Source organism: Providencia sp. PROV122 (assembly GCF_028482365.1).
Classification (GTDB): domain Bacteria; phylum Pseudomonadota; class Gammaproteobacteria; order Enterobacterales; family Enterobacteriaceae; genus Providencia; species Providencia stuartii.
The window spans coordinates 1-57671 of record NZ_JAMPQI010000021.1; the positions used below are offsets into that span (position 1 = coordinate 1).

The following is a 57671-nucleotide window of genomic DNA, read 5'->3' on the forward strand; positions in this document are numbered from 1 at the left end:
ATCTTCCGCCGCTTTGATTGCGGCTAGCTCGGCTTGGCGCTGACGCTCTGCCTCTTCCTCTGCCTTTTTAATAGCAGCTTGGTCTGCTTGATACTGACGCTCTGCGGCTTCTTCAGCCGCTTTAATTGCAGCCTGCTCCTCTGCTTTTTTCTCTTGATACTGACGTTCAGCTTCTTCTGCCATTTTTGCAGCATCAATGTCTTGTTTTTGCAGCTCTATCTCTTTGTCTGCATCTATCTTTTTTTGTTGTTCTGCTTCTTGCTGTTGAGCCTCTTTCTCGTCTTTACGACCAAAACCCAACCATGAGAAAAAGCCTTTTTTCTTGTCTTTAGCCATCAGCCACTACACTCCTCGCGGTAAAAACATGGCGCTTCATAATTAAATCGCAATAAAATTACATGCAGTCTATCATTTCATCGCGCCGCAACACATATCTGAAAGAAAAATCATGACAATTTAATCTGATTTTTTAAGTTAAAACTGTGAAAATGGCGCGTTACAATAAGACAACGCATTTTATAAAGCTCAACAAAACTGAGTAGCAATGGATATTATGGCAAAAAAACCACAAAGCGCCTCTTTAGGTCAGATACGCATTATCGGTGGCAAATGGCGCGGGCGAAAGCTCCCTGTTCGTGATAGTGAGGGCTTACGTCCCACTACAGATAGAATCAAAGAAACTTTATTTAACTGGTTAATGCCTATCATACGTGAAGCTCGTTGCCTTGACTGCTTTGCTGGTAGTGGTTCATTAGGATTTGAAGCACTATCACGCTTTGCCGATAGTGTGACGTTTATTGAATTGGATAAACAAAACGCCCAGTTACTAACAGAAAATAAAGCGCGCCTGCAATCTGATAATGCTAACATTATCAACGGTAACAGCCTTGAAATACTGGGTCAAAATGGTACACCTTTTGATGTTGTATTTATTGATCCTCCTTTTCGTAAAGGACTCTTAAGCGACACTATCCAGTTGTTAGAAAAAAACCAATGGCTGGCAGATGAAAGCTGGATATATGTTGAGTCAGAGGCGGAGTCACCACTTACTGACATCCCCACTAATTGGCAACTGCATCGTGAGAAAATTGCGGGGCAAGTGGCTTATCGTTTATTTATTCGCCATTCAATTGAGGAAAACAGCCATGCTAGTTAATGCAGGTCGAGTGCTAATGATTTGCGTTTGGGGGTTTATGATATTTAATCTAATCCAGCCTTTTCCTAAGCCATTTAAATATTTTATGGATATTGCCATGATATTTATGATTGTTATGCATGCACTGCAAACTGTCCTCCTGAAAGCAACACTCGCTAAAGGAGAAAAATTATCCGGCTGGTTACAGACCCGAATTTTTTTCTTCGGTGTCTTTGAAATGTTAGCAATGCAAAAAAAGCAAAAACAAGCGCTTGAGAATAATAAGAAAGAATAATTAGGTTATTCGTCAGGCTCAAAACTTAAGAATCGGGTTCCTTGCATACGGAGCGTTCCTTGGCGACCCTGTTCAATAGCTTGATATTGAGATTCACTGACGATCACTTTAATCACAGCCGTATTATTTAGTGGTTTAAAATAGACCTCATAACGAAAGGTTTCAGGTGAAACCACATCCCGTTCACGGGAACGCATATTGGGATAAGGGTAATCTTTTTTACTATCAACAACCACCGAATAACTGACTGGCACAGCATTATCATTGATCTCATTTTGCTTGCGTTGGTCAAAAAAGCGCTTTGTTGCCAAGACAGCAATAATCGCCAATACGATAATAAGTAAGATAGGTTTATTCATAAAGTTAACATTGTGCTTAAAGTGTTCATCAGTATAGTTTATCTTAATCATACAGAAGGAACACCACCCTAGTTGCTTCATTCATTGAATTTATAAGGATGTGTTTATGATTAGTTGGCCATTCCTTGCAGTACTTTTTTCTGGTTGGCTGTATGTTGATGCAGCATATCGTGGCCCTGAGTGGCAACGTTGGTTATTTCGTCCCGTCACACTGATACTGTTATTGCTCTGGGGCTGGAATGCAGATTTTCTCACCACACAAGGATATTTGATCCTTGCTGCATTGGCAGTTTCATTACTCGCCGATATGATGAGAATGTTTTCAAGTGAGCGCTTACTTGCATCTGTAACCTTGCTGTTTGTAAGTTATCTTCTTTATACCATCAGTTTTGGTATGCAGTTAGATTTCAGCCTATATCTCCCTTGGCTCCCAATACCTCTGATTATTGCAGCTATCACTTTAGGTGTAATTTGGACAAAACTCAAAGAGTTACAGGCAATGATCTTTGCATTATTAATCATGAGTATGATTATGGCTTGGGTAGCCGGTGACCAATTCTTTGGCCTAGGTCGCGATTACAACTTCTCAATCATGGTCGGGGCATTTTTGCTGTTTATTTCTAACTGTATTTGGCTAATTGCTCGTTTCCGCTTTCCTTTTAAAGCGTCGAAAGCCATTGTCGCGGCCCTCTATTTCCTCGGACAATTCTTCATTATCCGCGCGGTCTATTTATAACTTTCTTCACTGCCAATTGATAAAATTCTCAAATAGCATTTTTTATCAATTGGCATCCCCTAATCTATTTGACTCTGGAGTAGACTCCAAAGTATAGACTTATCAATATTGATTAAGGTCATTGTTTGATAAGGGGGCGCATATGCACTCACACAACCATAAAGAAGCACATCAACATAATAGCGCTTGCTGTTCGAGCAGCAGCTGCTCTTCAACTGCGGTTCAAAGCAGTAAAAATGTAAGTAATGACTCACATACTCACGAACACGATACTGTCGAGAAACATCCTGACGATGATGAGGAGGCTCATCAGCACCAGAGCTGCTGTTCAACCTCTCATCAAGCACATGATCATCAAGAACATGAGCATAGCCATCAGCATACGGCATGTTGCAGTTCTTCAAGTGAGTTGCAAAATGATGTTGCACCTGCACAAGCCGCAGGGCAACGTTTCAATTGGATAATTCGCGGTATGGATTGTCCTAGCTGCGCTCAAAAAATCGAAAATGCGGTAAAACAAATCACTGAGGTAAAACAGGCTAAAGTCCTATTTGCTACAGAAAAACTCGTTGTTGATGCCGATAAAGATATTAGTTCCGCTGTCCGCGCAACCGTAGAAGCGGCTGGCTATGAGCTATTAGATGTTGGTATCAATAGCGCTGCTGCTATTACACCTCCGCCTAGCCTATTAAGCGAGTCGAAGCCTGTGATCATCTTAGCCATCTTAATGGCTATTAGCTGGGGGGTGGAGCGCATTAACCCTCAAATTGGTCTCATTGCTTTTACACTAACGACTTTATTTGGCCTTTATCCCATTGCGCGTAAATCATTACGTTTGATCCGTACAGGTACACCTTTTGCGATCGAGACCCTGATGACTGTCGCCGCCATCGGTGCCATCTTTATTCAGGCAACAGAAGAAGCCGCGATGGTTATCTTACTATTTATGTTAGGGGAAATGCTGGAGTCTTACTCTGCTGGTCGAGCACGACGCGGTGTCAGTGCTCTTATGGCACTTGTACCAGAAGAAGCTTTATTAATTAAAAATGGTCAGAAAACCACAGTTCCTGTCTCACAGCTACGCCCAGGTGATATCATTGAAATTGCACCCGGTGGTCGCTTACCAACTGACGCGGAATTGATCTCCGGCTTCGCCAGCTTTGATGAAAGCTCACTCACGGGTGAATCTGTTCCCGTCGAACGTAATGTTGGCGAAAAAGTAGCGGCAGGCTGCTTATCTGTCGATCGCACAGTACAGATGAAAGTGGTTTCAGAGCAAGGGCAAAACGCGATTGACCGTATTTTGCAATTGATTGAGGAAGCTGAAGAACGTCGAGCACCAATTGAACGTTTTATCGACCGCTTTAGTCGTATCTATACTCCACTGATCATGCTATTTTCAGCATTAGTCGTGGTGATCCCTCCCGTATTCTTTGGCGCACCATGGGAAACGTGGATCTACAGAGGTTTAACCTTGCTGCTGATTGGTTGTCCATGTGCTTTAGTGATTTCTACACCTGCGGCAATCACCTCTGCGTTAGCAGCCGCCACACGTCGTGGTGCATTAATTAAAGGCGGTGCAGCGCTCGAACAGTTAGGTTCAGTCACCACTATTGCACTAGATAAAACAGGAACGTTGACGGAAGGTAAACCTCATGTTACTGATTTGGTTCCTGTCGACGGTATAACTGAAAATGAACTAGTACAAATCACTGCATCTGTTGAGGCAGGCTCTCATCATCCTTTAGCAAAAGCCGTTATAAATAAGGCAGAAGCCTTATCAATTAACGTCGTTGAAGCCGAAAATCGTAAGGCTCTCGCAGGGAAAGGGGTTGAAGGTTATCTTAATGGTAAACATGTGTTAGTGAGCGCCCCAAGCCGTTTGGATAGCCCACTTGATAGGATTTGGCAAAATCGAGTTGAATCACTAGAGGCGGAAGGCAAAACAGTCGTTATCACACTGGAAAATAACCGAGTCATCGGCTTAATCGCGCTGCAAGATACATTACGAAGCGATGCGATAGATGCCATGAGTATGTTAAGGGCTTTGAATGTTAATGCGGTGATGCTAACAGGCGACAATCCTCGCGCAGCCGCAGCTATAGCTGGTCAACTAGGTATGGAATACCGTGCAGGTTTACTGCCTGAAGATAAAGTCACTGCTGTGATGGAATTAAACCGTAACCATAGCACTATGATGGTCGGCGATGGTATTAACGATGCCCCAGCCATGAAAGCATCAAGTATTGGTGTAGCAATGGGTAGTGGAACGGATGTTGCTTTGGAAACTGCCGATGCTGCCTTGACTCATAACCGTTTAACTGGATTACCTGAAGTGATTGCTTTATCACAGTCCACTCGTAAGATTATTCGTGAAAATATCACAATAGCCTTAGGGTTAAAGGCAATCTTCCTAGTTACCAGCCTACTGGGAATAACAGGGCTTTGGGTCGCTGTTCTTGCTGACTCAGGAGCAACAGCTTTAGTGACAGCAAATGCGGTACGTTTACTAAAAGTAAAACTACCACAAATTAAAAAATAATATTTATTGTATTATTAAAGAAGCGCCATAACGGCGCTTCTTTGTTATAAATAGAACGTTTAATCATTATTATCTAGTAAACTATCATTTCTTACATTTTAATTTTTATTAAATAGTAATAAAAACTTTAAATACAACAAGTAATGAGATGTCGCTTATAAAAAATAAATTATTTTTTCACGTTAAATTAGGAGTAACTTTTTTCTATTTTATCTCTATATTCGCTAATATCTTCGTAACATAAGGACATTGATGAAGGCGAGTATGATACAAAAAGCCCCTACAACACCACATGATGCCGCTTTTAAAGGTTTTTTAACCCAAATAGATAATGCTCGCGATTTTTTCGACATTCATTTGCCAGAACATATTCGGTCTTTATGTGACTTTAATACATTAGCACTTACTAACTCTTCTTTTATCGATAAAAAACTGCGCTCTCGATTATCTGATGTTCTTTATACTGTACAAACAGAAGTTGGTGATGGCTATCTTTACCTCCTTATTGAACATCAATCAACACCTGATAAATTAATGAGTTGGCGCTTAATGCATTATTCATTTTTGGCAATGAATCAACACCTTCAGCAAGGCCATAAAAGTTTACCACTCGTAGTACCTATTTTATTTTACCATGGAGATAGCTCCCCCTATCCCTATTTGAAAACATGGACTCACTGTTTTTCTTGGCCCGAACTCGCTGATGAACTGTACTTTAATCCATTTCCATTAGTGGATATCACTGTTATTGATGACAATGAGTTAGTTAATCATCGGAAGATTGCAGTAATGGAACTTGCATTGAAGCATAAAAATCTACGTGACGAATATCAGCAAGTGACTAGTCTGCTCGCCCAAGCATTAAATAGGCACTATAATAGTGAGCAAGATACCAGCATTATTATTAATTATCTGCTCACTACGTTAGATTCATCTCAGTATTTTGAACAAATAATTCAACAGTTAATTGAACAAATCGAAAACCATCAAGGTGTTGCTATGAATATCGCTCAACGTTTAAAAGATAAAGCCAAACTAGAAGGTAAGATTGAAGGTAAGATTGAAGGTAAGATAGAAGGCAAGATAGAAGGCATGCAAAAAGCCAGGCATGAAAATGCACTTTCACTCCTAAAAAATGGTGCAAGCTTCGAACTTGTGATGAAGAGCCTAAATTTTAGCTATGAGGAGTTACAACTTATCATTCAAGAGGATAAGGGTACTTACCAGTAATAATGCCATATTCGTGCGATAGCCTTTAAGCTCACCGCACGCAAGCAGCCTATTTAACTAAAAAAGGCTTACAGGCCTTCCGTTTTTTTACGTAACAAATAACGGTATGGGGTTTGTTCCGTTTCAACTGCCAGCAATTCATGCTCCATAAAACGGCAAAAACCGGGGATATCACGTGTAGTTGCAGGATCATCTGCAATGATGAGTAAAGTATCGCCAGCATTCATTCCTCGAACAGTTTTACGAACTAGCATAACTGGCTCAGGGCAACGCAAACCAAGTGTATCAAGAGTTTTAGTGGCATTTAAAAATAAATCAGACATAACTACGCTTCTAAAAAATAAAAGATGCTCTAATTATATAATAAAATTATCCTCTCTGACGTAACAGTTTTGCTTTTGTTGCGCAACAAGCGTATTATGCGCACTTCCCAATGTCGGGAAAGTTTTTTTATGGGTTCCCTCACCCCATTGCTACTTAAAAAGGTACAATATGTTTTCATTCACAGCACAGCAAAAAGCCAGTGCATTAATTTGGCTGTCTTTATTTCATATTTTAATTATTACCTCTAGTAACTACCTTGTACAGTTGCCGATTAATATTTTCGGTTTTCACACCACATGGGGAGCGTTTACCTTTCCATTTATTTTCTTAGCAACTGATCTTACTGTACGTATTTATGGTGCACCACTTGCACGTCGGATCATCACTGCGGTCATGTTGCCTGCTCTACTCATTTCCTATGTTATATCAGCTCTATTTTTTCAAGGTGAATGGCAAGGAGTAGCAGCATTAAATACATTTAACTTATTTGTGGCTCGAATTGCCGCTGCTAGCTTTATGGCTTATGTTCTTGGGCAAATAATGGACGTCAGTGTGTTCAACCGATTACGTCAAAATAAACGTTGGTACGTTGCCCCCGCCTGCGCCATGTTCTTCGGTAATTTAATTGATACCATTGCCTTTTTCTTTATTGCATTTTATCAAAGCAGTGATCCTTTTATGGCTGCGAATTGGGTAGAGATTGCCTTAGTTGACTATACCTTTAAGCTATTTATTTGTATGCTATTTTTCTTACCTGCTTATGGTGTTTTACTCAATTTTATTTTGAAGACATTTTTTGCCAAAACTGCCGAGCAAAAACTCGCCAATCAACATTAGTGCAACTGCGAAGGGGAAATAGTACTCCCCTTCACTCACCTCTGAAAAATTACCGATCTAACTCTCATTTTATTGGTTTTATTCATCAATAATCTCACAGCCGTGATAGTCTGGTTGCACAATCGAAACGAACCGCGCCAATTCCGTTTTAATTCAACCAAAAAAGAACACAAACGAACAGAAATAACCATCACTCTCTATCTTTTGGAGTTTATAAGATGAAAAAACTGATTAACCGTGTTGAAGATATTATAAGTGAAGTCAATCAAGGGCTTATTGCTGCTCATCCTGAATTACGTTTGAATGTTGACCCAACCTACCTCGTTCATAGTAATACACCTATCAAAGGCAAAGTTGGCCTACTTTCCGGTGGGGGTAGCGGTCATGAGCCGATGCATAGCGGATATATTGGTCAAGGAATGTTAGATGGGGCATGCCCAGGAGAGATGTTTACATCCCCGACACCAGACCAAATGATGGAATGTGCAATGGCCATCGATAGCGGCGAAGGTGTATTAATGATCATAAAAAACTACACTGGTGACGTCCTAAATTTTGAAACGGCCGCTGAACTCTTACACGATGCAGGGATCAAAATCGCTACCGTATTAGTTGATGATGATGTTGCAGTAAAAGATAGTTTATACACAGCAGGACGCCGAGGTGTCGCTAATACCGTTTTGATGGAAAAAATACTCGGCGCGGCAGCGACCAAAGGATATTCTCTTGAGCAATTAGTGGAACTAGGCCACAAGATCAATAATCATGGTTATAGTTTAGGTGTGGCCTTACAAGCCTGTACCGTACCCGCGGCAGGAAAACGCTCATTTGAACTTCCAGATAACGAAATGGAATTTGGCGTGGGGATCCACGGAGAGCCCGGCATTGAACGGCGCAAATTTACTAATTTAGACGATACTGTCGATCAAATGTTTGAAACTTTGCTCGAAAACGGTCACTACGAACGCATAATCCGCCAATGGGATCGTGAAAATGGCTGCTGGCAAGAGCATAAACACACTAAACACCCTCTGAAAAAAGGCGATCGCGTAATTGCATTAGTTAATAACCTTGGCGCCACACCATTATCTGAGTTGTACGCTGTGTACCACCGACTACAAACTTGTTGTCACGATTTTGGTTTGACTATTGAACGTAGCCTTGTCGGCTCCTATTGCACCGCACTTGATATGCAAGGCATCTCAATTACGCTACTAAAAGTGGATGATGAAGACTTAATGTTATGGGATGAACCAGTCAATACCCCGGCTTTACGTTGGAAGTGTTGATAACACAAAACTTCTACTCCCCATAACCAATAAATTAAGCAGTAAAAATGGAGCCAAAACATCATGAACTTAACACAACAGCAAATTTATCATTGGTTGATACAGTGTTCACAAACTTTTGCTGATGAACAAGATCGGCTTACCGAGCTAGACACCGCTATTGGTGATGGCGACCATGGACTCAACATGCATCGTGGTTTTCAGAAAGTAGCCGAAAAATTACCTTCTGTTGAAGACAAAGATATTGCTACCTTACTGAAAACCACCGGAATGACACTCTTATCTAGTGTCGGTGGCGCAAGTGGTCCACTCTTCGGCACATTTTTTATTAAAGCTTCGCAAAGTGCTGCGGGTAAAGAAAATTTAAGCATTGCTGATTTAGCTGAGCTGTTCAAAGCAGGAACAGAAGGTGTTGTATCACGAGGCAAAGCCGAACCTAATGATAAAACCATGTGCGATGTTTGGTGGCCTGTTTGTGAATCACTTGAAAAAGCGACTTCACAAACCTTAAATGAAGCAATAAGTGCGGCTGTAGAAGCAGCAAAACAAGGTGTGGCATCAACAATCCCTATGCAAGCACGAAAAGGCCGAGCCAGTTATTTAGGTGAACGCAGTATAGGCCATGCAGATCCTGGTGGAACATCAGTGTTGCTACTGCTGGAAACTTTACAGAAATCACTTTAACTCTCCATCACGCTGGTATAGTTTACTCACCACCAGCGTGATGTTTTATCGATTTAATTCATAACAAATATCATCATACACAAAACCATTAATCTCATAGTTTGCAGTAATCACTTTTTGTTTAGAAAATCCGTTTTTAACCAACACTTTTTCAGAAGCAATATTACCTTCGGTCACTACTGCTATAAATGTGCGAATTTGTGCATAATCAGGGGATGATAACAGCATTTTCAGAGCCGACGTCGCAATGCCCTTACCTGAAAAAGTAGGGTCAATCAAATAACCAATTTCACCGACTCGCTGTTGATTTACTAATGATAAACAAAAGCCAATCAATCCCATAGGCCGGTGAGTTTCAATATCTTCAATCACTAAACATAGCCAATGTTCAGAATGTAAATTCCATTCGATTAATCGACTTTCAAACGCGGCAAGAATTTCTTTTTCCGTTTTTGGGTTAGAAATAAAACGTAAAACATCGAGGTTCGTATACAGTTGAAAAAAGAAGTCCTTATCTTCTCGCGTCAATTTTCTAAGTCTAAAGGAGGGATCCGTGCCTAACATGTCAAACCTATCATTATGCATTAAATCATAAGGTTACTACGACATGATAGAATATGGCAGTACTATTACAAAAAAGGGAGAAAGGTGGGCTCCTTTCTCCCTAACGGGTTAACTAAACAGCTCATTATTTTTATTATAATGCTTTGGCTAACAGGCTTATCGGGTGTTCACATTTTTTACTGGTCGACATCTCTATCTGCCATTTACAGGTTTCGCAATCTGTAATCACCATATCAACCCCACTGTCTTCAATTTGGCGAAATAACCCTGCGCCAATCCCTTGAGAAACTTCATAGTTTTCTTTTTTAAAGCCGTATGTTCCTGCAATACCACAACATTGAGAATCGAGTACGATCAATTCAACGCCAGGTACACGCTTAATCAACTCCAATGTGTATGATGTCCAACCCATTTTTTCCATATGACAAGGCGTATGATAAGCCACTTTCAGAGGTGTATGCTTGAGTTTAAGCTCTCGGCCTTGCTCTAATAAGCGATAGATATAACGTGTTGCTAATTCAATGTTATCGCGCATTTGTGAGGTATCGACATCTAAAACATGTGTATACTCATCACGGAGTGTAAAAGTACACGTCGATGACGTTGCAACAACCGGAATATGTTTCTCAAGGATGGTTTCTTGTAGCGATTCTAAATTAACATTTGCTTGCCGCTTAGCTTGTTTCATAAAGCCATTCGCAATTAACGCCACACCACAACATTTTTCGCGTTTTAATAGTTGAACGCCAATTCCCATTCCATTAAACACTTTAATTAAGTCTTTACCGAGCTGTGGATGGTTATAATTGACATAGCAACCATGGAAAAAGGCAACTTGCTCTGCAAATTTTTGTTGTTCCGCCGCTTGTTTTGCATACCAACGTCTAAATGTTCCAAAGGAATATTTAGGCAACTCCCGACGATGGTCAATTTTTAAAGCTTTATCGAGAATTTGACGAACTGGTTTTAGCCCCGTGATGGTATTTACCACTGGAGCAAAAGGTGTCGATAGTGATCCCATTAAATCGGTATGACTGAGTATTGCATCACGTAATTTCGGCTTTTGTTGGCTGTATGTATTACGAGCACGAGCAATAATATCGCCTATTTTAACATCCGATGGGCATGCAACTTCACAACGTTTACAGTTAGTGCAATATTTCAATGCCTCATCATATAACATTGGGTCTTTTAAACGTAAACGCTCACCATCAGGACCCGCTTGTTTTGGCCCAGGATATAACGGATTAACTTTCGCTACAGGGCAATAGGTCGTACAAACAGTACATTTAATACAACTTTCAAAGCTTGCATCCTGAATACTCATTGCGCCACCTCCGCCTGCATGGTTCTTTGTCGTTCAAAATAGCCCACAATTTCATTTGCTGCATGTAAGCCACTTATCAATGAAACTCCCGCGCCACAACCTTCAGTTAAAGGGTCAAAACCGCCTAAAACCGCGCCTGCCACATAGAGATTTTCGAAAGTTTGCCCCTCTTTTTGTGCCCGTAGATGCTCATCTGTTTGAACACCAAACGTCATATATGGCTGTGAAGCAAAAAATGCTTTATTGGTCCACTGTGCACGCTGAGGAATATGGCATAAATCAAGGTTCATTAATGGCTCATAAATACGATCGAACTCAGCAACAAGCCCATTATTAAAAAAACTGCCGGTGGCTAAGACAAACTGAGAAGCCTTGAGTGAAATATCACCATGATTACGTGTATTCACTGATTCTATGCGTGACCCAATACAATTCACTGAAGTCACCTTATCACCCGGCATGATGATCCCACCTTGACGGCGAAATTGACGTAACAGCATCTCATGCAATCGGATCCCCAGCAATGAAGGGGGTAATGTAGGCAACAAGTAGATGGGTTTACCAAGCTGCTTTTGTAGCTCAAGCAAAGGCTCTTCACTATCTAATCCGATACACGCTGGCATAAAAATAGTATCAGAATCAACGACTAGTGGTGCTATTTCAGCCACTATTTGCGCCATGTTTTCAGGCCTATCTAACCAACGTGCCACATTGATAGCTCTAAATTCGCTGGGGTTTTCTCTAAGTCTATCAAGGAGCGGCAAATGAACATAATAAGCACTCGCGCTGACGCCCTCTCTTTGCAACTCATCAGACACCATTTGCGGCTGAAAATCTAAAAAACCTTCAATACCAACAACCGCTATTTTTCCCATATCCATTTTTTTATGGAGGTTAACTGTAGGCACAAACTCAGGACTCAACCATGTTAGGCGCTTATGACCCAATGGCGTTATGCGATAATGATTTTCATCGCTAGAACCTTTAAGTTTCACGCCACTTTGCTGTAGTAGTGTCTCTGCAAGATGAGTGAGTTTAATCACCGAAAGTTTACCAAGCCGGCTATACGGGTGTTCTGGCGCCTGCTCACTCAGTTTATCTAGGGCATCTAATGGTTTTTCTACGCTTTGGCCATCGGGTAAATGCGTTAATAAATCCAAAGATCCAGATGAAAAGTGCAACGCATTTTGCCCTGCGCTCACAATGGCACAAGATAAACCTGATTGAGTTAAGCGAATACCACAGATAAGCCCAGCGAGCCCCCCGCCCATCACGACTGCATCATATTTCATGGTCAGCCTCCTCGTTAGAAACCTTATCTAAGGTACTTTCATTCATGCCACATAAGCCATGGTAAACCCAACTAGTAAATTCACTTTCTCGCAATGCATCCCCCCAAGCGATAGGTCTTACGCCTTTCCAACGCTCATTCAAAAAATGTCCTAGCTGCTGTTCGGTTTCATGTGGTGTTGTCACATTAAAACGGTTTAATAACCCAGCGGCTCGGCAAGCACATAACTCACCTTGGCATGTTCCCATGCCAACGCGAGTCCGACGCCGTAAATCAAGTAAGTTATTAACTGTTAATGAGTTAACAGCATAACGTACTTCACCTGCGGTAACCGCTTCACATTCACAAACAAGGCTCTTATCTAGTCTATCGGTCGTTAATATCGCGGTAGCACGGTCACCATGACGATAGACTGCAGAACCACGAATGGGGGCTGGAATTGAAATAACGTTACGCAGTGCTTCTTCAGCACTATGTTGCGACCCTGGTAAAGGGGCATCTGCTGTAGTGCATTTGGCGGTATGCCCTAATTTTTCACACACTTTATCTGTTGCCCATTCAGCCATGAGGCGATAAGTCATTAATTTACCACCAGTAATTGTGATAAAGTTTTCAAGGCCATCGCGTTTCGCATGGTCCAACAACACAATACCGCGACTCACATTACGACCAGAAGGATCATCATCGCTGGCAACTAATGGCCTAACCCCCGCATAAGCGCGCAATATGCGTGTTTTCGCTAATGCAGGTGAGAGCATTGAACCTTCGCGGATCAAAATATCGACCTCTTCCGGTGTCACATACATATTATCAATTTGATCATATTCGATATGTGTCGATGTTGTGCCGATCAGTGAAATCGTATCTCCAGGTACCAAAATATCCGCATCAGCAGGCTTGCGGCAGCGGTTAATAACCATGTTATTTAATCGGTGGCCTAAGATCAGAAGCGCACCTTTTGCAGGGAACATTTTGATTTTCAGATCTGCGTATTCTGCGATTTTTTGTCCCCAAATCCCCCCAGCATTAACCACAATTTCAGCATAAATATCATATTGTTGTTTAGCTTGATGATCGTAAACTGTTACACCGCGTACTTTATCACCTTCTCGAATTAGTCCGATGACTTCATGATAAGTGAGCACTTTCGCACCATGTTCGCGAGCATCCAGCATATTAGCTGCGGTTAAACGAAAAGGATCAACAGTACCATCAGGCACTCTCACAGCACCGATCAATTGTGGATTGACTGACGGCTCAAGGCGGATCGCTTCTGCAGGGTCGAGAGCATGAGCATCAATACCTGCCGCTTGGCAAGCTTGAATAAATTGCTGTTGGTATTCGAGAGAATCTTCAGGCAACGTAATAAATAAACCGTCAGTCTTCTCAATACAATGATGTGCAATACGTTTTAGTATCTTGTTTTCTTCAATACACTCTCTTGCTGATTCCCCGTCCGTGACAGCATAGCGAGCACCACTATGTAGCAAGCCGTGGTTGCGTCCTGTTGCGCCTGTTGCAATATCATGCCTTTCGAGTAAAACTGCTTTCAATCCTCGGCGGGCGCAATCACGAGCAACACCTGCACCTGTTGCGCCACCACCGATAATGATGACATCCGTTTCAGTCACAGATGAGCCATTCATGTCGCATTCCTCACATTAATCAACATTACTTTTAGTATGGTCTATTTTTATAATCTATAACTAAATATAGACAAGAAACGTGCTTGATGTTTGATAAGGAACAAAAACGAAAGCAATCAAACCAAAATTAGCGATAAAAAGACAAAATTCGTGATGTTAATCACAATAATTTCATCTGTTATGGTTTCTTTTCCTCCTTAAATGACTTTAACTATGCCTCCCATAAATAAAACAGATATTTGTGCAGTAGATTACAGATAAAATGTTTTTTTATGACTATCATAAGAGCACTTATGAAAGAAATTGCTCGAAATTAAATTCGAATACTTTCGTTTTTATCACTCTATCAAGAATAAACACTCACAGTCTTTTATATAGAAATATAAGAGATAAGAGTAAATAACGATTAATAAGCCATCGGAGGCTATATGTTAAGCATTTTTAAGCCAGCACCTCATATATCGAGGTTGCCAGCAGAAAAGATAGATCCAGTCTATCGCCGACTACGCTGGCAAATCTTCATGGGAATTTTCTTTGGTTATGCAGCCTATTATTTGGTAAGAAAAAACTTCGCCTTAGCGATGCCTTACCTTGTTGAACAAGGCTTTTCCAAAGGCGATCTGGGCTTTGCATTATCAGGGATCTCTATCGCGTACGGTTTTTCTAAATTTATTATGGGGTCTGTATCAGACCGCTCTAACCCACGGGTATTCTTACCGGCAGGCCTAATCCTTGCCGCAGTCGTCATGCTCATCATGGGCTTTGTACCATGGGCAACCTCTAGCATCATGGTCATGTTCGCGTTGCTGTTCCTATGTGGTTGGTTCCAAGGTATGGGCTGGCCTCCTTGTGGTCGTACCATGGTTCACTGGTGGTCACAAAAAGAACGTGGAGGTATTGTTTCTGTTTGGAACTGTGCTCATAACGTAGGGGGTGGTATTCCTCCTCTACTATTTATGCTAGGTATGGCATGGTTCAACGATTGGAAAGCGGCTCTGTATATGCCAGCATTCGCAGCAATCCTTGTTGCAATGATTGCTTTTGCTCTCATGCGTGATACGCCGCAATCATGTGGTTTACCACCAATCGAAGAGTATAAAAATGACTATCCACCTGACTACAAAGAGTCAGATGAAAAAGAGTTAACGGCAAAAGAGATCTTCATGAAGTATGTGTTCCCGAACAAACTGTTATGGATGATCGCAATTGCTAACGTCTTTGTTTACCTATTACGTTACGGTGTGCTTGATTGGTCACCTACCTATCTACGTGAAGTGAAACACTTTGCAATGGATAAATCCTCTTGGGCCTATTTCCTATACGAATATGCAGGTATTCCGGGTACGTTGATCTGTGGTTGGATGTCGGACAAAGTGTTCCGTGGTAACCGCGGAGCAACAGGCGTCTTCTTCATGCTCTTAGTTACAATTGCTACGATTGTATTCTGGCTGAACCCTGCTGGTAACCCAAATGTTGATATGGCTTGTATGCTAATCATCGGCTTCTTAATCTACGGCCCTGTTATGTTGATTGGTCTACATGCCCTTGAACTTGCACCGAAAAAAGCAGCGGGGACTGCTGCTGGCTTTACGGGTCTATTTGGCTACCTTGGTGGCTCCGTTGCGGCAAGTGCTATCGTTGGTTATACCGTTGACTACTTCGGTTGGGATGGTGGCTTTGCCGTCATGATCGGTGGCTCTGCACTCGCTGTAGTTTTACTCTTTATTGTGATGATTAGCGAATCTAAACACAAACGTGAATTAGCGAAAATGAACTAACACTTCATTAAAGATTCACGTTAACGCACTAAGCTCTGGGCTATATCAAAAAACGATATAGCCCTTTTTTTACCAAAAAAGTGACAAGGAGATACAATCATGCACTTCCCATTAAAAACATTGGTGGCAAGTATGGTTTTAGTGATGTCAGCTTCAGCGGTGGCACAAGCCGCCGAGAAAGTCGTGATCGCACACCGTGGTGCCAGTGGTTATCTACCAGAACATACATTACCAGCAAAAGCGATGGCTTATGCGCAAGGCGCTGACTTTCTTGAACAAGATTTAGTCATGACTAAAGACAATGAGTTAGTGGTACTTCATGACCATTACCTTGATCGCGTGACAGACGTCGCTGAGCGTTTTCCTAATCGAGCACGTCAAGACGGCCGCTATTATGCTATCGACTTTACCCTTGATGAAATCAAATCATTAAAGTTCACTGAAGGGTTTGATATTGTCGATGGCAAGAAGGTTCAGAGCTACCCTAACCGCTTCCCCATGGGCAAATCTGATTTTCGGATCCATACCTTCCAAGAAGAAATCGAATTTGTTCAAGGTCTGAATAAATCGACAGGGAAAAATATTGGTATCTACCCTGAAATTAAAGCCCCTTGGTTCCACCAGCAAGAAGGCAAAGATATTACGAAAAAAACACTCGAAGTCTTGAAACAGTATGGTTATACCGATAAAAACTCGAATGTTTACCTTCAATGCTTTGATGCAAATGAACTCAAGCGTATTAAGAACACCTTAATGCCTGAAATGGGGATGAATTTAAAACTTATCCAGCTGATTGCCTACACTGACTGGAACGAAACACAAGAACAGAAACCAGATGGAACTTGGGTTAACTATAGTTATGATTGGATGTTTAAACCCGGCTCAATGAAGGAAGTCGCTAAATATGCAGATGGTATTGGTCCTGACTACCATATGTTGGTTAGTGAAGATTCAACACCTAACAATATTAAGCTAACGGGTATGGTAAAAGATGCCCATGCCAATAATATGGCGGTACACCCTTATACTATCCGGGTCGATAAATTGCCAAAATACGCTAAGGATGGACAACAACTCTTTGATATTATCTACAATCAAGCTGACGTAGATGGTGCATTCACAGATTTCCCTGACTTAGGTGTACAGTTTCTCCAAAAACAGAAACAGCATCCATAATCACTAAAAAGCAGATTGCAGCCCTTTGGCTGCAATCTACACTGTTAAGCGATTGTGACAGGGAAAGCAATCACATCACTGATCTTTTCAGCCTTTAACGCAATCATAATCAAACGATCGACGCCAAGAGCCACACCAGAGCACTCAGGTAAGCCATGGGTTAGCGCAGCAAGCAAATGCTCATCAATTGGATGAACAGGCAACCCCAAGGCTGCACGTCGACGGTTATCTTGCTCAAAACGCTGGCGTTGCTCTTTCGCGTCGGTTAATTCACGAAAGCCATTCGCCAATTCCATACCTTTAAAATAAACTTCAAAACGTTCTGCAACACGATGATCTTCAGTACTAATTTCTGCTAAAGATGCTTGAGTTGCAGGAAAATGATACACCACAACTGGTTTTTCTTTACCGATATGAGGCTCTACGCCCATCGTAAATAACAGTTGCAACAGTGTATCTTTATCTTCTTCGTGCTCAGCGACATTACTCAAATCCAACCGAGCAGCGACTTCTTTTAACTCGCTTTTTTCTGCCGAGAGAGGGTCGATATCTAAATGACGTAAAAAGGCTTGTTGATAAGAAAGTAATTCAGCACTTTCACAATCCAGCACCTGTTGAAGCAAGTCATCCACTTCATTAATTAAACGGTACATATCATAATGTGGACGATACCATTCAAGCATCGTGAACTCAGGGTTGTGGTGTCTCCCTGCTTCCTCATTACGAAAACTACGACAGAGTTGGTAGATTGGTCCACTGCCCGCTGCCAATAAACGTTTCATGTGGTATTCGGGGCTGGTCATCAAATAGAGATCGATCCCTTGTGCTGCACCGGGCCCCACAAAGCGGGTATTAAAAGGTACAAGGTGAATATCTGTGATGGTCGCCTGACTCATGGCAGGAGTTTCAACCTCAAGCACACAGCGCTCTGTAAAAAAACGTCTAATTTCAGCGATGATTTTTGCTCGCTGTAGTAGGTTAGCGATGGGTGCGCTTGGCTGCCAGTCCGCTACTTCACTCATTAATATAACTCCAAAATAAACACAGTCGTGCAGTTTACTCACCTCTTGCCTGACAAACAATCCATTCGCACTAATCAAATGTAATTGATGTATAAGCTGCCGTAATAATCGCTGTAGACAAACAAAAATATAGCAAGGTGAGCGAAATAATGCGTGATTATCCTCGGCTTCAATCGATTAAGCAAAAAAACGTTTTTATACCATTAATCCTTAAGTCAACTTGAGAAAGCAATCATGATTATTTCTAATATGATGTTAACCTGATGTTATAAATGACATTCATTATTAATAAACAAATAGGTTATTATTTCGTGAAAGGAAACGTCAGAAATAACAGCACAAACATACTGTATTTAATTTTTGTGTAAATCTTTAGGACAAAAAATACAAGCTAACGACATTTTTGTTATTATTCTCTTTAGGCCAGTCGATTCCCAATCGTACAAATAAATTTCCCCTCCATCCATTTTGCTAAAGATGATGGTAATTATTTGAATTTATGTTTTTTTTACTCATCACCATACTTAAAATGCCACGTATGAAAAAACAATTAATAAAAACTTGGCATAGATCACACTTTATAGGCTAAATCACCTAAAACCCCCCTCTATATCAAATTTATCATGAGGACTATTCGCTATAATTCAAAGCATGATAAGTCATTATTAGCTATTATATTATTTACTATTAAAAAAGAGAGTTTTTGCAGTATCACATTACGTGGCACTGACAAGCAGATAGCTAAGTATCAAAAGTATTTAAAAGAATTTATCAATTTACACTTGAACAATGGAGAAGCGCAGTGCAAACCTTCAATGCCGATCTAGCGATTATCGGGGCCGGGGGCGCAGGCTTACGTGCAGCGATTGCTGCCGCAGAAGCAAATCCCAACATCAAGATTGCTCTGATCTCAAAAGTTTACCCTATGCGTAGCCATACCGTGGCTGCCGAGGGGGGATCAGCCGCAGTAACTCAGGCCCATGACTCCTATGACTATCATTTTAATGATACGGTTGCTGGTGGAGACTGGCTGTGTGAGCAAGATGTCGTCGAATATTTCGTCGAACACTGCCCAACAGAAATGACTCAACTGGAACTATGGGGCTGTCCATGGAGCCGTAAACCAGATGGTTCAGTTAACGTCCGTCGTTTTGGCGGTATGAAAATTGAACGTACATGGTTTGCAGCCGATAAAACTGGCTTCCATATGCTCCATACCCTCTTCCAAACCTCATTAAAATATCCTCAAATTCAACGCTTTGACGAACATTTTGTCCTAGATATCATCGTCGATGAAGGCCAAGTTCGCGGTCTTGTCGCACTCAGCATGATGGAAGGCACAAAGGTTCAAATCCGTGCCAATTCTATCGTCATGGCAACTGGCGGTGCTGGACGTGTTTACCGCTATAATACTAATGGTGGTATTGTAACTGGTGATGGTATGGGCATGGCTTTCCGACATGGCGTACCACTGCGTGATATGGAGTTTGTTCAATATCACCCAACTGGCCTACCTGGTTCTGGTATCTTAATGACAGAAGGTTGCCGCGGCGAAGGCGGTATTCTTGTCAATAAAGATGGCTATCGCTATCTACAGGATTACGGAATGGGCCCCGAGACGCCACTCGGTAAACCTGAAAACAAATATATGGAACTCGGTCCTCGTGACAAAGTTTCACAAGCGTTCTGGCATGAATGGCGTGCTGGCCGCACAATTAGTACCCATCGTGGTGATGTTGTCTATCTAGATTTACGTCATCTTGGTGCAGAAAAACTACATGAACGCCTACCTTTCATTTGCGAACTAGCGAAAGCTTATGTCGGTGTTGACCCAGTCACTGATCCAATTCCTGTTCGTCCGACCGCTCACTATACGATGGGGGGGATCGAAACAGATCAAAACTGTGAAACTCGCATCAAAGGCTTATTTGCTGTTGGCGAATGTTCTTCTGTCGGTCTCCACGGTGCAAACCGTTTAGGCTCTAACTCATTAGCTGAGCTTGTTGTATTCGGTCGCTTAGCGGGTGAGCAAGCCGCAAAACATGCAGCAGAAGCAACCCCAGCGAATGCAAATGCTATTGAAGCACGTACTCGTGATATCGAAGATAATCTGAACAAACTTCTCAACCAAAAAGGTAAAGAAAGTTGGGCGAAAATCCGTGATGAAATGGGTATGTCAATGGAAGAAGGCTGCGGTATTTACCGTACCCCTGAATTAATGCAAAAAACCATTGATAAGATTGCAGAGTTGAAAGAGCGCTTTAAACACGTTGAAATTACCGACCATAGCAGCGTTTTCAATACCGATCTGTTGTATACCATTGAGCTTGGATTTGGCTTAGATGTTGCCGAATGTATGGCACACTCCGCACTCAATCGAAAAGAGTCTCGTGGTGCACACCAACGTCTCGACGAAGGCTGCACTGAACGTGATGATGTGAATTTCTTAAAACACACATTGGCATTCTATAACCCAGAAGGCGCACCTCGTCTTGAATACAGTGATGTGAAGATTACTAAATCTCAGCCAGCAAAACGTGTTTATGGTGCAGAAGCTGAAGCTCAAGAGAAGGCAAACAAGGAGCAAGCTAATGGATGATATGAAACACTTAAAAATGGAGATCATGCGCTACAATCCTGAAACGGATAATGAGCCCCATTTAGTGGCATATGATGTCCCTTATGATGAGCAAACCTCATTGCTGGATGCTTTAGGTTATATCAAAGATAACCTTGCGCCTGATCTGTCTTATCGCTGGTCTTGCCGTATGGCGATTTGTGGTTCTTGCGGCATGATGGTTGATAATGTTCCCAAACTGGCGTGCAAAACTTTCCTACGTGACTACCCTGAAGGGTTGAAGGTAGAACCGCTAGGCAACTTCCCGATCGAGCGTGATCTGGTGGTTGATATGACTCACTTTATTGAGCGCTTAGAAGCTATCAAGCCTTATATCATTGGTAACGATCGTAAGCCTTCAGAAGGTCCGAATAAGCAGACTCCGGCACAGATGGCAAAATACCATCAGTTCTCTGGATGCATTAACTGTGGCTTGTGCTATGCCGCATGCCCACAGTTTGGTTTGAATCCTGAATTTGTTGGTCCTGCTGCAATTACCTTGGCTGAGCGCTACAACTTAGATAACCGTGACCACGGAGCAAAAGAACGCATGCCATTATTGAACGGTGATGATGGTGTCTGGAGCTGTACATTTGTAGGCTACTGCTCTGAAGTCTGTCCTAAGCATGTTGACCCAGCAGCTGCAATCCAGCAAGCGAAAGCAGCCAGCGCGCAAGACTTTATTATCGCCATGCTGAAGCCACGATAAGGAGAATTGAAGTCATGACTACAAAACGTAAACCCTATGTAAGGGAAATGAAGGGCGACTGGTGGCAAAAGTTAGGTTTCTACCGCTTTTACATCGTACGTGAAAGTACCTCCGTTCTTCAGCTATGGTTTAGCCTTTTAGTGTTATTCGGCGTATTCGCATTAAAAGGTGGTCCAGAATCTTGGGCAAGCTTTGTTGGATTTTTAAGTAATCCAATCGTCATTATTATCAACATTATTACACTGGCTGCGACGCTACTTCATACCACAACATGGTTTAATCTAGCTCCAAAAGCCGTCAGTATTATCGTTGGTGATAAGAAAATGTCACAAGAGCCAATTGTTAAAGGTTTTTGGGCATTAACGATCTTAGTTACGGCAGCGATTTTAGCGATCGCACTGCTATTTTAATCAACGGAGGATCTGATGAATCTAACGCCTAAACGTTCCGATGAACCGGTTTTCTGGGGATTATTTGGTGCCGGTGGTATGTGGAGTGCCATTGTTGGACCTGCTATCATCATTCTCTTGGGAATATTAATCCCATTAGGTGTTGCACCTGAAATGCTAAGCTATGAGCGTATTGTCGCATTCTGCCAAAGTTTTATCGGGCGTATTTTCTTACTGCTCATGATAATTCTACCAGTATGGTGTGCTATGCACCGTATTCACCACACACTGCACGACTTTAAAGTGCATGTCCCAGCATCAAAATGGGTATTTTATGGTGGTGCGGCGATTATTAGCGTGATCGCTATTATTGGTGTCATTGCTCTGTAACAGCTTTACTGATCCCTCATATGCCTCACCGCTATGAGGGATTTTTCATTATACTGCCTCTCATCTCCCTTTCTATTTCCACGTTATTAAGCCGCTCTCTGGCTACTGTAATGACCGTTTCTTTATCAAAACTAGCGATTTCAATAAATCTGCTATGGCATGAATGATTACCCTACATGGTGCTATCCGAACTAGATTTGGCGATACCTGTATTATCCACTATTGCGTAAATCAATATGTTCGACGCAACGGCTTAACCCAACACTAGGGTGTCCTATTGGCACTCAACATCTTGGGCTATTATTTTTCTCACCAATTCTTGGGAAATGGCCCAATAAATAAGAGCATCATCCTATTCTTTTGCTCCCTGTTACAGAGTCTCATTGATAACAGATGTAACAGCCTTCTCAACCTACTGAGAGATTTAATTAATAAGGTGCCGCATTCCTGTTAAGTTAATTGCTACATCTATTATCGGCAAGATTACCAGACAATATTCACCTTATTCACCGTTTATGATTATCCCCATTTTTATGCTTACTTTTTTATGTTTGACTTGTTGTCTTGAATCAGCGAAAAATCAATAAAGAAGAAAAATAACATATCTGAGATATCACGTTAGTGTATTTCCCTCAATGATAAAACTGCTTTGATTATTACTGGTTGTGTTTTTTATCATGTAATTAATGGGTCAATTTTAATTATTAAAAAATAGAGAGGGGATCCCAATTTTAGACATTGAGATCCCCTCTATTTTATCAATAGATTTTTAATCATTTAGCAAAATGATTTAATTATCTAAAAAGTCTTTTCTCATTGGTACGAATATATCTAAAATTTCACCATTAGATAAACATTCACAGCGATGTTTCTCATTTGAAGGAATATAAACAACATCGCCTTCTCCAACTTCTTTAGTCACATGCCCCACTTGATATCTAAATTTCCCTTTGAGTATATAACTCATTTGTTCATGTGGATGAGAGTGTAAGTCACCTGATGTACCGGTTGTGAAAGATAATCTTGCTATCATCATATTTTCACTGCCAGGGAACAACTTACGTCGCGTACCTGAGGCAATGTTTTTTGCCTCTATTTCCTTATCGAAAATAAACATTATGACCTTAACTTTAAATAATATAGCTGTTTAATTTGATTTTTCTAACGATTCATTATCAGGCGTAATCGGCTTAATATTTCTTAACATCACTAAATAAACCAATGCCCCTATTGCACAAGCAATACCAGATACAATTAATGCCCAAATAAACGAACCGGTTGCTGCAATAATATATCCAGTCACAATAGGTCCTAAAATACCGCCACAGTTAGAAACAGCGCTTTGCATTCCACCTAAGACCGACGTCATATTTCGTGGTGCAACATCTCCTGGTAAAGACCATATTGCTGAGGCTGCAAATGCGAGTGCCGCATAAGATAAGCACAGTAAAAACATCATTAAAGTAACAGATTCAACTAATCCCGAAAATGCGATACTGGTTGCAATCAGCATGCCGCCCACAATCGGTAATTTACGAGCAAGGTTGATATTATTATATTTAATATACAGATAATCTGTCGTCCAACCACCCAGCCATTGACCTGCGATCCCACATAGTGGTGGTAACATGGCAGCAAATCCCATTTCTTCTAAACTCATGCCTCGTTCCATCATTAAATAAGCAGGGAACCAAGTAATAAAGAAATAAATGGCGTAGTCCAACATAAAGAAGCCGATACACATAGCTTGTACATTGCGATAACGGATCAACTGATACCACTTCATCGGCTGGATATTATCAATACCATCTTTTTTAATTTGCCCATCACGAATATAAGCAAGTTCTTCAGCACTAATTTTTGGGTGTTGTTCAGGATCGTGATATACCTTTAACCATGCAAAAACCCAGAGAACCCCTAATGCGCCGCAAATAATAAATGCTGATTCCCAGCCCCATTTTGCAATGATCCACACCACTAATGGCATTGCGAACGCTGTTCCAAACTTAGAACCACTATCAAATAATGCCGTTATTCTGCCGCGTTCACGATCTGGAAACCATTTTGCCGCAATACCACTATTACATGGATATGCCCCCGCTTCCCCCATTCCCATTAGAATTCGCGTGGAAATAAAACTCAGTGGTGTTTTGGCTAATGCTGTGGCAGCCGTTGCTAATGACCACCACAACACAGACCCTGCCAACGTTTTTCTTTGACCATATTTATCCGCAATAAAACCCGCTGGTATTTGGCATAATGCATAACTCAAGAAAAACGCCGACATTATCCATCCCATCATCTCTGGCGAAATTTGCAGTTCTTCTGAGATAGTCGGTGCTGCTGCAGACATAACAGTTCTATCTAAGTAATTAATAACAATCGCAAGCGTCATTAATATCGCTATCGAAAACCTTATTTTTGTACCTTTGTTCTTATTTTTCATCGTAACCATACCTTTTAATAAGGAGAGGAAACCAGATAGTGTTGTCACTATCTGGCTTATGTATATGAAGTTACTTAAACAAACGCTCTGGATTAACTGTGAATTTCGCTAATTTATCGATGTCTAGCTCAATACCAAGCCCCGGTAATTTTGGGATCGTTAAATACCCTTGCTCATCCACTTTAAATGGTGTTTTAACAATGCCATCAATATATTGGCTACCACCGATAAACTCGACAAAATCCACTTGTGGGAAGGCTGCTGCCATTTGTAAGTCGGCCGCCAGCCCCATTGCGGTATTCCAACCGTGTCCAACATACTTAACACCAAACTCATCAGCCAGCCATGCGATTCGGCGTTGCTCTGAAATGCCGCCCACTTTCGTCACGTCAGGTTGAACAATATCGAATGCCCCCTGAGAGAGCCATGGTAAGAAAGATTGACGACGGGTTAACACTTCACCACCCGCAATCGGTACTGGGCTTTCTTTACGCAGCACTTTAAAGTCCTCAAGGTCATCCGGACGTAACGCTTCTTCAAACCAACCAACTTGATATTCCGCTAACATATGCGATGTTTGGATTGCCCATTTCAAGCCATTTGGCCAATATGCATCACTTGCGCCCGCATCAACTAACAAGTGTGATTCGTAACCTGCCGCATCCCTTGCTGCCTCAACAATTGCTCTATCTAATTTGGCATCATTGTTACGTCCAAATGGGCCCCAACCAATTTTAAATGCTTTAAAACCAAGCTTTTTATAATCAGAGATCACGTTGAACATCGTCTCTGGTTCTTCCATGAGTAAAGAGCAATACGGCTGTACTTTGGAACGATAATTACCGCCAAGTAACGTACTTACGGGGAGTCCTGTTGCTTTACCTAAAATGTCCCACAATGCAATATCAATGCCGCTAATCGTATGTGTTAACGTTCCCCCGCGCCCCATCCAAAATGTATTTTGTCTAAGTTTTTCAGACACTCTTTCTGGCTGTAATGCACTTTCACCAATACATAAAGATGCTAGTACAGGGATGGCGGCTTCAACTAAGCGACCATCAGTGAATACGCTGCCGTACCCCGTGATGCCAGCATCAGTGTGCACCGCAATAATGGCGTGGATCGAATCTTCTGGTTTGATTTCATTGGACCATCCCCCTTTTGGGCTCTCCCCAAATAAAGGCACGGCAACAATTTCAGTAATTTTTATATCTTCAAGCATGTTGTTCATGTCTTTTCCTTCTCTTGCTTAACTGAATTTGAAGCATTTAACAACATTGTAAGATTGTATACAATATTCAATTGTTGAATATGTGATCCATTCTGGGTTTATCTCCCCCTCGAAAAAATATCGCAATAGTGGGTTTTTTATTGGTTTATTGCTGGCCAATGTGATAATTTTGATGCATTAAAGGCGCAATCAACTACCAATTAATTCTTTGATTAGTAACAAATTTAATAGGCTAAACATCATGACAGTTGGAAAAGGGCAACAATCGCAGAAAATCACCTCGCAAGAAGATTACTGGAAGCCAATCAAAGCAAGGACACTCACTGATGATGTGGTAGATAAAATTGTTGAGGCGGCAACCCGTGGATTTATCCTGCCAGGGGATCGTATTGTTGAAAAAGAAATTGCAGAAAAAATGAATGTCAGCCGTGTTCCTGTTAGAGAAGCCTTAAGAGTATTAGAAAGCCAAGGGATCGTGATTAATGAGCCATTTAAAGGCATTCGAATGGCCCCTGTTTCAGAAGAGAGGCTGGATGAACTGATCGAAGTCAGAATTCTATTAGAACGACAGGCTATTAAAACCTTTATCGCCAAAAATAAGCATTTAGATCCACAATCTATCGAACAGTTAAACCAGTGTATTGTGCAAATGGCGCGAGCAGCAAAATTAGCGGATAGCTATGAATTCTCGCTTTGTGACGTGAATTTCCACCGAACATTATGCCAATTAAGCGGTAATAATACCCTAACCGCATTATGGGAAAACGTCTCTAAGCAGTTGACCATTATCATTGGGATATCAACCTTTACCAAGCCTATGGAAGAAATTATTGATGAGCACAAAGTGCTATTAGATAAAATACGCTCAGGGGATCTCAATATTCTAGAAATTGAAATCAAAGAGCATATTCGCAATCAAAATAAAGAGATTAACTTCAATCAAGCTATTGATAAAAAAAGAGAACCCAAGTAAGTAAACCTAGCATAGCTTCCTGATAAAGAGACAGTGTTAATGAGCACACAAGTGAAAACACCTAGCACCTAACCCGAAAAAGAGCATGTTGACTAATGAATAAATGTCTCAGGGAGATTATTTCTACAGGATTTGGAAATATAACGGCGAATTTGGGATCTTCAACGTACTAAAGAACACAAACATCTAGTCTATATTTTTCGGTACATTTTCACTGATTGAAACTTTATCATCTCCCGTCAATACGGGCGCCTATTTGCCCCCCGTATTGACGAGCATATTTATTTTAGCTTGAAACTTTTAAGCCAATTAAACCAATAATAATTAACCCAAGGCTAAGTAAGCGGAATATATTGGCTGATTCACCCAAGAAAATAATCCCGACAATGGCCGTACCAACAGCGCCAATACCTGTCCATATTGCATAAGCGGTTCCTGCGGGCAAATCACGCATTGCGTAAGCTAATAGCCCCATACTCGCAATAATCGCGACGATTGTAATAATACTTGGGGTAAGACGTGTAAAACCGTGAGTGTATTTTAGGCCAACGGCCCAAACAACTTCTAATAAACCGGCAAATAAGAGGATGATCCAAGCCATTGCTTTTCTCCCGAATGTAACCGGGGTCGTCCCCATTATTTAATTAACGTGTGCACTCATCCATATTCGGCTTACAGTATTGTCGACTAAACCCGATTGTATCGGTTTATATGCTTCTATTGTCGTTCTACTGCACTTCAAACGGTTTAGAGTACATATTCAGGTCGTCCTGAAAACGTGAAGTGAAATATCATTATAAATCCTCAATTTCCCCAACTCAAGTAATAAAAAATAACAAATTAGCTGCAATCAACAATAGAAATTTACATATTTGTACTGTATTAAAATTTCTATCGCGAAATTATACAACCAGAGGTAGAGTAGAAAGCTTCACTTACGACAGCCATTGAGAGTAGCATGAGCTTCAAAGATATATTACTCGCCCTGTGTGTGGTTATCATTTGGGGTGTTAACTTCGTGATCATTAAGCTCGGCGTTACCGCGCTTCCACCATTATTATTAGGGGCATTGCGTTTTATATTCGTGGCATTTCCCGCTATTTTTTTCTTTAAACGCCCAAAGATCCCCTTCAAATTATTACTCTTATATGGGTTAACGATTAGCTTTGGTCAATTTGCTTTCCTCTTTTGTGCCATTCGTGTCGGTATGCCCGCTGGGGTCACATCCGTTATTTTACAATCCCAAGCCTTTTTCACCTTACTCTTAGGTGCCGTCATCTTAAAAGAATCTCTACAAGCCACCCATTTCATAGGAATGTTAATTGCCGTCGTTGGGCTAACAATATTGGCTAAAGGTGCAACAGCCGGCGGCTTGGATGATATTCCATTATTAGGATTAACTTTTACGCTAATCGCAGGGCTTTCATGGGCATGTGGTAATATCACCAATAGGATGATTATGCACAATCAGCAAGAGGAAAAATGCAGTGCACTCTCCTTGGTCAGTTGGAGTGCTCTTATCCCTATTATCCCTTTCTTAATAAGCTCATGGCTATTTGAAGGTGAAGAGGCCATTGTACAAGGCCTATCTGATTTTAATTGGCCAGTATTTGGCACCATCATTTACCTTGCTTATCTATCTACTTTTGTGGGTTATGGTTTGTGGGGTGTTCTATTAGGTCGCTATGAAGCTTGGCGGGTTGCTCCTTTTTCTCTGTTGGTGCCCGTATTCGGCCTAAGCAGCAGTGCATTATTCCTTGATGAGCATATAAATAGCATACAATTTGCTGGGTTGATACTCATCATGTTTGGGCTGATTATTACCTTATTTGGTAAAAAGCTCATCCAACGGATCAGAAGCCATTAAGCCAAACTAGGCAGGGTATAGACTTTCAAGCTCTGCCTATGATTTCGCTCTTTATATGCACCAACTACACCAGCGTATAATAGCAATATAAAGAAAATAAATAGCATTTCTCACAAATCAATCGCTTTCCCTCTAGCTGAAATCGAAATAAAATCCAGTTAACTGCTATTATTTAGTGATATTAATAACAGTTATGAAATTTATTTTTACTCACTGTTAGGTTTCACGTTTTAGCTATCTTGCCTTTCCGTTAACTCTAGCTATATGTGTCAGTAATCTGCAAATACAAAAATGCAAACGGCTTAATAATAAAACGGATGGGATGGCTATGGGTAAACAATTAATTTGGATTGTGCTAGCGATATTAGGCGCTTTTGCTCTCGGTTATATCGCATTAAATCGAGGCGAGCAAATTAATGCGCTATGGATCGTCGTTGCAGCGGTTTGTGTCTATTTAATCGCATATCGTTATTACGGACTGTTTATTGCTAAAAAGGTACTACAAGTCGATTCAACACGAATGACACCCTCTATCCGTCATAACGATGGCTTAGATTACGTTCCGACAGATAAAAAAATTCTCTTCGGTCACCATTTTGCAGCAATTGCAGGGGCAGGACCACTGGTAGGCCCGGTATTAGCTGCTCAAATGGGGTATCTGCCAGGCATGTTATGGCTGCTAGCAGGGGTCGTATTAGCGGGTGCGGTTCAAGATTTTATGGTGCTTTTTGTGTCGACTCGTCGAGATGGCCGCTCACTGGGTGAATTGGTCAAAGAAGAGATGGGGAATACTGCGGGCATCTTAGCCCTTATCGCTTGCTTTATGATTATGGTGATTATCCTTGCGGTGCTTGCGATGATCGTCGTCAAAGCCCTTACACACAGCCCATGGGGCACCTATACAGTCGCCTTTACCATTCCTCTTGCGATATTCATGGGAATATATACCCGTTATATTCGCCCTGGTCGTATTGGTGAAGTGTCTATTATTGGTCTGGTATTCCTTGTATTTGCAATTATTTCAGGTGGCTGGGTTGCCGAAAGTGAAACATGGGCACCGTATTTTGACTATACCGGTGTGCAACTGACATGGATGCTTGTTGGATATGGGTTTGTTGCCGCAGTTCTGCCTGTTTGGCTACTGCTGGCACCTCGCGATTACCTTTCTACCTTTTTAAAGATTGGTACCATCATCGGGTTAGCCATTGGTATTCTTATTTTAAACCCCAATTTAGAAATGCCAGCGCTGACCAAATATATTGATGGCACAGGCCCTGTCTGGGCAGGTGATCTGTTCCCGTTTTTATTTATTACTATTGCTTGTGGTGCTGTTTCTGGTTTCCATGCTTTAATTTCATCAGGAACAACCCCCAAAATGCTTGCGAATGAGAACCAAGCTTGCTTTATCGGCTATGGCGGCATGTTAATGGAATCGTTTGTCGCGATTATGGCATTGGTTGCCGCTTGTGTGATTGATCCCGGTGTCTATTTTGCCATGAACAGCCCTATGGCGATGTTAGCACCTGCAGGTACTGAAGATGTCGTCGCTTCGGCTGCACAAGTTGTCAGTAGCTGGGGCTTCCAAATAACACCTGAGCAGCTAACAAATATCGCCAATGAGGTCGGTGAAAACAGCATTATTTCTCGAGCAGGTGGAGCTCCAACACTGGCGGTAGGCATGGCCTATATCTTACACGGCGCCCTCGGCGGTTTAATGAATGTGTCGTTTTGGTATCACTTCGCTATCTTGTTTGAAGCGCTGTTTATTTTAACGGCTGTCGATGCGGGAACCCGTGCGGCACGCTTTATGCTACAAGATTTATTAGGCGTGATCTCACCTTCTTTGAAACGAACCGACTCACTTCCTGCAAACCTAATTGCAACAGCATTATGTGTACTTGCATGGGGGTATTTCCTTCATCAAGGTGTTGTTGACCCACTCGGTGGTATCAATACACTCTGGCCACTTTTTGGTATCGCAAACCAAATGCTAGCAGGTATGGCCTTAATGCTCTGTGCTGTAGTCCTGTTCAAAATGAAGCGTCAACGCTACGCATGGGTTGCTTTGGTGCCTACTGCATGGTTGCTTATTTGTACAATGACCGCAGGATGGGAAAAAACATTCAGTGAAGATGCGCGCGTTGGTTTCCTCGCTGTAGCCAATAAGTTCCAAGCAATGATTGATAGTGGAAATATCCCATCGCAATATACTGAGTCGCAACTAACACAGTTGATTTTTAATAACCGTTTAGATGCTGGGTTAACAATTTTCTTTATGATCGTTGTCGTGCTACTCGCGATATTCTCAATCCGTACAGCATTAAAAGCATTGAAATCTTCTGAGCCAACAGCGAATGAAGTTCCATATGAACCAATGCCAGCTAACTATCAGGAAATTGTTGCGAATACACGCCATCACTAATTCATCGTGTATGGACAAGATACGCTTAGATTCAACGAAAACGAGCCACCTCATCCTATTTGTGGCTCGAGTTTTCAAATAACGCTCAAGCGCTCTAAAGTTAGAAGCGAAGTAAGGAGATTAAGATGTTTGGTTCACTCGGCAATGCGGCTCGTTACCTTGGGCAAGCAGCCAAAATGATGATTGGTGTGCCTGATTATGACAATTACGTTGCTCATATGCGACTTAATCATCCAGATCAAACACCAATGACATATGAAGAGTTCTTTAAAGAGCGCCAAGATGCTCGCTATGGTGGAAAAGGCGGGTTTAAGTGCTGTTAAATTCAGCTTCTCTTTTTGGGTAAAAAAACCGTAATGTCTTACAACATTACGGTTTTTTAGCTTCAAGCAAACAGGTATTATTTCACGCGTGAAACGTATTCGCCTGAACGAGTATCAACTTTGATCACTTCACCAATCTGAACGAACAGAGGAACTTTAACCACTGCACCCGTGCTTAAAGTCGCTGGCTTACCGCCAGTACCCGCTGTATCACCTTTCAGACCTGGGTCAGTATCTGTGACTTCTAACTCAACAAAGTTAGGTGGAGTCACCGCGATTGGGCGGCCATTCCACAGAGTCAAGATACAATCAGCTTGGTCGATCAGCCATTTAGCGTTATCACCAACCGCTTTTTCGTCCGCTGCAAGCTGTTCGAAAGTTTCGTTGTTCATGAAATGCCAAAACTCACCGTCGTTATAAAGGTAAGTTAAGTTCATATCCATGACATCTGCGGCTTCGACAGAATCAGTAGACTTAAATGTTTTTTCCAACAGTTTGTTAGAAATCAGTTTACGAATACGAACACGTGCAAACGCTTGACCTTTACCCGGTTTAACGAATTCACTATCAAGAATTGCACAAGGTTCGCCATCTAACATGATTTTAAGACCTGAGCGGAATTCATTGGTACTATAAGTAGCCATGGAGATCCTCTAATTTATACACTAAAAATGGCATAGCCAAAAAATGGTCGATATTGTAACTCAAAATACCTCATCCAGAGAAGTCTGGATACAACAACTTGCTGAAGCAATCACTAATCCTGATGAATTGCTTCAAATACTGGGGCTAGAAAGCCATCAAGCATCGAAAGATGGCAACGACGCACGTAAATTATTTCCATTACGTGTACCAAGGCCGTTTATTTCGCGCATGAAAAAAGGCGATCCACAAGACCCTCTGCTATTGCAAGTATTAACTGCAAAAGCAGAATTTGATACCTATCCGGGGTTTTCTACAGATCCATTAGATGAACAAAATAATGCGATCCCCAGTTTACTCCACAAATATCACAACCGAGCATTGATGTTGGTGAAAGGGGGCTGTGCAGTAAACTGCCGTTACTGCTTCCGCCGACATTTTCCTTATGAAGATAATAAGGGAAACAAAAATAATTGGTTGATAGCTGTGGATTATATAAAAAACCACACTGAACTCAATGAAATCATCTTTTCAGGGGGTGATCCCTTGATGGCAAAAGACAGTGAACTGGATTGGTTAATTGGGCAACTCGAAGCGATCCCCCACATTAAGCGGCTGAGGATCCACTCTCGTTTACCTGTAGTGATCCCCGAACGCATTACCACTAACCTGTGTCAGCGACTTGCCCACTCACGTCTTCAAGTGATCATGGTAACGCATCTCAACCATGCTAATGAGATAGATGATCACTTTAAAGCCGCGATGCAAAAATTAAAAAATGCCGGCGTGACCTTACTCAATCAAAGCGTACTGTTACGTGGGGTGAACAATGATGCAGATACATTGGCGAATTTAAGTAATGCGCTATTTGATGCGGGTATCCTGCCGTATTACTTGCATGTTTTAGATAAGGTGCAAGGGGCTGCGCATTTCTTAGTGAGCGACCAAGAAGCTAGGTTGCTAATACAACAATTGCTTGGGAAGGTTTCTGGCTATTTGGTGCCAAAATTAGCACGGGAGATTGGCGGAGAGCCGAGTAAGACGTTACTCGACCTAAACCTAAGACAGTGCTGAAATAAAACGCCCGCATCGTCTATACGATCGGGCGTCAGATATTCATTTTAGGGGCACTTATAAACTTGGCCGACCATTTTACTATCAACTGGGATAAAACTAGAGAGGATAGTTTCACTTGGGCTAGTCGCACCAAAAATCACATTTCCGCCCATTGCGCCTGCTTTATTACGCAGATCATTTGCCGCGCCGCGCATAGAGCTTGATTCACTATTGACACCGCTCAACCAGTTGCTTTGAGTTCCTGTGACTTGACCAAGAAGCTGGCAATCACTTCCAGGTTGGTTTTCAACAAAACGAACTTGTGAGCCCGCCGCAGTTAGATTAGTTGTTGTCGAACAACCTGCTAAAAGTAGTAATGCAGCAGCACCAAGCAATACTTTAATACGCATGTTTTCCCTCATTTATCATAGTGTTTTTGCAGCTGGTTTGAGAACCACTCATTCCCTTCTTTGTTCAATATACCGTTGCTATTAACGGCATCATTGAATTGATCTTCATTAGCGCTACTAAATTATAGTCACTCGAGCGCCTATTTACAGCCAAAATTCGCCAGATCTATATTGAGAGATATGGATAACGGTTCAAAGTATCAACAAAGGCATGACCATAAAATTTGCCCACCCTCGTCAGCAAACAAAGCTTACCATAAAACGCGTATACTCTAAATAATTCGAAACATCACATGAAATATAAAGAGCCTATAACGCTTTCACCTTTGGTTACTCACCAAACCACCTTTTGCCTTACTCCAAATATAACCTGCCGCACGGTCTTTGCGCAAAAATAAATGCACAATTATACAATTAGCAAATTCAAGGGCTTTTACTCAAAATAAGCGTATCGAAATCTTTCGCGTCATTTTAGATTATCGATATTCTCCACTTTAGACATTCGGTCGGCCTACCATCAATCAACTCAAACATATTTATTCATATAAAAAACCGGTATTGTCGGTTAATACCAACAATACCGGTTAGAAGGCTTAACAGTTCTTATTGACTGTGTGAGCGTGATGCGGCCAATTGGCTTACATCATACCGCCCATTCCACCCATACCGCCCATGCCTGCAGCACCTAAGTCAGGGCCTTCATCTTTAGGCATTTCAGTAATCATCGCTTCAGTTGTGATCATCAGACCAGCGATAGATGCAGCGAATTGCAATGCAGAACGAGTTACTTTAGTTGGATCCAAGATACCCATCTCGATCATATCACCATAAGTGTCAGTTGCTGCGTTGTAGCCTTCGTTGCCTTGAACTGCTTTAACTTTGTTAACAACAACAGAAGCTTCTTCACCTGCGTTAGTGACGATTTGACGCATTGGTGCTTCCATCGCACGCAGTGCAACGCGGATACCCACGTTTTGCTCTTCATTATCGCCTTTCAGTGAAGCCAGTTTAGCGGCAACACGTACCAGTGCAGTACCACCACCAGCAACAACACCTTCTTCAACCGCTGCGCGAGTTGCGTGCAGCGCATCGTCGACGCGAGCACGTTTTTCTTTCATTTCAACTTCAGTTGCCGCACCAACTTTAATTACAGCAACACCGCCAGCTAATTTAGCAACGCGCTCTTGCAGTTTTTCACGGTCATAATCAGAAGTTGATTCTTCGATTTGTTGACGAATTTGTGCAACACGACCTGCGATAGCAGACTCTTCACCAACACCATCAATGATAGTTGTTGTGTCTTTGTTGATGACGATACGTTTTGCTTGACCCAGATCTTCTAATGTCGCTTTTTCAAGCTCCATACCGATCTCTTCAGAGATAACAGTACCGTTAGTCAGGATAGCGATATCTTGCAGCATTGCTTTACGGCGATCACCGAAACCAGGTGCTTTAACCGCAGCAACTTTCACGATACCACGCATGGTGTTAACAACCAGTGTCGCAAGTGCTTCGCCTTCAACATCTTCAGCGATAATCAGAAGTGGTTTGCTCGCTTTAGCAACACCTTCTAATACTGGCAGCAGTTCACGGATGTTAGATACTTTTTTATCAACTAACAGGATGAATGGGTTTTCCAGTTCAACAACACCCGTTTCTGGCTTGTTGATGAAATAAGGAGACAGGTAACCACGATCGAACTGCATACCTTCAACAACATCCAGTTCGTCTTCCAGACCAGTACCTTCTTCAACAGTGATAACGCCTTCTTTGCCGACTTTATCCATTGCTTCTGCAATTAACTTACCAACGGTTTCGTCAGAGTTTGCAGAAATTGTACCAACCTGTGCGATAGATTTAGAGTCTGAACATGGAACAGACAGTGCTTTCAGCTCTTCTACAGCTGCAACTACTGCTTTATCGATACCACGTTTCAGATCCATCGGGTTCATACCCGCTGCAACGGCTTTCAGACCTTCAGTAACAATAGCTTGCGCCAGAACTGTTGCAGTTGTTGTACCATCACCCGCTGCATCGTTAGCTTTAGAAGCAACTTCTTTCACCATCTGTGCGCCCATGTTCTCAAATTTATCTTCTAATTCGATTTCACGTGCAACAGAAACACCATCTTTAGTGATAACTGGTGAACCAAATGATTTATCAAGAACCACATTACGGCCTTTAGGGCCCAAAGTTACTTTAACTGCATCTGCTAGAATATTCACACCACGAAGCATTTTTACGCGTGCGTCATTACCAAATTTAACGTCTTTAGCTGCCATTATTTCTTTCCTTTAAATTCTTTTCGTTAGTTGAGAAGATCTAAGTGAAAATTACGCTTCAACAATCGCGAGGATGTCACTTTCTGACATGATCAGCACTTCTTCGTTGTCGATTTTTTCAGCTTTCACGCCATAACCGTCGTTAAAAATAACGATGTCGCCGACTTTCACATCCAACGCTTTGATTTCACCATTTTCAAGGATGCGACCATTACCAACGGCGAGGACCTCACCACGCGTAGATTTACCTGCTGCAGTGCCAGTCAGAACGATACCGCCTGCAGATTTTGATTCAACTTCTTTACGCTTGACGATAACACGGTCATGCAATGGACGAATTTTCATTAATAGTTCTCCTATAAATAAAGTCCACACTAGGTAAAAGGACGATACCAGTATGCCTAAATAAACCAGTACCATGTTTCAGCAGATTGGGGCTAATTGGAGTGACTTCAAGGGGGGAAGATAAAATTTTTTTGTTTTTACCTTCCCTATTTTAATGGAGGCTCTTACTTATAGCGGTTATCTTTTTCTGATTCGTTAGAATCATCGGATTTATCGAGTTTATATGATGGATCATCCTGTTTACGTTGGAATTCCCCTTCAAATGTATCCCCTTGTTGAAATGGGTTATTACGCCCTGCACTAAAACCATTTCCAGTTTGGGAAAAACGGATATGTGGAATCAAACGCATGACGAACAATTTTTGCACAGGAGGTAACAATAACAGCAAACCAATAAAGTCAGTAAAGAACCCTGGCAGGATTAATAAGAAGCCAGCAAGTACCAACGCAACACTTTTAATCATTTCTGCTGCGGGGCTTTCACCTGCTGCCATTTTTTGCTGGATCTGCATGACATTTTTCATTCCCTGATTTTTGACCAGAGAAATTCCCAAACAAGATGTCAACACAACCAGTATGAGTGTTGCCAATACCCCAATTTCTGAAGCAACACGAACGAATATGACAGACTCAATATAAATGAGAAGGCATATCAATATTAGCGGTAACCAGCGCACAAGTTCTCCTTTATTTCAATCAGCTATCTCCTTCGTTCTTCTTATTGCTCAAGTATCGACCACTCTCTATTCGAGTCATGTTCTCAGAGAGTTTGCCACCTATTCACACCCAGAAGTTCGTTGGATATAGGTTAGTTCTCGCCTCTTGGAAAACCTTTGTGAACTGTATCTAAGAGACAAACAACAACATTCGCTTTTTCACATAGTATAGACATAATGATGGAGGTCACTATAACGCTTTTCAACTCATGGAGATTTCTAATTTTTTTGGTTTCATCTGTGAGTATGTTCACATATTTTGAAATCTGTTTCATAAATCAAACTATATAGTGATCTAGGTTCAAGGTAATCATTAAAGAACCGCATATCATCTACTCATAAATCAGTAGATCATCATGCTGATAATGGAGTAACAGGTGTTTAACACCTAGAATGTTTTGTTTTACGGTATATATTTTTTAAAAGCGCATAATAGACAGTAACTGTAATCTAATTAAGAAGGTTCTCATGTCAAACAATACTCGTATCGAAGAAGACCTGTTAGGTCAGAAAGAAGTCCCATCTGATGCCTATTACGGTGTTCATACTCTGCGTGCGATTGAAAACTTTTATATCAGCGACCGCACCATTAACGACGTGCCAGAATTTATTCGCGGCATGGTAATGGTTAAAAAAGCGGCAGCAATGGCGAACAAAGAACTTCACACTATTCCACGTAACATTGCAGATACCATTATCAAAGCATGTGATGTTGTACTGGATACCGGTAAATGCATGGACCAGTTCCCTGTTGACGTATTCCAAGGTGGTGCAGGTACATCACTAAACATGAATACCAACGAAGTCCTTGCAAACATTGGTCTTGAACTGATGGGTCATAAAAAAGGTGAATATGAATACCTAAATCCTAATGACCACTTAAATAAAAGTCAGTCAACCAACGATGCCTATCCGACAGGTTTCCGTATCGCCGTATACAACTCCGTTGTAAAACTGATTGAATCTGTTGAATACCTGAAAAAAGGTTTTGAGAAAAAAGCAGAAGAATACAAAGACATTCTGAAAATGGGCCGTACCCAATTGCAGGATGCTGTACCAATGACCGTTGGTCAAGAATTCCATGCCTTTGCAACGCTCTTAAAAGAAGAAGAGAAAAACCTAAAACGTAGTATTGAATTACTGTTAGAAGTGAACTTAGGTGCAACGGCAATCGGTACAGGTTTGAATACTGCGCCGGGCTACCAAAAATTGGCTGTTGAGAAATTAGCAGAAGTGACTGGCTTACCTTGTGTACCAGCAGAAGACCTGATTGAAGCGACATCTGACTGTGGTGCATACATCACCGTTCACGCTGGCCTAAAACGCCTTGCCGTTAAGCTATCTAAAATTTGTAATGACTTGCGCTTACTGTCTTCTGGCCCACGTGCAGGCCTCAAAGAGATCAATCTGCCTGAATTACAAGCAGGTTCTTCAATTATGCCAGCAAAAGTTAACCCAGTTATTCCTGAAGTGGTTAACCAAGCTTGTTTCAAAGTTATCGGTAACGATGTTTGTGTTACAATGGCAGCTGAAGCGGGTCAGCTACAGTTGAACGTAATGGAGCCAGCTATCGGTCAAGCGATGTTTGAATCCATTTCTCTGATGAACAATGCGTGCCGTAACTTAGTTGAAAAATGCATTAACGGTATCACAGTGAACAAAGAAATCTGTGAAGCGTTTGTTTTTAACTCTATCGGTATTGTTACTTACCTGAACCCATTCATTGGTCACCATAATGGTGATATCGTAGGTAAGATCTGTGCTGAAACAGGCAAGAGTGTCCGTGAAGTCGTTCTGGAGCGCGGCCTACTGACCGAAGAGCAGCTGGATGATATTTTCTCTGTTGAGAACCTAAAACACCCAGCTTATAAAGCGAAAAGATTTGATGACTAATCGTTTATGCTAACCATAAATAACTCTTAAAAATCAAGGCACGCCTCTCCTTCGGAAAGCGTGCCTTTTTAGTTTTATGCACACACAAAAAATTAACACTACAGTTTCATATTTTTAATTTTAAATTTGTCGAGGAGTAAACACTATGTTAGCCGTAGAATTTATCATTGTTCTGCTGGCCATATTTTTGGGGGCCCGTCTCGGTGGGATAGGTATCGGCTTTGCCGGTGGCCTAGGTGTACTGGTACTCGCTGCTATTGGCGTAAAACCAGGTACTATACCATTTGACGTTATCTCTATTATTATGGCTGTGATCGCTGCCATTTCTGCAATGCAAATTGCAGGTGGACTTGATTACTTAGTCGATCAGACAGAAAAACTACTGCGTCGTAATCCTAAATACATCACCATCCTTGCACCAATCGTGACCTATTTCCTAACCTTATTTGCTGGTACAGGGAATATCTCTTTAGCAACTTTACCCGTCATTGCAGAAGTGGCAAAAGAACAAGGTGTCAAACCTTGCCGCCCACTTTCAACTGCGGTTGTTGCGGCTCAAATTGGTATTACAGCGTCCCCAATCTCAGCGGCAGTTGTGTATATGGCCTCTGTGATGGAAAACTCCGCCATGGTCGGTGCAGGTAACACTGTTAGCTATATTACGTTGCTCGCTATTTTACTGCCATCCACTTTCCTTGCTATCATTTTGATGTCATTCATCATCTCTTGGACGTTTAACTCGAAACTGTCTGATGATCCTGTTTACCAAAAACGTTTAGCAGAAGGCTTAGTTGAACTGCGTGGTAGCCAAGTTAAAGCTATCAAACCTGGTGCAAAATCATCTGTATTTTTGTTCTTGCTAGGCGTTGTCGGTGTTGTTGTCTACGCTATTATCAACAGCCCAAGCTTAGAAATAGTCAAAACACCATTGATGAACACCACTAATGCTATCTTAATCATTATGCTGAGTGTAGCGACCCTCATCACTATTTTATGCCGAGTCAATACTGACGCGATCCTTAACTCAAGTACCTTTAAAGCAGGTATGAGCGCATGTATCTGTATTTTAGGTGTTGCATGGTTAGGTGATACATTCGTACAACATAATATTGATTGGATTAAAGCAACAGCGGGTGACCTGATCCATGAACATTCATGGATGCTAGCCGTGATCTTCTTCTTCTGTTCAGCTCTACTGTACTCACAAGCTGCAACAGCAAAAGCATTGATGCCTATGGCTCTCGCGCTTCATGTTAGCCCACTGACAGCTATCGCATCATTCTCAGCAGTATCTGGTCTGTTTATTCTACCAACATACCCAACACTGGTTGCTGCTGTACAAATGGATGATACCGGAACCACACGCATTGGCCGTTTCGTCTTTAACCATCCATTCTTTATTCCGGGCACTATTGCCGTGATCTTAGCTGTTACCTTCGGTTTCCTATTCGGCGGTATGATCCTGTAGTTATTGGATATTCTACCCATACAAAAACCCGCAATATTTTGCGGGTTTTCTTTTAAAAACTAAATAGCGTTGCACGGATAACCCAGACCGTATCCTACTAGCAGATTTATTCATACGCCATTGCACAGATAGCAGGGCATGTTTAGATTTGAATGTGCAGTCATCAAGCCATAAATCGCTATCATTCACCTCATAAAAGCAATTAAGTCATCAAAACAGCTATCCGTGATGAATTAACCTATCGTCACGCGATTAAAGCTTCTGCCCTATTTTTAACACCTTCGCCACATTATAAGCAGTCTGCTGTAAATTAATGGCGCCTTCATTTAATGCTTCGTCGAGCGCACATAAGCGAGGCAATATGCTAAAGAAAGCATCAATGCCTTCTTGATGTAAAGCGTCCACACCTTTCCCTAACACACCACTTAATGCTATCACTGGAACATGGTATTTTGCCGCCACTTTGGCAACACCAATCGGTGCTTTTCCCCCTGCGGTTTGCCCGTCCATACTCCCTTCACCAACGATCACTAAATCAGCATCCATCATCTCTTTTTCTAAATCGACCGCTTGAATCACAATATCGATGCCCGGTTTTAGTTGTGCTCCCAAAAAGGCGGCTGCGGCGACAGATATTCCTCCAGCCGCACCACCTCCTGCTAAGTGACGGTAATCTATACCTGTTGTGCTTTTTATTACATTTACCAGTTGATTCAGCCCACGTTCTAACATGGCAACCATTTCAGGTGTTGCCCCTTTTTGAGGACCAAATACTGTAGCGGCACCACGCTCACCAACAAGAGGGTTGTCCACATCACACGCCACATCAATGTCACAATCTTTTAAACGAGGGTCGAGACCTGAAATATCAATACTGGCGATCTTATTGAGTACTTCCCCCCCTTGGCCTAGCCGTTGTTGCTGCTCATCATAAAAAACAGCCCCTAAGGCTTGCAGCATACCAACGCCACCATCAACCGTTGCACTGCCACCAATACCTAAAATAATCTGCTGTACGCCTTTATCTAAGGCATTTTTAATTAATTGACCTGTGCCATAACTGCTGGTTAGCATCGGGTTACGCTCTTTTGGCGGAACTAACATCAATCCACTTGCAGCAGCCATTTCAATCGCTGCTGTCGTTCCTTGATGAAGCAAACCATAAGCTGCTGTTATAGGTTTATTGAGTGGATCAAATACCTCAACAGATACTCTTTCTCCGCTCGCAGCGGTAATCAGCGCATCAACCGTACCTTCCCCACCATCTGCTATGGGTAGACTTAAAAACGTTGCATCAGGAAATACCGCTTGGAAGCCTTGTTTCACGGCATCGGCAGCAGATTCTGCACTCATGCTCTCTTTGAATGAATCTGGAGCTATAATAATTTTCATGATGAGTACCTATGAAAAACACGATAATTATTTAATCGTATCATGTTGATAGCTCTCATACTGCAAATTGTCTGACAGTTACCCTGATCACACCTTACCTATTTTTGTCATCAACAATATTGCTCACAAAGCAAACTGCTATAAATCAATAATGATCATTGTTATGATGGGAAGATGAGAACAATATTGTGATGGAGCTAACAATGTCAGTACAGCGCGAACAAATTTTAAGCCATGCTCTAAACCAGTTAGAAAAACAAGGCCTCTCTGCCTCTATCGAGCATCTTCTCCATGAGATAGCCCCTGATTTCAACATGATCCGCCAATTTTGGCCTGATGATGAGGCCTTAGTGTACGATTGCCTGCGTTATCATGGGCAACAGATTGAAATTTGGCAACGTCAAACACGGTTAGATGAGTCGTTAAGCCCCCAACAAAAACTTTCCGCACGCTACCAACAGCTGTACCAACGTGTTAGCGAAGGGCGTTTCCCTGGATGTTTATTTGTCTCAGCCTGTAATCACTATCCTGATCCACAGCACCCTATCCATCAATTAAGCCGAATACAAAAAGATAACTCTTTTCTATATACCAAAGAGTTATTAGATGAATTAGATATTGAAGACCCCGTGCTCGTGGCAAATCAAATGGAATTAGTTTTAGAGGGCTGTTTGAATCGTTTACTCATTCAAAGAGATATTAAAGATGTCGAAATTGCTCAGCATCTCTCAGAGGATATTTTAACTATTGCGTTATGCCGTAAAAAAGGAGCTTTAAGTTAATAAAACAGTAATCGCGCGTTAAACCAACAATTTTTGCTGAAAAAGAAAACACTCAGTTAAAAACTGCGTTTTTTTAGCAAAAATTCGTTGACGCCAACCACCTAATACGGTTTAATGCGCCCCGTTGCCCGGATAGCTCAGTCGGTAGAGCAGGGGATTGAAAATCCCCGTGTCCTTGGTTCGATTCCGAGTCCGGCACCACTTTCACTTATGCAGTGGTTTCCTCCAATCAAGTAATCCTATAGATATCATCTAATTATCTTAATTTATCACCTTAAAATTTAGCAAAACCACAACTAGGTTGTATGCCTTTTGACGTTTTTGATGGGCTGCGTATGCCATATTGTTTAAGTATTTAACGTTCAAGACTCAAGCCAGAACAAACCTCTTTCAACTGATCGTTTTTTTGCAAAGCCTTTTAACTTTTTAATATCAGAAGATCCCATCACACCATATTTAGCTTTCTAAGATAGTTATTCATCTCAGACCCACCGTTCTCTCAGAAAATACACTCAGCTAGACCGTTATCATGCCATTTGACTAGAGTTGCCGCATTTTTATTTTTGAGTAAAGACCAATTCTACATTCAATAAAATAGTCGTGTGATATAGTCATGACTATAGTTCTTAAAAAACGGATCAATGTGCTTCCCGCCCCTTACAGGCTTAACTTACTGTATTCCAGGGATTTACTACATATCATACCGTTTTAATTATCGGTTCCACTGCCGCAAGTACTTCGACAACCTCATCAAGGGTCACAATTAAATAATGCTCTATAATATCATCATGTATATTCTCACTGTAGTGGCATCGTTAATTTGGCCACCTTAATAGAGGTGTTACTATACACCTCATAACTTAACAATTGATAACAATGACAAAGCAAACTCGACGTAATTTCAGTGCGGAATTTAAACTTGAAGCGGCTCAACTTGTGCTTGGCCAGAACTATTCCGTGCTCGAAGCTGCTAACGCCATGGGCATAGGTAAATCCACCCTACTCTGGACAAATGGGTTCGGCAACTAAAACAAGAACGCAAAAGTATTTTACCAAAAACCTCACCGATGACACCAGAACAAGTCGAAATTCGTGAACTGAAAAAGAAAATTGCTCGCCTTGAAGAGCATAATGAGATCTTAAAGAAGGCTACCGCCATGTAATTGAAGCTCGACAGGAAGTTATTCATTATAGTATCTTACAGTCAACTTAGGCCGCATCAATATAATGGCGGTTTAACACCCAATGAATCGGAACGATTATTTTAGAAAAGCTCTAAAACCGTGGTCAGTTTTTATTGACCACTTCACACCATGCTCAATGTGCTTTCCAACATTGCTAGCCAAGCAACTAAAGAAAAAGTTGTCAAAATCAGATAGTATACTGTGAGTTACGTCCATTACCGAGGAAAACTCAACTGATTATTATCAGTAACAACATGATATATAACCCTTTATATAGGAAGTCACTACCCTCTCACTCGCCAAGCCAGACTGTTGATTATCCAGCAAACTGAATGGGAGTAAGATTTTAAGGAAAACTTTATCAGGGCTATCCTAATCTCATAGTGCATCATGAAGTTTTTTAAACCACTCCAATATAGTCAATCCATCTTCTGAGGGTATATAATAGCAATTGTGTTCATACAAATATTTTTCAGGTAACTCTTTTCCTGACTTTATTATTTCCGATAGTTCTTTTTTTAACTTCAAAATAGATTCAGATGTTTCTCTTCTTACAAAATTATTTAATGCCTCTATATCACTAGATGCTTCACAGTCCCAATCTTGATGAAAATAACAGCCTAATAAATAATTAATTCTTTCCATATTCATCATTTCCCTACACTAGTGAGGATACGCAGTTTGAATACGATAACCATTCGGTATTAGTGGATCTTTATCTATTACAATCACTATTTTATTTGAATCAATAGATTTCGTTTGTCCTCTATAGATAACTCTACCTATAGTCCACTCCCCATTGATTAAGACATCCTAAACTAGAGTTTTCTAACTGTTTACGATAAGCCTTCGGTGGGAGGTGATTTAAACTTTCATGCGTTCGGCTAAAGTTATAATCCTGCTGCCAATACCACGCTAATTCTTTAACTTGGCTCAACGATTCAAATAAATAAACATTCAAAAACTCACGGCGGAACGAACCATTAAAACGCTCGATAAAGCCATTTTACTGTAGCTTACCGAATTGAATATAGCATAACGCTATTTGATTATTTTCACAGTAGTTCAATAAATTAACAGCAATTAGCTCTGGAGCATTATCTATGCGAATTTGTTTCGGTAGCCCTCTGTCGACTCTCAAGCGTTCAAGCACTCTAATAACTCGTTCAGCAGGCAATGACGTATCCACTTCAATTGCCAGACACTCTCGCGTTCTTTCATCAATAATATTCAATGTTCGAAATCGGCTACCACAATATAAACCATCATGCATAAAATCCAATGCCCAATGAATATTCGGTGTTTTCTCAATTATTAGTGGTCTTTTTTCACTTACTGCTAGCTAATATCGTTAGCTTCCATGCCAGAATCAGTGAGTTTTAAAATATTAACGATTTGAGTTTCAGTAAAACGGGCTTTTTTCATCATGACCTCTGCAAATTTTAGGGCAGAAAATCTAATTATAGCTGTCTTATTTTAGGGAAAGTGGACATGAACAGTAGCCTACCGAAAGAAGAAAATTAAGATGAACCACGTTCTATAACTTAAAGTTGACATTTTTAAAACCGTTATCAAAGTCATGGATAGCGATTTTAGTGTTCGCTTATCAAAAAAGCGTAAAGCTGAGTTATTCAGGAAAAAATGGGGGTAGCTGATATTACTTATTTAAACCTAGTTACTAATGCTTATTCACGAAAAAAAAATCGCTGGTTATCATTTAGATGGCAACATGAAAATGAATATGGTAAAGAAATTGTTACTTCGAATCTTAAAAAGACAAAGTTCAACAATCCCTATAATCCATCACTCAAATCGAGGGCTACAGTATTGTTCATCGAACTATCTGAAAATCCATAATAATATTCAATGCTCAATGAAAGACATTTTTCATTAAACTATAAACCGCCCAATCAAGTTCATCGAGCGTTTTATACCTGAAGAGTTGTCAACCTATATCAGGGCTATTCGTGAGGTAAATAAATTAAATTAACTCCATGTATAGTTAAGAATATTCTCTTATTTAATAAATTGTGTTCAATTGCCACTACATTAAATAGGAAAACATCGTATTATATCCATCGTTTTTTAATTCTAATACAGATGGAGTAGTAATGGAAACTAAGCAATACCCTATAAAATGGCAAAAACGTTTTGCATTTTTTGATACATATGGAGCACCAAAAACCCCTGAACACAAAGCTGCCATAAAGCAGCAACCTTATTTTGCTCGCTTTCTTATTATGTTTAATTTTTTTGCTTACTTCTTTGGACCTATCTATTTTGCAATTGTAGGATTATGGAAAAAAGCTCTAATCTTGTTAGCTATAAGCTTATGTATCACCATGCTTTTTGCAACCATTGAACTTATTATAGGTAGAGAATTCCCCAGACCAGTTTGGACAGCTATATCTCTAGGGGTATCTTTCATGTGGGGATTTACTGCAAACTATGCTTATTACCTAAAAAAAGTCAAAGGCCTTGATGGCTGGAACCCATTTGAAGGATTCAGCTTATATTAAATCAATAAGTTATCCGCTTATAACCTACCTCCAATCCCAATAGGATTTTATTCCATACAATAATGCTGCATGTAAAATGCAGCATTATAACAATAAATAAACTTGAAGATTATTTTAGATGCTTGTGAGTATCGAAATGCAGCATAAATACTCTACAAATTGACGGTGTTATAAATGAGGTATTTACAAGAATATCGTAACGGTATTCCGCCCATTCATAACCCAGCGTGCTTTAGAAAATATCGACGGCGACAATGCGGTATTTATTGTCATAGTGATATGAATATCTATTTTTTCATGCCACAGAACATCGCCAATAAATACATAAGTAAAGATGAACATTTATTATAACCTACTGTAAATAGCAATTCCTCAATGATGAAAGGACACAAATATGCCCTTCATCTGTGATCAACCTCAAAAAGCATTAATAATATTAAACTAAAGATGAAAACCCTTGTACCTGTCGCCGAATAACCTCATCACCAATACGTGTTTTATAAGATAATGCAAGTGGTCTTAACATGAATGGTAGATCTTTGGTGACTTTATTACCTGCAACGCCAGTATTGCATTCCTGTACTTCTTTGTTACCGCTATATAGCAAAACACCTTGGAATAATTTTTTCTCTTCATTCGTCAACTTAGCGCCTGGCTTACTCAAACTATAACCTTGATGATAATTGATAGCTTCCCGCTTGATTTCTGCGTCCAGCATACCTGTTCTATCTTTACCACTTTTGCAATTCCAGCAAGGCACTGCACCAATTTCGTAAGCTAACATCGCGATACGTTGTGCTATTTTATAAGGCTCATTACCATCATAACGATATGATTTTTTCTTCCATATTTCCTTTATCTGCTGACATAACTCTTCTACTTTATGCCTATTACTAGCATGAGGATGTTCAGATAAATAGTGACCTACCCATCCCCCCACTTCATTATTAATAAGATAGTTACACCCTAATATTTGGGCTAAAGCGGTTTTATTTAAATTATCATTTTGGCTGATCACCTTCGGGATGGAAAATGCCAGTTCATTAACGCCAAAGTTGAATATCGCAATATCCAGTTTAACTTTAACTTCTTGGGCTTCGCCTTTCTCATTTTTGATATTCAGTTTGATAACGCCATCGTTATTTAACATCTTCCAAGCAGCAACTTGATCATCAAGCATCCCTTTCTCTTTACCTAAATATGTTAGTAAAGAGGTTGAAGCGATCCGCAATGTCACCTCTTCATGATTTAATGCTCTCTTATACAATTCAGGCTTTGCAAACAGCGCAGCCATCACGACCTCTTTTGCTCTATTTTTAGCGCCTTGTAGACGTGCGGCACTGCGCTCAGGAAGGGCGTAAGGCGATAATACTCCGTGGCGGATCCCACTAAATAAAGTGGATTGATTATTATCTTTAACCTCTGAAAGCCATAAATTAACAGCGTGAGTCGTCTCTTCTGCTGATTTCGAACAAACACCTTTCCCTTTATAGCTGTTGTCACAAAATATCTCGTGATTGCCACCACAATATTTCATTTGAGATGCGGGAGTTAAGATAAATGAATATTCGCTATTTCCATAACTCAATTCTGTTTCTATTGTATGCCAATCTTTATTATTAAGATGCCTACTTAGCTCTTTTTGAAAAAGTTTCCCAACATCTTTTAAAGAGATTCTATTATTACTATTGAGCATTTCATGATGAATGATTTTAATTAATTTTTCTTCGAGTTTTTTAGCCTGCAACAATTCCCTTGATTGAATTAGTCTGCTTGGTTCACTCGTTAACTGGTTTAATTTATCCGATATTGTAGCTAACACTTCCGTGGATAAATCAAGGTGTTTCAATATATTTTCTGCAGTACTGAGCAGCTCCTGCTGGAAACGAATAAGATCTTTTTTATCTTGAGTTACGTTAGTGAGGTTATTTTTTCTCTCCTCTGAACTTTGACCACGAGGTGGTGTTTTTATTGCCTCTCTAACAAGCTTTTGGCTTTTTATTGTGTTGTTAACTGAATCAATATTATAAGCAAATGTCTTACTTAACTGCTCCTGCCCGCTGGATGTGGCATGAGAAATTGATTGTTGGGGTTCATATGACTTTATTATGTAAAACACATGGCTTCTCCATTGAAATAAAAATACTATTCAATCGAGAAATACCTTATAAATATATAAAAAACCGATTGTTTATTTTATTCATCATCACAATTTAAAAATAAGCTCCATCAAATTATTTGAGAGAACTCAACAAAATCCCATCATTGTCTTTAGCCAAAAGCTTAGCTAGGCTTAAAAAAGATAAACGATTATACGATGGAGCATCAAATGCCAAATATTCAATCGGATCACCACAGCTTCTTTATCTTAGCGGATGATAAACAGACTCGTCTTGCTGAAATTACCTTTGTCTATACCGGAGACGAACTCGCTATTATTGACCATACCGTCGTTGATGAAAGCTTAAAAGGGCAAGGTATTGCCAAACAATTGGTCGCAAAAGTCGTTGAAAGAATGCGTTCTGAAAAGCGTAAAATTATTCCTCTTTGCCCATTCGCCAAAGCTATTTTTGATAAAACACCTGAATACCAAGATATTCGCCACTAACCTGTTTTATTGATAAGAGGTAAAAATGAGCATACCGACCCCGAAAAATAACCTAGATTTCCAGCACATTCATGCACGCATTAAAGATGTTGGTGGGATCCCTGTCGCAAGGGTATTACCAACAAAACAACGGCGTTTAATTGGTGCTTGGTGTTTTCTCGACCATGCGGGCCCGACTGTATTTAAAGGTGACTCTGCTGGTATGCGCGTCGCGCCTCACCCACATACTGCACTGCAAACCTTCACTTGGATGCTTGAAGGCGAAATTCTACATCGGGACAGTTTAGGCTACGAACAAGTGATCCGCCCGGGCCAAGTAAATTTAATGACCGCAGGTAAAGGAATTAGCCATTCCGAAGATACCTATGGAGAAAACCGCCATTTACATGCCGTACAACTATGGATAGCACTGCCAGAAGCCGTGAAAGATATGCCCCCTCGCTTTGATCATTACCCTATTTTACCCAAATGGTCAGTTGGAGATATCGAATATCAATTACTCATTGGGGAATATGATTCTTATAAAGCCCCCACATTATCGTTTTCTTCTTTATTAGGCTTAGATATCACCACCCGCAATAGTCACTCATTATCGCTAACGCTACGCCCTGAATTTGAATATGGCATTTTTGTTATCGAAGGGGATGCGATTATCGATTCACAGCGCAGTCATCACAATGAGTTGGTCTATTTAGGCCAAGGCTTGTCGCAAGTCTCACTACAACTTTCAGCCAATAGCCACATTCTATTATTAGGTGGTGAGCCTCTGAATGAATCTGTTTTGATGTGGTGGAATTTTATTGGTCGCACAAAAGCTGAAATTACCGCAGCCGTTGCAGAATGGAACCAAGGTAGCCCTCGGTTTGGTAAAGTTATCAATGATGAACGTACGCCGACACCATCCCCCTTAATGCCATAAATATGCCAACCAAGTCGGTAAAAATGTTTATTCAATAAGTTTGATATTTGTATTGAAGTTATATCCATCAAAGATAATAAAAAGGTAGCCAATGAAGTTGCGCTACCTTTTTCTTTAAAACAAGTTAGCTCGCGGGAGTAAAGTAAATCGGAGAACCAGGACCTACGGGTAGTCCGAGTACAAATACCCAAATCACAAAGAACAGTGACCAGCCAATAAGGAAAATGATTGAATAAGGCAACATCATAGAGACCAATGTACCAATCCCGGCATCTTTCTTATATTTCACAACGATAGCCATAATTAAACCAAAATAACTCATCATTGGAGTAATAATATTGGTTACCGAGTCACCAATACGGTATGCCGCTTGGATTGTCTCTGGTGCATAACCCGCTAACATTAACATTGGCACAAAAATAGGTGCAGTCACCGCCCACTGAGCAGAAGCAGAGCCTATCATTAAGTTGATAAAGGCACAGATAATAATAAATCCAATAAACAGCACACCACCATGTAAATCGATACTGTTTAAGAAATTGGCGCCTTTCACTGCGACCACTTGCCCGATATTTGTCCAACCAAAGAAGGCAACAAACTGTGCAGCAAAGAAAATAATAACTAAATATAATCCTAGAGTACTCATTGCGTTTGCCATGGCATCTACGACATCTTTATCAGAGCGCATGGTTTTAGCGACATAGCCATACACAATGCCTGGGATCGCAAAGAAGATAAAAATGAATACCACAATGGATTTTAAGAATGGTGAATTACTGACTAATCCGGTTTCTTGATTACGTAAAATACCATTTTCTGGCACGACCATAAGGGCAAGTATGGCGGCTAATCCCCAAAAGGTAACCGATGCCCAAAACAGCGCTTTTTTCTCAAGTGGGGTTACTTCAGCATCAGCACGTAATTTATCTTCATCTTCATCAACACCGCCACCTTGGTAAGGCCCTAATTGTGGTTCAACAATTTTTTCAGTGATGAAATAACCTAAAATAGTGATTAGGAATGTACTGGCAAACATAAAATACCAGTTCGCTTCTGCCCCGACAGTATAGGTTGGATCAATAATTTGCGCAGCCTGCTGGGTAATACCAGAAAGCAGTGGGTCGACAGTACCTAATAATAAGTTGGCAGAATACCCCCCCGAAACCCCTGCAAAGGCAGCGGCAAGACCTGCTAGCGGATGGCGACCAAGTGAATGGAAGATAATCGCAGCCAGTGGGATTAGTACTACATAGCCCAATTCGGCGGCGGTATTTGACATGATCCCCGCAAACACAATTGCCACTGTCGTTAGCTTACGCGGTGCTTTGATAACCACTAAACGCATCGCCGCAGATAAAAGCCCAGCTCGTTCGGCAATCCCAACCCCTAATAAGGCAACTAACACCGTGCCAAGAGGAGCAAAGCCCGTAAAGTTAGTAACAACATTAGAAAGGATTTTACGGATACCTTCAGCGTCTAATAGACTGACAACATGAATAACCCCATCCGCAGCACGCCCTTTTGCCCCCTCTGGACGTGGATCAGCAACGCTGACTCCAAAATATTGACCAATTGCTGAGGAGACCAATAAAATTGCAGTTAAAATAATGAATAAAATGACTGGGTGAGGTAAGGCATTGCCTAACCATTCCACCGTGCGTAACAAACGGCTCCCATCTTGTTTTTTTTGTTCCATATTTTCTCCTTATAAACAAGAGAAATGGACATTACACAATGTTTTGCCATTTAGCTATTTTCAAAAATATAACGCTGATTCAACAATTTATTTATTTTTAGATTGAAACCCCATCCCTATTAAAATTTAATCATAAAATATAGAATTAAAAGTCATCATGACTTAAATAAATAATTAATTTACCCTTTAAATAAAAAACACCGATAATTAATGAAAATGTGGTTCAGATAACAGTTTTTCACTATTTACTGAGTAATTTATTCTCTTTTTAAGCGTTAAATAGCCTGACTTTTGGTCTTTTTAGTAGAAAATCACCTCCAAATATCCGTATTCATGATTAGGTTTTCCCTACTAATTACACAAAGAATAATAAACCATGTAATATTTTTATTTCCCTATTTTAGCTATCTTTATGCCATCGCTGTTATAATCAGCTTATCCTTTTCAACTAAATAAACCATTATGTCTGTTATTGATGATTGGGCAGAACGCCATATTCAAGAAGCGTTAAATAAAGGTGAGCTAAAAAATTTGAAAGGCGAAGGAGAACCGCTTTTACTTGATGACGATAGCCAAGTTCCACCTGAATTACGAGCGGGTTATCGTATTTTAAAAAACTCAGGGTATTTGCCCCCCGAATTACAGTACCGAAAAGATGCACTCACGTTGGTCGATATGCTAAAAGGGCTTGCTCATGATGATCCTAATTACCAGCCTCTAAGTAAGCAACTTTCTTTATTAGAGCTCAAACTTAAACAAGCGAATATCAATACTGATTTTTTACATGGTGAGTATGAAGCGCATATCCGCCAGCGTTTTAAACCTGAATAGATAACTTGATAGCTCCTGTTCGATATTCTATAGGAGTTTTACCATAGTATTGGCGGAATGCTTGGCTAAAAGCCGAGTGTGAATCATAGCCTACAGACAATGCAACTTGCTCGATTGAATTCGCCGTCATCAGCAAGCGGCAAGCCGCTTCCATGCGCCTTTGTACAAGTAATTGCATTGCGGTGAGTTGTGTCGCCGCTTTAATTTTCCGTTGTAGCGTACTTACTGACATACAAAACGCATTCGCCATATCTTGGCAACTGAGTGGAAGATGTAAGCGTGCATCAATCCATCGGGTCACCCCATCAATCCACTGCTCTTCAGGTTTCATTTGAGCAAGCAGCAATTTTGCAATGGTCGTATGTTGTTCGAGGGGTTGAGGAAACCGCTGCAACCAATTTAATAGCCCAATAGCAGCGGGAGTTAGCGAAAAAGACGTTGCTTTGTCATCAAGTGCCCATGGAGACGTGCTTGGCATCTCTAAAACATAATTTTGGTTGCCTGATAGACCGCTAAATGCATGACTTACACCAGGTGCAATGACCACACCATTTCCCGCCGCTAATAGAAAATGCTGCCGATGCATATTAATTTCCATGCCCCCCGATAACGCAAAGACAACCTGCCATTGCTCATCGTGTTGATGAGAAATCACATCTTCGGAATATTGGCGATAATGTAATTCAGGCAATAACAAAAGCGCACTCCTCTTTACTGGTAATAGGAGGAGTATAGCCCTTTTAGGGGGAAAAATGCACTTGATCACTTAGGCAAGTAATGCCCCGTTAGGCAACGGTAGATTAAATTCAGCAAGTACTATCGCCCCTTTTTCATCCGGTGCACCTGTGATCAAAACCTCTGATTTAATACCGGCAATACGTTTAGGCTCAAAATTACAAACACATAAAACTCGTTTGCCGATCAGCTCTTCAAGGGTGTAATTTACAGTGATCTGTGCACTTGAGCGCTTCACACCTAATTCACCAAGATCGACGTCCATCACGTAGGCGGGTTTTTTAGCTTTACTGTTCACTTCTGCTTTAATAATTGTGCCAACGCGCATTTCAACGCGAGTAAAATCATCCCATTCAATGAATTGCATAAACCTTACCTGAACTTAGTTATTAATAGACTTTTAGGCTAACACAAAATTGAAATAGGCTTTTATTGCTAAACACGCATTTTTTGTCGCCAAACCGTCATGGAAAATGATACAGATTGATTGGTCGATTTTATTTTAGTTATTCAGATAGTTATAAGTACTATAAACCGATAATAACCTGCCTGCTTTTGATTACCCGCTGTTTTTATATATCCAAAATTGGCTTTATAGAGTGATAAAGCGCTAAAATATATCAGCGAAGCATCCATTCACACTAGAGAAGGTTTAATTATGTCGAATCAATATAAAATTGGTGTCATCGTTGGCAGTCTACGCACAAACTCATACAACCGCCAAGTTGCAGAAGCCTTAGTGAAGCTTTTCCCTGATCATTTCACATTTAACTTTCTCGATATCAGTGAGCTTCCTTTATATAACCAAGATGCCGATAAACAGCTACCCAGCGTTGTCGCTAACTTTAAATCACAAATTGCCGAGTGTGATGGGATTATTTTTGTCACGCCTGAATACAACCGTTCAATCCCGGGTGTATTAAAGAATGCGATTGACCACGCATCGCGCCCTGCGGGGAATAATTCATGGAATGGTAAACCAGCAGGCATTTTAGGGGTATCAACAGGCAATATCAGTACTGCAATTGCGCAGCAGCACTTACGTATCTGTCTAGCATCTTTAAATATGCCAACCATGAATCAACCTGAATGTTATTTGAAATGGTTTGAAGGTATGGTTGATGAACAACATAATTTTGCGCCGAAAAGCCAAGCATTTATTCAGGCGTGGGTGGATACTTATTGCCAGTTTATTATCCGAAATGTTGCCAACTAATTGAGTGATATAAGAATAAACAACATCTACTTTTATCGGCTATAATCCGTATTAACAACAAAAAAGCACCGTAATTATGAAGTACTCCCATAACGTTGGGGGCTTCATTACGGTGCCTTTTGGTTTGATTAACGTCCTGCTTTTAACTTCTGGAAATACTCTTCATAAATAATGTTGGTATTGCCAACATCACTTTGCCATTCCCCTTTTTGCAATACCTCTTCACTTGGATAAAGAGACGGGTCATTAGCAATTTCCGGTGGTAGCATTTTCTTCGCTTCAAGGTTTGGCGTTGGGTAACCAATAGATTCGGCAACTTGTGCTGCAATATCAGGACGTAATAAGAAGTTGATCAACTTATGTGCCCCTTCAGGGTTTTTCGCATTGGCTGGAATAGCTAAGCTATCCATCCAGAAAATTCCCCCTTCTTTTGGCCAAATCACTTCAATCGGTAAACCTGCTTGGCGAGCAACAAAGGCTGAGCCATTCCACAGCATGCCGACATCAACCTCACCTTCGATAAACGGCGTTGCTGGGTTATCAGAGTTAAATGCAAGGATATTTGGACGTAGTTTTTGTAACTCTTTATAAGCCTCTTCAATCTCTTTAGGATCGGTTGTGTTACCTGAATAACCGAGTTTTGTGAGTGCAACTTGGAATACTTCTCGTGCATCATCCATCATTAACAGGCTATTTTTATATTCAGGTTTCCAAAAATCGGCCCAAGAGGTGATTGAGCCTGGGTCGACGGCCTCACCATTAATACCGATCCCCGTCGCTCCCCAAATATAAGGAACGGAAAAATCATTTTGTGGATCGAACTCTTTATACAGTAAATTTGGATCTAGGTTTTTAAAATTACTTAGTTTTTGTTTATCGATTTTTTGTAGCATCCCCTCTTTACTCATTTTAGAAATAAAATAAGTAGAAGGAACGACCAAATCATAAGCCCCTTCTTTATAGGTCTTAAGCTTGGTGTACATACTTTCATTTGATTCGTAGGTGGAGTAAATCACCTTGATCCCAGTTTCTTTAGTAAATTGCTCTAATAAACCGGGGGGAACATATTCTGTCCAGTTATAGAAATACAGTACGTCTTTATTTTCGTCTGCGGCGGTTGCCGTGCCAATACTTGCAGCCATTAAGCCAGCCGCTAGTAGATAGGACCATTTTTTCATTACTGAGCATCCCTCAACAAAGTGTTTTCTTATACTCGCCATATTTCAAGTGACCATTAATGGCTTTATTTAGCCGCTAATCGCTTGAATTATCTTGCGTATATATATCGTATAAGCTCATCTAGAGCTCACCCTCTTCGCCAAATGGCATTAAGTATGCGAGCTACCGAACCCAATAGCTCGCGACATTTACAACACAAAAAATTATTTGAGCTATTTCGAGAATTTATCTCTCATCACCCACTGGCTCAAACAGACTAATACTAGCGACATGATCAACAATACAGTCGCCAATGCGTTAACCTCTGGGGAAACGCCCACTTTTACCATCGAGTAGATTTTCAGCGGTAAAATTTCATAGCTAGGGCCTGTAACGAAGGAGGAGACCACAACATCATCCATCGATAAGGTAAAGCTTAATAGCCAGCCTGCCACGACCGCAGGAAACGCTAACGGCAGGATAATTTTACGTAAAATAGTAAACTCACCCGCACCAAGGTCACGCGCTGCCTCTAGCATTTTCACATCAAAATCTTTCAGCCTCGCATAGACGGTAACCACCACGAAAGGTAGACAAAAAGTAATGTGTGAAAACAGTAGCGACCAAAAACCAAGCGAAACCCCTAAAAGCATAAACAATACCAGTAGAGAAATGGCCATAACGATATCCGGTGACATCATCACAACAAATAACATACCACCGACAAAGGGTTTCCCTCTAAAACGATAACGAAACAGTGCAACTGCCGTTAACGTACCGATAATTGTCGCAAACGTGGCAGAAATAATCGCCATCGTTAATGAATGTCCAGCCGCTTGCAACAAACTATCGTTGTTGATTAACAGCTCATACCATTTGGTTGAAAAACCTTGCCAACTGATCCCAAAACGCGATTCATTGAACGAGTTCACAATCAAAATGATAATTGGAATATAAAGATAAGCGTAGACGATGGCCATAAAGCCACCTCGTAACGTGCGACCGATCATTCTTCATATGCCTTTTTATTCAATAGCTTAGCAGCTCGGTAATACACATACAGCAACAGCCCCATCATCACCGTTAAGAAGATGCTGGTTGCCGCACCAAACGGCCAATCGCGAATATTTAGGAACTGGCTCTTAATAACGTTCCCTATCAAGAGGTTTTTCGCTCCCCCCATCAGATCCGCAACATAGAACAGCCCCATCGCTGGCAGTAAAACAAGTAAGCAGCCGGCGATAATCCCAGGCATAGTCAATGGAATAATTATCTTCACAAACGTCTGGAGTTTGTTAGCACCGAGATCTCTTGCTGCTTCTAAGTAAGACTTATCCAACTTTTCAATACTGGAATAAAGCGGCATGACCATAAAGGGTAATAAAATGTAGATAAGCCCTAACACAACCGCTTCAGGTGTATACATCAGACGTATCGGCTTATCGATAAGCCCTATCCACAGCAAGAAATCATTCAAGTACCCTTTCGTACTCAAAAACACTTTTAGCCCATAAATGCGAATTAAAGAGTTAGTCCAGAAAGGCACTATCAACAAAAAGAGCATTAAAGGCTGTAGGCGTTTAGGTAATTTCGCCAAAATAAAGGCAAAAGGATAACCGATAACTAAGCAGAAGAAAGTGGCGATCAGCGCCATATTCAACGAGTGGAGCATCACCTCTGCATACATGGGATCAGACAAACGGATGTAGTTATCCCATGTAAAGATCATATCAACAAGATTGGTATCACTGCGTGTTAAAAAGCTCGTACCAATGATCATGATGTTAGGCAAAAATACAAAGAGTAATAGCCATGCCACCACGCCCGTGATAATGACATTTTGTAAGATCTTGTGTTTACGCCTGATCATCCAGTACCACCTCCCAGCTTTCAACCCAAGTTACAGCAACTTTTTGGTTTAAGGAGTGGTCTACATCTGGGTCATCTTCATTGAAGAATTCGCTGACCATGATGATTTTGCCATCTTCCATCTCTACCACAGAATCTAACGTCATTCCCTTATAGTTACGTTCACGCACATAACCGATTAAACCGGGATAGTTTTCTGCATCGTTCACCTCTTCTACGCGCAAATCTTCGGGGCGTAATAAAACATGAACCGATTGGCCTTCTTGGACAGGTAAAGTGGTAAAAATGTCACATTCATGCCCTTCAACATTGGCACGAATACGTTGTTCATCAATGCGATATAAGACT

At 41.0% G+C, this 57671-nt stretch carries 54 protein-coding genes, 1 tRNA gene and 3 pseudogenes (1 of these 58 running past the window's edge); 29 read left to right on the forward strand and 29 right to left on the reverse strand.

Features of this window, described 5'->3' with window-relative positions:
• Positions 1 to 336, reverse strand: a pseudogene (locus PSE69_RS15285) (signal recognition particle-docking protein FtsY); the annotation flags it as partial.
• A gap of 217 nt (positions 337 to 553) precedes the next feature.
• On the opposite strand from PSE69_RS15285, the gene rsmD reads away from it, so the two are divergent.
• The gene (gene rsmD, locus PSE69_RS15290; RefSeq protein ID WP_169342330.1) at positions 554 to 1156 is read left to right on the forward strand and encodes a 16S rRNA (guanine(966)-N(2))-methyltransferase; all 603 of its coding nucleotides are present in this window, start codon (positions 554 to 556) and stop codon (positions 1154 to 1156) included.
• Entirely contained in the window at positions 1146 to 1430 is a 285-nt protein-coding gene (locus tag PSE69_RS15295; RefSeq protein WP_004925735.1) for a DUF1145 family protein, read from the forward strand. The genes rsmD and PSE69_RS15295 overlap by 11 nt, the downstream gene beginning before the upstream one ends.
• A 5-nt stretch (positions 1431 to 1435) precedes the next feature.
• Here PSE69_RS15295 and PSE69_RS15300 read toward each other — a convergent pair whose 3' ends face one another.
• Positions 1436 to 1789, reverse strand: coding sequence for a DUF2500 family protein (locus PSE69_RS15300; protein ID WP_171830701.1), 354 nt, complete (start codon positions 1787 to 1789; stop codon positions 1436 to 1438).
• Positions 1790 to 1895: 106 nt separating this feature from the next.
• On the opposite strand from PSE69_RS15300, the gene PSE69_RS15305 reads away from it, so the two are divergent.
• The 3 genes from PSE69_RS15305 to PSE69_RS15315 all read left to right on the forward strand — a co-directional run bounded on the left by PSE69_RS15305 (position 1896) and on the right by PSE69_RS15315 (position 6297).
• On the forward strand, positions 1896 to 2525 hold the full coding sequence (locus tag PSE69_RS15305; protein WP_004925743.1) for a lysoplasmalogenase: 630 nt from the start codon (positions 1896 to 1898) through the stop codon (positions 2523 to 2525).
• A 142-nt stretch (positions 2526 to 2667) separates the two neighbouring features.
• Positions 2668 to 5067, forward strand: coding sequence for a zinc/cadmium/mercury/lead-transporting ATPase (locus PSE69_RS15310; protein WP_121874566.1), 2400 nt, complete (start codon positions 2668 to 2670; stop codon positions 5065 to 5067).
• A gap of 264 nt (positions 5068 to 5331) precedes the next feature.
• Positions 5332 to 6297, forward strand: coding sequence for an Rpn family recombination-promoting nuclease/putative transposase (locus tag PSE69_RS15315; RefSeq protein WP_014657525.1), 966 nt, complete (start codon positions 5332 to 5334; stop codon positions 6295 to 6297).
• 68 nt (positions 6298 to 6365) lie between these two features.
• Here PSE69_RS15315 and tusA read toward each other — a convergent pair whose 3' ends face one another.
• Complete coding sequence (gene tusA, locus PSE69_RS15320; protein WP_004925753.1) at positions 6366 to 6620, reverse strand: sulfurtransferase TusA; 255 nt, start codon at positions 6618 to 6620, stop codon at positions 6366 to 6368.
• A gap of 169 nt (positions 6621 to 6789) precedes the next feature.
• Between tusA and PSE69_RS15325 the strand changes: the two genes are divergently transcribed.
• The 3 genes from PSE69_RS15325 (at position 6790) to dhaL (ending at position 9431) form a co-directional block, all read left to right on the forward strand.
• Entirely contained in the window at positions 6790 to 7458 is a 669-nt protein-coding gene (locus PSE69_RS15325) for a 7-cyano-7-deazaguanine/7-aminomethyl-7-deazaguanine transporter (protein ID WP_004925758.1), read from the forward strand.
• 218 nt (positions 7459 to 7676) lie between these two features.
• The gene (gene dhaK, locus PSE69_RS15330; protein ID WP_004925762.1) at positions 7677 to 8747 is read left to right on the forward strand and encodes a dihydroxyacetone kinase subunit DhaK; all 1071 of its coding nucleotides are present in this window, start codon (positions 7677 to 7679) and stop codon (positions 8745 to 8747) included.
• 63 nt (positions 8748 to 8810) lie between these two features.
• Entirely contained in the window at positions 8811 to 9431 is a 621-nt protein-coding gene (gene dhaL / locus PSE69_RS15335) for a dihydroxyacetone kinase subunit DhaL (protein ID WP_014657522.1), read from the forward strand.
• Between the two features lie 45 nt (positions 9432 to 9476).
• On the opposite strand, the gene PSE69_RS15340 is transcribed toward dhaL, so the two are convergent.
• The 4 genes from PSE69_RS15340 to glpA all read right to left on the reverse strand — a co-directional run bounded on the left by PSE69_RS15340 (position 9477) and on the right by glpA (position 14259).
• Positions 9477 to 9995: a GNAT family N-acetyltransferase gene (locus PSE69_RS15340; protein ID WP_053109810.1), complete on the reverse strand. Its 519-nt coding sequence runs from the start codon at positions 9993 to 9995 to the stop codon at positions 9477 to 9479.
• A gap of 133 nt (positions 9996 to 10128) precedes the next feature.
• Entirely contained in the window at positions 10129 to 11322 is a 1194-nt protein-coding gene (glpC, locus tag PSE69_RS15345; RefSeq protein WP_014657520.1) for an anaerobic glycerol-3-phosphate dehydrogenase subunit GlpC, read from the reverse strand.
• Complete coding sequence (gene glpB / locus PSE69_RS15350) at positions 11319 to 12614, reverse strand: glycerol-3-phosphate dehydrogenase subunit GlpB (RefSeq protein WP_053109812.1); 1296 nt, start codon at positions 12612 to 12614, stop codon at positions 11319 to 11321. The genes glpC and glpB overlap by 4 nt, the downstream gene beginning before the upstream one ends.
• Entirely contained in the window at positions 12604 to 14259 is a 1656-nt protein-coding gene (glpA, locus tag PSE69_RS15355; RefSeq protein WP_004925779.1) for an anaerobic glycerol-3-phosphate dehydrogenase subunit A, read from the reverse strand. Before glpA ends, glpB begins: the two co-directional genes overlap by 11 nt.
• 428 nt (positions 14260 to 14687) lie before the next feature.
• On the opposite strand from glpA, the gene glpT reads away from it, so the two are divergent.
• Positions 14688 to 16037 carry a glycerol-3-phosphate transporter gene (gene glpT, locus PSE69_RS15360; protein ID WP_004925781.1) on the forward strand — a complete coding sequence of 450 codons (1350 nt, stop codon included), beginning with the start codon at positions 14688 to 14690 and terminating at the stop codon, positions 16035 to 16037.
• Positions 16038 to 16136: 99 nt separating this feature from the next.
• Positions 16137 to 17213 carry a glycerophosphodiester phosphodiesterase gene (gene glpQ, locus PSE69_RS15365; RefSeq protein ID WP_036942962.1) on the forward strand — a complete coding sequence of 359 codons (1077 nt, stop codon included), beginning with the start codon at positions 16137 to 16139 and terminating at the stop codon, positions 17211 to 17213.
• A gap of 44 nt (positions 17214 to 17257) precedes the next feature.
• Here glpQ and epmA read toward each other — a convergent pair whose 3' ends face one another.
• Complete coding sequence (gene epmA / locus PSE69_RS15370) at positions 17258 to 18235, reverse strand: elongation factor P--(R)-beta-lysine ligase (protein WP_004925785.1); 978 nt, start codon at positions 18233 to 18235, stop codon at positions 17258 to 17260.
• A gap of 802 nt (positions 18236 to 19037) precedes the next feature.
• On the opposite strand from epmA, the gene frdA reads away from it, so the two are divergent.
• The 4 genes from frdA to frdD are packed head-to-tail and all read left to right on the forward strand — an operon-like array spanning position 19038 to position 22340.
• Positions 19038 to 20834, forward strand: a complete 1797-nt coding sequence (gene frdA, locus PSE69_RS15375; RefSeq protein ID WP_121874855.1) for a fumarate reductase (quinol) flavoprotein subunit — start codon at positions 19038 to 19040, stop codon at positions 20832 to 20834.
• On the forward strand, positions 20827 to 21561 hold the full coding sequence (locus PSE69_RS15380) for a succinate dehydrogenase/fumarate reductase iron-sulfur subunit (protein ID WP_004925796.1): 735 nt from the start codon (positions 20827 to 20829) through the stop codon (positions 21559 to 21561). The genes frdA and PSE69_RS15380 overlap by 8 nt, the downstream gene beginning before the upstream one ends.
• A 14-nt stretch (positions 21562 to 21575) precedes the next feature.
• Positions 21576 to 21971, forward strand: a complete 396-nt coding sequence (gene frdC / locus PSE69_RS15385) for a fumarate reductase subunit FrdC (RefSeq protein WP_004925800.1) — start codon at positions 21576 to 21578, stop codon at positions 21969 to 21971.
• 15 nt (positions 21972 to 21986) lie between these two features.
• On the forward strand, positions 21987 to 22340 hold the full coding sequence (frdD, locus tag PSE69_RS15390) for a fumarate reductase subunit FrdD (protein WP_004925804.1): 354 nt from the start codon (positions 21987 to 21989) through the stop codon (positions 22338 to 22340).
• Positions 22341 to 23130: 790 nt separating this feature from the next.
• On the opposite strand, the gene PSE69_RS15395 is transcribed toward frdD, so the two are convergent.
• The 3 genes from PSE69_RS15395 to PSE69_RS15405 all read right to left on the reverse strand — a co-directional run bounded on the left by PSE69_RS15395 (position 23131) and on the right by PSE69_RS15405 (position 26017).
• Complete coding sequence (locus PSE69_RS15395; RefSeq protein ID WP_040132474.1) at positions 23131 to 23457, reverse strand: cupin domain-containing protein; 327 nt, start codon at positions 23455 to 23457, stop codon at positions 23131 to 23133.
• 30 nt (positions 23458 to 23487) lie between these two features.
• Positions 23488 to 24786, reverse strand: a complete 1299-nt coding sequence (locus tag PSE69_RS15400) for an MFS transporter (RefSeq protein WP_014657513.1) — start codon at positions 24784 to 24786, stop codon at positions 23488 to 23490.
• 70 nt (positions 24787 to 24856) lie between these two features.
• Positions 24857 to 26017 (reverse strand): mandelate racemase/muconate lactonizing enzyme family protein, encoded by a 1161-nt coding sequence (locus tag PSE69_RS15405; protein WP_004925816.1) that lies wholly within the window; start codon positions 26015 to 26017, stop codon positions 24857 to 24859.
• Between the two features lie 241 nt (positions 26018 to 26258).
• Here PSE69_RS15405 and PSE69_RS15410 point away from each other — a divergent pair, with 241 nt between their 5' ends.
• A complete protein-coding gene (locus PSE69_RS15410; RefSeq protein ID WP_004925825.1) occupies positions 26259 to 26990 on the forward strand; it encodes a GntR family transcriptional regulator in 732 nt (243 codons plus the stop codon).
• A gap of 286 nt (positions 26991 to 27276) precedes the next feature.
• Here PSE69_RS15410 and sugE read toward each other — a convergent pair whose 3' ends face one another.
• The gene (gene sugE, locus PSE69_RS15415) at positions 27277 to 27591 is read right to left on the reverse strand and encodes a quaternary ammonium compound efflux SMR transporter SugE (protein WP_014657512.1); all 315 of its coding nucleotides are present in this window, start codon (positions 27589 to 27591) and stop codon (positions 27277 to 27279) included.
• A 357-nt stretch (positions 27592 to 27948) separates the two neighbouring features.
• Here sugE and PSE69_RS15420 point away from each other — a divergent pair, with 357 nt between their 5' ends.
• The 3 genes from PSE69_RS15420 to PSE69_RS15430 all read left to right on the forward strand — a co-directional run bounded on the left by PSE69_RS15420 (position 27949) and on the right by PSE69_RS15430 (position 31602).
• Positions 27949 to 28857, forward strand: coding sequence for an EamA family transporter (locus PSE69_RS15420; protein WP_053109823.1), 909 nt, complete (start codon positions 27949 to 27951; stop codon positions 28855 to 28857).
• A 328-nt stretch (positions 28858 to 29185) separates the two neighbouring features.
• The gene (gene cstA, locus PSE69_RS15425) at positions 29186 to 31279 is read left to right on the forward strand and encodes a pyruvate/proton symporter CstA (RefSeq protein WP_014657510.1); all 2094 of its coding nucleotides are present in this window, start codon (positions 29186 to 29188) and stop codon (positions 31277 to 31279) included.
• A gap of 125 nt (positions 31280 to 31404) precedes the next feature.
• On the forward strand, positions 31405 to 31602 hold the full coding sequence (locus PSE69_RS15430) for a YbdD/YjiX family protein (protein WP_004925837.1): 198 nt from the start codon (positions 31405 to 31407) through the stop codon (positions 31600 to 31602).
• A 77-nt stretch (positions 31603 to 31679) separates the two neighbouring features.
• On the opposite strand, the gene efp is transcribed toward PSE69_RS15430, so the two are convergent.
• Positions 31680 to 32246: an elongation factor P gene (gene efp / locus PSE69_RS15435; protein ID WP_004925840.1), complete on the reverse strand. Its 567-nt coding sequence runs from the start codon at positions 32244 to 32246 to the stop codon at positions 31680 to 31682.
• A gap of 43 nt (positions 32247 to 32289) precedes the next feature.
• Here efp and epmB point away from each other — a divergent pair, with 43 nt between their 5' ends.
• A complete protein-coding gene (gene epmB / locus PSE69_RS15440; protein ID WP_004925842.1) occupies positions 32290 to 33318 on the forward strand; it encodes an EF-P beta-lysylation protein EpmB in 1029 nt (342 codons plus the stop codon).
• Positions 33319 to 33365: 47 nt separating this feature from the next.
• Here epmB and PSE69_RS15445 read toward each other — a convergent pair whose 3' ends face one another.
• The 4 genes from PSE69_RS15445 to PSE69_RS15460 form a co-directional block, all read right to left on the reverse strand.
• Complete coding sequence (locus tag PSE69_RS15445) at positions 33366 to 33710, reverse strand: DUF4156 domain-containing protein (RefSeq protein WP_014657509.1); 345 nt, start codon at positions 33708 to 33710, stop codon at positions 33366 to 33368.
• A gap of 638 nt (positions 33711 to 34348) precedes the next feature.
• Positions 34349 to 35992 (reverse strand): chaperonin GroEL, encoded by a 1644-nt coding sequence (gene groL, locus PSE69_RS15450; RefSeq protein WP_004925846.1) that lies wholly within the window; start codon positions 35990 to 35992, stop codon positions 34349 to 34351.
• Positions 35993 to 36043: 51 nt separating this feature from the next.
• Positions 36044 to 36337, reverse strand: a complete 294-nt coding sequence (locus PSE69_RS15455) for a co-chaperone GroES (RefSeq protein ID WP_008914587.1) — start codon at positions 36335 to 36337, stop codon at positions 36044 to 36046.
• 164 nt (positions 36338 to 36501) lie between these two features.
• Positions 36502 to 37014 (reverse strand): FxsA family protein, encoded by a 513-nt coding sequence (locus PSE69_RS15460; RefSeq protein WP_004925855.1) that lies wholly within the window; start codon positions 37012 to 37014, stop codon positions 36502 to 36504.
• A gap of 507 nt (positions 37015 to 37521) precedes the next feature.
• Between PSE69_RS15460 and aspA the strand changes: the two genes are divergently transcribed.
• Positions 37522 to 38946 (forward strand): aspartate ammonia-lyase, encoded by a 1425-nt coding sequence (aspA, locus tag PSE69_RS15465; RefSeq protein ID WP_004925857.1) that lies wholly within the window; start codon positions 37522 to 37524, stop codon positions 38944 to 38946.
• Between the two features lie 145 nt (positions 38947 to 39091).
• Positions 39092 to 40414 (forward strand): anaerobic C4-dicarboxylate transporter, encoded by a 1323-nt coding sequence (locus PSE69_RS15470; protein WP_004925858.1) that lies wholly within the window; start codon positions 39092 to 39094, stop codon positions 40412 to 40414.
• Between the two features lie 252 nt (positions 40415 to 40666).
• Here the strand turns inward: PSE69_RS15470 and PSE69_RS15475 are convergent, their stop codons facing one another.
• Entirely contained in the window at positions 40667 to 41806 is a 1140-nt protein-coding gene (locus PSE69_RS15475; protein ID WP_121874854.1) for a glycerate kinase, read from the reverse strand.
• Between the two features lie 203 nt (positions 41807 to 42009).
• On the opposite strand from PSE69_RS15475, the gene dicD reads away from it, so the two are divergent.
• The 3 genes and pseudogenes from dicD to PSE69_RS15490 form a co-directional block, all read left to right on the forward strand.
• Positions 42010 to 42588 carry a division control transcriptional repressor DicD gene (gene dicD, locus PSE69_RS15480; protein ID WP_014657506.1) on the forward strand — a complete coding sequence of 193 codons (579 nt, stop codon included), beginning with the start codon at positions 42010 to 42012 and terminating at the stop codon, positions 42586 to 42588.
• Positions 42589 to 42714: 126 nt separating this feature from the next.
• A tRNA-Phe gene (locus PSE69_RS15485) sits at positions 42715 to 42789 on the forward strand.
• A gap of 675 nt (positions 42790 to 43464) precedes the next feature.
• Positions 43465 to 43736 (forward strand): annotated as a pseudogene (locus tag PSE69_RS15490) (transposase); the annotation flags it as partial.
• A gap of 414 nt (positions 43737 to 44150) precedes the next feature.
• Here PSE69_RS15490 and PSE69_RS15495 read toward each other — a convergent pair.
• From PSE69_RS15495 to PSE69_RS15500, 3 genes and pseudogenes are all read right to left on the reverse strand, one after another.
• On the reverse strand, positions 44151 to 44417 hold the full coding sequence (locus PSE69_RS15495) for a contact-dependent growth inhibition system immunity protein (RefSeq protein ID WP_127891332.1): 267 nt from the start codon (positions 44415 to 44417) through the stop codon (positions 44151 to 44153).
• An 18-nt stretch (positions 44418 to 44435) separates the two neighbouring features.
• Positions 44436 to 44576 carry an RNase A-like domain-containing protein gene (locus PSE69_RS19930; RefSeq protein WP_157849601.1) on the reverse strand — a complete coding sequence of 47 codons (141 nt, stop codon included), beginning with the start codon at positions 44574 to 44576 and terminating at the stop codon, positions 44436 to 44438.
• Positions 44551 to 45102: pseudogene (locus PSE69_RS15500) on the reverse strand (integrase core domain-containing protein); the annotation flags it as partial. The gene PSE69_RS19930 and the pseudogene PSE69_RS15500, both read right to left, overlap by 26 nt.
• Positions 45103 to 45883: 781 nt before the next feature.
• On the opposite strand from PSE69_RS15500, the gene PSE69_RS15505 reads away from it, so the two are divergent.
• Complete coding sequence (locus tag PSE69_RS15505; RefSeq protein ID WP_004917310.1) at positions 45884 to 46291, forward strand: DUF2628 domain-containing protein; 408 nt, start codon at positions 45884 to 45886, stop codon at positions 46289 to 46291.
• Between the two features lie 436 nt (positions 46292 to 46727).
• Here PSE69_RS15505 and PSE69_RS15510 read toward each other — a convergent pair whose 3' ends face one another.
• Positions 46728 to 48410 carry an inositol phosphate phosphatase SopB gene (locus PSE69_RS15510; protein ID WP_121875066.1) on the reverse strand — a complete coding sequence of 561 codons (1683 nt, stop codon included), beginning with the start codon at positions 48408 to 48410 and terminating at the stop codon, positions 46728 to 46730.
• A gap of 198 nt (positions 48411 to 48608) precedes the next feature.
• Between PSE69_RS15510 and PSE69_RS15515 the strand changes: the two genes are divergently transcribed.
• Both PSE69_RS15515 and PSE69_RS15520 read left to right on the forward strand, forming a co-directional pair.
• Complete coding sequence (locus PSE69_RS15515) at positions 48609 to 48899, forward strand: GNAT family N-acetyltransferase (protein ID WP_004917316.1); 291 nt, start codon at positions 48609 to 48611, stop codon at positions 48897 to 48899.
• A 25-nt stretch (positions 48900 to 48924) separates the two neighbouring features.
• On the forward strand, positions 48925 to 49818 hold the full coding sequence (locus PSE69_RS15520; protein ID WP_004917318.1) for a pirin family protein: 894 nt from the start codon (positions 48925 to 48927) through the stop codon (positions 49816 to 49818).
• 124 nt (positions 49819 to 49942) lie between these two features.
• Here the strand turns inward: PSE69_RS15520 and PSE69_RS15525 are convergent, their stop codons facing one another.
• The gene (locus PSE69_RS15525) at positions 49943 to 51514 is read right to left on the reverse strand and encodes an AbgT family transporter (protein WP_004917320.1); all 1572 of its coding nucleotides are present in this window, start codon (positions 51512 to 51514) and stop codon (positions 49943 to 49945) included.
• A gap of 462 nt (positions 51515 to 51976) precedes the next feature.
• On the opposite strand from PSE69_RS15525, the gene PSE69_RS15530 reads away from it, so the two are divergent.
• Positions 51977 to 52345: a DUF1992 domain-containing protein gene (locus tag PSE69_RS15530; protein WP_053109837.1), complete on the forward strand. Its 369-nt coding sequence runs from the start codon at positions 51977 to 51979 to the stop codon at positions 52343 to 52345.
• Here the strand turns inward: PSE69_RS15530 and PSE69_RS15535 are convergent.
• Positions 52332 to 53042, reverse strand: coding sequence for a helix-turn-helix transcriptional regulator (locus tag PSE69_RS15535; protein ID WP_116820391.1), 711 nt, complete (start codon positions 53040 to 53042; stop codon positions 52332 to 52334). The genes PSE69_RS15530 and PSE69_RS15535 overlap by 14 nt on opposite strands.
• Before the next feature lie 69 nt (positions 53043 to 53111).
• On the reverse strand, positions 53112 to 53447 hold the full coding sequence (locus tag PSE69_RS15540) for a tRNA-binding protein (RefSeq protein WP_004917327.1): 336 nt from the start codon (positions 53445 to 53447) through the stop codon (positions 53112 to 53114).
• A 291-nt stretch (positions 53448 to 53738) separates the two neighbouring features.
• Between PSE69_RS15540 and PSE69_RS15545 the strand changes: the two genes are divergently transcribed.
• Positions 53739 to 54296: an NADPH-dependent FMN reductase gene (locus PSE69_RS15545; RefSeq protein WP_036942844.1), complete on the forward strand. Its 558-nt coding sequence runs from the start codon at positions 53739 to 53741 to the stop codon at positions 54294 to 54296.
• A gap of 128 nt (positions 54297 to 54424) precedes the next feature.
• Here PSE69_RS15545 and potD read toward each other — a convergent pair whose 3' ends face one another.
• From potD to potA, 4 genes are all read right to left on the reverse strand, one after another.
• Positions 54425 to 55474, reverse strand: a complete 1050-nt coding sequence (gene potD / locus PSE69_RS15550; RefSeq protein WP_014657409.1) for a spermidine/putrescine ABC transporter substrate-binding protein PotD — start codon at positions 55472 to 55474, stop codon at positions 54425 to 54427.
• 213 nt (positions 55475 to 55687) lie between these two features.
• Positions 55688 to 56464, reverse strand: coding sequence for a spermidine/putrescine ABC transporter permease PotC (potC, locus tag PSE69_RS15555; protein WP_004917333.1), 777 nt, complete (start codon positions 56462 to 56464; stop codon positions 55688 to 55690).
• Complete coding sequence (gene potB / locus PSE69_RS15560) at positions 56461 to 57324, reverse strand: spermidine/putrescine ABC transporter permease PotB (protein WP_004917336.1); 864 nt, start codon at positions 57322 to 57324, stop codon at positions 56461 to 56463. The genes potC and potB overlap by 4 nt, the downstream gene beginning before the upstream one ends.
• On the reverse strand, positions 57311 to 57671 hold the 3' portion of the coding sequence (gene potA / locus PSE69_RS15565) for a spermidine/putrescine ABC transporter ATP-binding protein PotA (protein ID WP_004917339.1). It continues 749 nt past the right edge of the window; 361 of the gene's 1110 nt are visible here — the last part of the coding sequence; its start codon lies off the right edge, out of view; it ends in the stop codon at positions 57311 to 57313. The genes potB and potA overlap by 14 nt, the downstream gene beginning before the upstream one ends.

Bases quoted from the DNA above. Each gene is read 5' to 3' on its own strand.
- PSE69_RS15430 (WP_004925837.1), top strand. From the start codon at position 31,405: ATGTTTGGTTCACTCGGCAATGCGGCTCGTTACCTTGGGCAAGCAGCC.
- PSE69_RS15470 (WP_004925858.1), top strand. From the start codon at position 39,092: ATGTTAGCCGTAGAATTTATCATTGTTCTGCTGGCCATATTTTTGGGG.
- frdC (WP_004925800.1), top strand. From the start codon at position 21,576: ATGACTACAAAACGTAAACCCTATGTAAGGGAAATGAAGGGCGACTGG.
- cstA (WP_014657510.1), top strand. From the start codon at position 29,186: ATGGGTAAACAATTAATTTGGATTGTGCTAGCGATATTAGGCGCTTTT.
- PSE69_RS15340 (WP_053109810.1), bottom strand. From the start codon at position 9,995: ATGTTAGGCACGGATCCCTCCTTTAGACTTAGAAAATTGACGCGAGAA.
- potC (WP_004917333.1), bottom strand. From the start codon at position 56,464: ATGATCGGTCGCACGTTACGAGGTGGCTTTATGGCCATCGTCTACGCT.
- dhaK (WP_004925762.1), top strand. From the start codon at position 7,677: ATGAAAAAACTGATTAACCGTGTTGAAGATATTATAAGTGAAGTCAAT.
- PSE69_RS15300 (WP_171830701.1), bottom strand. From the start codon at position 1,789: ATGAATAAACCTATCTTACTTATTATCGTATTGGCGATTATTGCTGTC.
- glpA (WP_004925779.1), bottom strand. From the start codon at position 14,259: ATGAATGGCTCATCTGTGACTGAAACGGATGTCATCATTATCGGTGGT.
- sugE (WP_014657512.1), bottom strand. From the start codon at position 27,591: ATGGCTTGGATCATCCTCTTATTTGCCGGTTTATTAGAAGTTGTTTGG.
- PSE69_RS15455 (WP_008914587.1), bottom strand. From the start codon at position 36,337: ATGAAAATTCGTCCATTGCATGACCGTGTTATCGTCAAGCGTAAAGAA.
- PSE69_RS15395 (WP_040132474.1), bottom strand. From the start codon at position 23,457: ATGTTTATTTTCGATAAGGAAATAGAGGCAAAAAACATTGCCTCAGGT.
- epmB (WP_004925842.1), top strand. From the start codon at position 32,290: ATGGTCGATATTGTAACTCAAAATACCTCATCCAGAGAAGTCTGGATA.
- dicD (WP_014657506.1), top strand. From the start codon at position 42,010: ATGTCAGTACAGCGCGAACAAATTTTAAGCCATGCTCTAAACCAGTTA.
- PSE69_RS15530 (WP_053109837.1), top strand. From the start codon at position 51,977: ATGTCTGTTATTGATGATTGGGCAGAACGCCATATTCAAGAAGCGTTA.
- glpQ (WP_036942962.1), top strand. From the start codon at position 16,137: ATGCACTTCCCATTAAAAACATTGGTGGCAAGTATGGTTTTAGTGATG.
- PSE69_RS15475 (WP_121874854.1), bottom strand. From the start codon at position 41,806: ATGAAAATTATTATAGCTCCAGATTCATTCAAAGAGAGCATGAGTGCA.
- PSE69_RS15520 (WP_004917318.1), top strand. From the start codon at position 48,925: ATGAGCATACCGACCCCGAAAAATAACCTAGATTTCCAGCACATTCAT.
- potB (WP_004917336.1), bottom strand. From the start codon at position 57,324: ATGATCAGGCGTAAACACAAGATCTTACAAAATGTCATTATCACGGGC.
- PSE69_RS15325 (WP_004925758.1), top strand. From the start codon at position 6,790: ATGTTTTCATTCACAGCACAGCAAAAAGCCAGTGCATTAATTTGGCTG.
- PSE69_RS15420 (WP_053109823.1), top strand. From the start codon at position 27,949: ATGAGCTTCAAAGATATATTACTCGCCCTGTGTGTGGTTATCATTTGG.
- epmA (WP_004925785.1), bottom strand. From the start codon at position 18,235: ATGAGTGAAGTAGCGGACTGGCAGCCAAGCGCACCCATCGCTAACCTA.
- PSE69_RS15525 (WP_004917320.1), bottom strand. From the start codon at position 51,514: ATGGAACAAAAAAAACAAGATGGGAGCCGTTTGTTACGCACGGTGGAA.
- PSE69_RS15495 (WP_127891332.1), bottom strand. From the start codon at position 44,417: ATGGAAAGAATTAATTATTTATTAGGCTGTTATTTTCATCAAGATTGG.
- efp (WP_004925840.1), bottom strand. From the start codon at position 32,246: ATGGCTACTTATAGTACCAATGAATTCCGCTCAGGTCTTAAAATCATG.
- PSE69_RS15505 (WP_004917310.1), top strand. From the start codon at position 45,884: ATGGAAACTAAGCAATACCCTATAAAATGGCAAAAACGTTTTGCATTT.
- frdD (WP_004925804.1), top strand. From the start codon at position 21,987: ATGAATCTAACGCCTAAACGTTCCGATGAACCGGTTTTCTGGGGATTA.
- PSE69_RS15515 (WP_004917316.1), top strand. From the start codon at position 48,609: ATGGAGCATCAAATGCCAAATATTCAATCGGATCACCACAGCTTCTTT.
- PSE69_RS15295 (WP_004925735.1), top strand. From the start codon at position 1,146: ATGCTAGTTAATGCAGGTCGAGTGCTAATGATTTGCGTTTGGGGGTTT.
- glpT (WP_004925781.1), top strand. From the start codon at position 14,688: ATGTTAAGCATTTTTAAGCCAGCACCTCATATATCGAGGTTGCCAGCA.
- PSE69_RS15405 (WP_004925816.1), bottom strand. From the start codon at position 26,017: ATGAACAACATGCTTGAAGATATAAAAATTACTGAAATTGTTGCCGTG.
- PSE69_RS15545 (WP_036942844.1), top strand. From the start codon at position 53,739: ATGTCGAATCAATATAAAATTGGTGTCATCGTTGGCAGTCTACGCACA.
- dhaL (WP_014657522.1), top strand. From the start codon at position 8,811: ATGAACTTAACACAACAGCAAATTTATCATTGGTTGATACAGTGTTCA.
- aspA (WP_004925857.1), top strand. From the start codon at position 37,522: ATGTCAAACAATACTCGTATCGAAGAAGACCTGTTAGGTCAGAAAGAA.
- PSE69_RS15305 (WP_004925743.1), top strand. From the start codon at position 1,896: ATGATTAGTTGGCCATTCCTTGCAGTACTTTTTTCTGGTTGGCTGTAT.
- groL (WP_004925846.1), bottom strand. From the start codon at position 35,992: ATGGCAGCTAAAGACGTTAAATTTGGTAATGACGCACGCGTAAAAATG.
- PSE69_RS15445 (WP_014657509.1), bottom strand. From the start codon at position 33,710: ATGCGTATTAAAGTATTGCTTGGTGCTGCTGCATTACTACTTTTAGCA.
- PSE69_RS15310 (WP_121874566.1), top strand. From the start codon at position 2,668: ATGCACTCACACAACCATAAAGAAGCACATCAACATAATAGCGCTTGC.
- rsmD (WP_169342330.1), top strand. From the start codon at position 554: ATGGCAAAAAAACCACAAAGCGCCTCTTTAGGTCAGATACGCATTATC.
- tusA (WP_004925753.1), bottom strand. From the start codon at position 6,620: ATGTCTGATTTATTTTTAAATGCCACTAAAACTCTTGATACACTTGGT.
- potD (WP_014657409.1), bottom strand. From the start codon at position 55,474: ATGAAAAAATGGTCCTATCTACTAGCGGCTGGCTTAATGGCTGCAAGT.
- PSE69_RS15540 (WP_004917327.1), bottom strand. From the start codon at position 53,447: ATGCAATTCATTGAATGGGATGATTTTACTCGCGTTGAAATGCGCGTT.
- PSE69_RS15400 (WP_014657513.1), bottom strand. From the start codon at position 24,786: ATGAAAAATAAGAACAAAGGTACAAAAATAAGGTTTTCGATAGCGATA.
- PSE69_RS15315 (WP_014657525.1), top strand. From the start codon at position 5,332: ATGATACAAAAAGCCCCTACAACACCACATGATGCCGCTTTTAAAGGT.
- glpC (WP_014657520.1), bottom strand. From the start codon at position 11,322: ATGAGTATTCAGGATGCAAGCTTTGAAAGTTGTATTAAATGTACTGTT.
- PSE69_RS15380 (WP_004925796.1), top strand. From the start codon at position 20,827: ATGGATGATATGAAACACTTAAAAATGGAGATCATGCGCTACAATCCT.
- PSE69_RS15410 (WP_004925825.1), top strand. From the start codon at position 26,259: ATGACAGTTGGAAAAGGGCAACAATCGCAGAAAATCACCTCGCAAGAA.
- glpB (WP_053109812.1), bottom strand. From the start codon at position 12,614: ATGAAATATGATGCAGTCGTGATGGGCGGGGGGCTCGCTGGGCTTATC.